The following is a 49,049-nucleotide window of genomic DNA, read 5'->3' as shown; positions in this document are numbered from 1 at the left end:
TCCGCTTTTGCCGTTTCCATCTCAGACCGTTCCCTCACTGCAAGTGAGGGTATATCGAGATTAAAGACCAAGTAGTACAAGCCTATAATGTTCCCTCACTGCAAGTGAGGGTATATCGGGCGGCAAGGATAGCAGAGATAAAAAGAAACAGTTCCCTCACTGCAAGTGAGGGTATATCGGATTTGAGGGGAAACTATACGAAGCAATATGAGTTCCCTCACTGCAAGTGAGGGTATATCTTATTCACGTTCCCACTCATCCGCTTCAAGTTGCGTTCCCTCACTGCAAGTGAGGGTATATCGGCGTTGCGTGGAATTACCGTACATCCGCTCCCGTTCCCTCACTGCAAGTGAGGGTATATCGCGCGCGCGTTGATTTTATGCGGGTTTCCGGCTGTTCCCTCACTGCAAGTGAGGGTATATCGAGTACCTGCAGATAGTGTCTTGCTTTGCTTTTGTTCCCTCACTGCAAGTGAGGGTATATCGATTTACAAGCGACAGCCCGAACATAAACAGAGGTTCCCTCACTGCAAGTGAGGGTATATCGGAAATGAATATGATGAGGTTCAGGCGCAGAACGTTCCCTCACTGCAAGTGAGGGTATATCATCCGAAAATCGCAGGCAGTGCAAAATTATCACGTTCCCTCACTGCAAGTGAGGGTATATCGAAACTAAAAAAGAAATTTTATCCGATGGGGAAGTTCCCTCACTGCAAGTGAGGGTATATCGGCCTGTTCGCAGTCCTCAAAAGTTTGCCCGGGGTTTCCTCACTGTATGTGAGGGTATATCGCATTGCTTTTATTTCGTGGAATGGTGTAAGGCGTTCCCTCACTGTATGTGAGGGTATATCGGGACAACAATGGTTTTGAACTGTAAAAGTTTCGTTTCCTCACTGTATGTAAGGGTGTGTCGCCAGGAAGTGCTCATACTTCAATGATGCCGTCGTTCCCTCACTGTATGTGAGGGTATATCGTACATAACCGAAAAAATCCCTATGCCAGATATGTTCCATCACTACATGTGAAGGTATATCGATGAAGTACTGGAACTCCACGGATGCCATCTTGTTCCCTCACTACATGTGAGGGTATATCGATATAACAGGAGATACCGAATTCTAAATATATGCAATATTTACAGCCCGGCAATTACTTTGCCGGGCTTATTTTTTTTGTCTTATTTTTGACCTTTTACCTGCCTTTTTTTATCGCACAATTTATATTTTTTCCTATTCGTCATTTTAAATCTGAAAAAAAATCCGCAAAAAAAATAGCTATTAGAAAATTTTACGCATAACAGCTATAGACGAAGGAGAGGTTAAATGACGATAGAAAAATACATAGAAGAAATAGATAAAGATGGGCTTGAAAATGTTTGGGATTCCATCATAAAAAACGGTTTAAGTGAAGTTCAAAATGCAGGAGAATTGTACGAAATTGGACTCGCTCATATCAACAAAAAAGAAAAAAAAGAGAGCGGAAAGTACTTTACACCGTTTGATGTTGCAGATGTAATGTCTGACTGGTTTGATGGATTAAAAGGAGAAAATGTTTGCGACGTTTGCTGTGGAACCGGAAATCTAATTTTATCATATTTAAACAAAATAGGCTACACAGCAGCACGTGATTTGATAGCCAAAGGTCACCTGTATTTATATGACAAAGATGCATTGGCTTTAAAGATATGTGTGGCTCTTATATGTAAGAAATATGGAAATGACTTGGGACCTCAAATACATAGTATTGTTTGTGATTTTCTTGATAAGAGCATATCGTTACCGGAAAGCTGTAAAGTCATCAGCAACCCGCCATATTTTAAGATTTCAAAAATAGACAAAAATTGGCAGGAAACTGAAATATTGAGAAAGAGCAAAGAATTTTATGCAGCAATAATGGAGAAGATTCTAGATGAAAGCGAATCATCTGTTGTAATTACGCCTTACAGCTTTCTCGGCAGTGAAAAGTTCTTGCCGTTACGAAAAAAAATGAATCTCTATAACGGATTTATTGTTGCTTTTGATAACGTGCCTGGAAATATTTTCGCAGGTAAGAAACACGGAGTCTTCAATTCAAATTCAACTAATTCCGTCAGAGCCGCAATTACAGTAACGGAAAATCGTAGCAACGTATCTGGATATAGGTGTTCAAATCTTATCAGATTTAAAAACGAAGAGCGAAAAAAGCTTCTAAAAACAAACATTTTAAACAGATTTGTCGGAACTACGTATCAGATTATAGACAGCACACATGCGAAATATTGCAAGTGCGGACCAATCTTTGAGAATATTTACAAAAAATGGACAAAAAACAGCATTGAGTTAAAGACCTTGCTGAGCGTTGATGGGGAATTCAATTTATATGTTCCAAATACTTGTAGGTATTACACTGTTGCATCCGTAAAAGAATTAAATAGGACCGGAAAGATTCGTTTAGCATTTAGCGATAGCGACACATCAAAAATCGTGTACTGTTTTTTAAATTCTAGTTTCTGTTATTGGTATTGGAGGCTGTTTGATGGCGGAATCACATATACAGCATCATTGCTAAAATCGTTACCAATTATCGACCCAGCATTGCTACAACCGGAAGATAAAACACGACTTCTTAAGATTACTGACGAAATGCAGAAGTCAGAAGATAAATACCTTGTATATAAAAAAAATGCGGGAAGCATGCAAGAAAATATCAAGTTTCCTGACAAATACAGGACAGAAATAAATGACATCTTTTTAAAAGCTATCGGAACAGATAAGAACTCGTCTATTTTTAACGAAATACATTCAAACTCCGTATTTTCAGAGCAAGACAAATAGAAAGGCAGCAGCTTATGAATACAAAAGAGAAAGCCACAAAAGAAATTTTAAAAAAAATTTTCGAATCATCCACAAAACTTATCATGTCCAAAAAGGACATAAAAAAAATAGAAACATATTATAAAAAGAACAGCAGTAAGTTTGATAATGTTGACGACTTTATAGCTTCAAATGAAAAAATTGGATGTTTGGTGAACCGCTTAAAATCTGGAAAAGACGAAATAGGAAAGCAGTTGAAAGCTAAAAAAGCATTGCAGCCCGGAGTTTTGTATGAATGTGTTGTAGCGCAGACATGCGCGAAAGCAATGGGGCTAAGAAATTATGTTGATTTGGAGACTACCCCAATTTCAAAGACGCCAAAAGAAGCTGTAAAATACATAAAAGAATCAAGGTATACGGCATGTGCTGCAAGGTATGCTTATTACAAAAAATCAGACGACTCCAATGCTGTTGTTCAATACGGAAATCCAGCTGCTGGTGATATGGGTATCGCTATTAATGGACAGGAATGTAAAATTGAAATTAAAGACATGCCGGCTTTGCTTATGGACAAAGACCTTATTTATGATGAAAACGGAAAGATAATTATCACTGACGAAATCAAGAGCAATTACCCAGGATACGTTAAGTATATTCAGGAGTTTAACAGTAAGACATCTATGATTGATAAAATGGGAAGCAATTATAAACTTTTTGATGATGGTGACACAAAAGCTATTGGCTTTGTTAAATCTTTTTTGGACTCATCCGATATTGATATAATCATGACGGCAACAAACAAAGACGAACTGATTGGCTTAACGCCAGAACTGATAGACTATACTTTTTCTGACAATACTCCACTGATTACAGTGGCAGGAAGTGAAATCCGAACTACTGGAAAAAATTCTTTAGCAAATGCATTTACACCACAATATTTAAACAAAATCCTCAATGAAAAAGATATTGCTATCGAGGACGGTATGTGCCGCGTTAAAGCAAATAGCAAAAAGGTGATTGGGTGGATTCATGGAAGAGGAAAAGATAAAGATACTGCGACACGTTTTAAAATCAGCAATGCATTTTTTGTAAAATCAAATGATATAATTGTCGACAATGACTATGTTAAATTTCCAAAAGAAAAAATCAGACAGAGCAAAGGAGGTGTCTCCCTTCATATTAGTATCAAACACACAAAAAAAGAAATCGGCAATGTCATCCTTCAGGCATCAAAAAATATAAATGTAGTTGACGATAGCATTCCGCAAATTGCCTAAAAGGAGGTGAGAAAAATGAGTGGAGATACCGAATTCTGAAACACAACAAAACCACATATACACAGCCCGGCAATTATTTTGCTGGGCTTATTTTTACGTTTTTCGCTATTTCAAAAATCCCGCATATTAAAACCGTAAAAATATATTTAAAACTAAAACAAAGAAAAGGAGACTTAAAAAATGAGTAAAAGCAAATGGATTTACAAAAACCTCAAAAGCCCGGAATTCAACGTACTTGCAGAAAAGTTTGGTGTACATCCGGCCATCATTAAGATTCTCGCTGACCGTGGTGTGCAGGGAGAGGATGCTGTAAGGGAGTATCTGGAAGCAGATATTGCAACCGTTTCTGATGGTTCTGAACTGACTGATATGCAGCGTGGAGTAGATATTATCTACGACGCAGTGAAAGCAGGAAAATACATCAGAATCATGGGCGACTATGACGTTGATGGCGTGACCAGTACATATATCCTCTACAAAGGTCTGACCGGACTTGGTGCAAAATGTGATAAGTTTATCCCTCACCGTATTACAGACGGCTATGGTCTGCATGAACCAGCAATCCGTGATGCGTATGAAGCTGGCGTACAGGTTATCCTGACATGCGATAATGGTATCGCTGCTGCGAATGAAATTAAGCTGGCGAAAGAATTAGGAATGACGGTTGTAGTTACTGACCACCATGAGGTTCCTTACGAAGTAAGGAACCTCTCCCCGACAGACGACTCTGCGAATGCAGAGGAGGATGGAGAAGGTGAAGTACCTTATGAAGCATCAGAATGTGAAGTTCCTTACGAAACACCAACCGAACCCGGAGATAATGAAGGCGCTCGCCACTACATCATCCCTGACGCCGACGCGGTCATTGACCCGAAACGCCCAGAAGATGACGGTGTTTTCAAAGAAATCTGTGGCGCTGTTGTTGCCTGGAAGTTTATGTGGTGCTTATACAAAAAATTCGGAAAAATTGATGAATTCAACAATTCCGATTTTCTTGAAATTGCATCTCTCGGCACTGTCTGCGATGTAATGGAATTACAGCATGATAACCGTGCAATCGTTAAAGAAGGGCTTAAAAAAATGCAGAACACTTCAAATATTGGCCTGCAGGCGCTGCTTGAAGTTCTTGGACTGAGAGACAAAGCTCTGACCTCTTACGATTATGGTTTCAAAATCGGCCCATGTATTAATGCCGAAGGCAGACTTGATACCGCAAATGAGGCCTTTGACCTGCTGGTTGAGACTGATTATCAGAAAGCGCTCGAAAAAGCCGCTCAGATGCGAGACCTGAACGTAGAACGTCAGGAACTCACAAAACAGGGTATGGAAGCTGCCTTCAAAATCATTGATGAAGAAATGCAGGATGACAAAGTTTTGGTCGTTTACCTCCCGGAAGTACATGAGAGCATCGCCGGAATCATTGCCGGTAAGGTGAGAGAAAGGTACTGCAAACCTGCTTTCGTTCTTACAAAAGGTGACGGTGATTTTCTGAAGGGCTCTGGCCGCTCCATTGAAGCATATTCAATGTATGAAAAACTGGTGGAAGTGAAAGACCTGATGCTTGGTTTTGGCGGTCACACAATGGCTGCTGGATTATCTTTGAAAGAAGAGAATCTGGAAAAATTCCGTCAGGAACTTAACGTCCGCAGCGGACTGACCGATGCGGACTTTGTCCCGAAGGTCATGATTGACGTGATTCTTCCGGTTGATTTTCTGACACAGAATTTCATCAGACAGCTTGAAATCCTTGAACCGTTTGGTAAGGGGAATGAAAAACCGGTATTTGCCCAGAGTAGCGTGAAAGCAAATCGTGCTGAGATTATCGGTAAGAACAAAAATGTTCTTAAGATTACATTCAACAGCCGAAACTGCAAGAGCGGTGTATGTTTTCATGATATTGAGACGAAAGAACAGTTTTTGAATCAGAATGGAAAACTGTATGACTTCAAGATGCTGTATTACCCGACACTCAATGAGTGGAATGGCGTGACCAGCATTCAGGCGAATGTTCAGGATATCTGTTAATTTTAGATTGACACCGGCGGCGAAGCCGCCGGAGAAAGGAAAAAATAATGAGAAAAGAAACAAAAACTACTGAACTTGCAAAGACTGTATCTCTGACATCAACAATCCTGATGACTATTTATACGGCACTGGTAACCATCCTTATTCTCGGAATATTCACCATTGCTGCAGTTTTCGGCCATCTGTCTGGCAGCAGCCTGACGAAGGGCTGGATGGTTGATGGCACTGACCTCGGCCCGCTTGCATCCGGCACCAGCGCTATTGCGTTAGCAATGATACCTGTGGTTGATTTTGTATTGCTGATTCTTACAATCACGCTTATTGCTGCGACGGTATTGTCTTACAAATTTATCGGCAGCGGTAAGTTTAAGAATGACGCCTGGATGAAAATCGTAATCTTTGGAAGCTCACTCCTTGGATTCGTGGCCGCAACAAACAGCTATGGACTTATGGCGTTTTGTGAAGCTGCATTCCTGGCTACGCCGATAGGACTGTCCGTTGTTGTTCTTTGCGATGATAGCGAAGGCGATGAAGAAGAACCAAAAGCAATAAAAAAAGCTGAAAAAGAAACCACAAAAGAACCAAAAGAAGACAGTGAAAAAGAAGAAGAAAAAGAATCAGAAATCTAATTCAGGCATTGCCTGCGGGATTTAGAAAAACAGCGAAAAAGAACAGTTTTTGAATCAGAATGGAAAACTGTACGACTTCAAGATGCTGTATTACCCAACACTCAATGAATGGAATGGCGTGACCAGCATTCAGGCGAAGCTTCCATTTTTGGTTGAGTTTTTTTTGGAGTGGAGGTAATCTTTGCAATACGTTTACGCGCTACCTGGATGGTTGATTACAAAAACAGTAACGGAGACATATACAGCGTGTATTGGCAGTTCAGCCTAAAAGACCCTTGGCTGCTTCCTAAATATGACCCTAATTTTTGTAGTGGTCCACTATATGGATGGCTGTTCTTTTACTTCGGAAGAGAGAAAGAAAAATCCACAAATCGATAACTCGATAACAATATGCCGGCAGAAAATGCCGGCTTTTTCTCTTGCCTGAAAATATTGCATATTAAGATTACAAAAATCAATTGCAAAGAAAGGAGAAAAAAAATGAGAAGAGAAATGCGTGATAAAAGCGAGTCCGGAATATCTGACAAAAAAATATTCAGCTATTACCAGTACGACAGTTTTCGCGATGAAAAAATTATTGGCATTGTAATGTCCTCAAACTTAAAAGAAGCGGAAAAAACTGTGAAGGACCATTACAGGAATGCTTATCGTGGAGATTTTACCGTGAATGGATGGAAGATTAAAGAAATCGAACTTTCCGACGATGGTTGTACTGAAATTTATTACGGTGGTTAATTTTGGGCTGGCACCGAAAACGCAAACCTGAGTTAGCAATCTTATCTGTGCTGCAGAAATGCAGCACTTTTTTGTGTTTATTTTGCATATTGTATTTATACAAAAAAAAGGAGGTGAAAAAAAATAATGGAAAATAAAAAGGCAAAAACGCTTTCTGCGACCTCTACCATTCTACTTACAATCTATACTATTTTCATGGTGCTGGCGGAAGTCGGGATGTTCTCTATCTGTAATTTTGTGGCACATATGGTTAATTCCGGAGTAGATATCGCTTCAGGCGGGATTACCTCTGGCGGATGCTATGACTATGCTTTGCCGGGTGCTGCAATTGGTGGTATGTTCGCAGGCCTTGGCAGTCTGGCTTGGGTTGCGGTTGCCGCGGTCATGATGTTCTTTATCATCATATGTATCATTTACATCGCGGTAACGGCAATTTCTTATATACTACTCCGCAGAGGATTCTTTAAGGCCGATGCGTGGATGAAGATTGCCGTTTTCGGCGTAACTTTTCTTGGCTTTATCGTCTCTGCACAGCTTTCCGGATTGCAGATGCTTTGCGTTACAATCCTTCTGTTTCTGCCTATCATCCTTTCTGTCATGGTACTGTTTGCTGGATGTCAGTGTCAGTGCTCTGAGTGCAGAAAAGAGGATACAAAAATAGAGGAAAAAGAAGAAACAAAAGAAACGAATGAGCCGGAAGTGGCAACGGAAACAATTAAGAAATAAGTGGGAATTCTCGGTTGTTTAATTGCCGTGATGAAAACGCCTAGATATACAAATAAACAAAAATATCGCTTGCGATTTATTGGTTTCTCTATGCTTCGGCGTAGAGAAATTTTTATTTTCTGCAAAAATTTTTCGCAAAAAATCGTCCCGTTTTAGATTTTTTCGGCATATTAACTGTGTAAGAAAAAAGCAGGAGGTTTTTGATATGGCAAAGAAAAAGTCCATACGGGTTGATTTTGCAAAATCTTGTATTACATATAACAAACTGAATATGATTGCTAAAATTGCCATATCAGGCATGCAGTCTTTTGGTAACCCAATAACCTTACCGGTGAAACACCGGAGTAGCCTGCTGCTTCTTTAGATGCGGGTAGTTCACAAACTGAAAGGAGAGCAGAAATGAGTAAACAATTAATCTTAACAAATCCAATGCACGGCTGGTGCACATTCAGAATCCAAGAGAAAGGAAGTTTTTGTTACTGGGCATCTTTAAGCTATCTGACAGATGTAATGTATGACACAATGCTGGCATGCTTTGATTACTTAACAAGAGGCGCATCCGCCGTTATTTACAACCGGGAAGGCAACGGAGATATCACTGTGGTTCTCAGTGGTAATACTGTATACATCATTGACGAAAATTCTGAAATGCCGCTGCGGGCAACCAAAGAATTTACTCCTGTTGATTTCTGCCAGAGTGTTCTGGACTGCTATTACAAAAATCCTTCTGAATGGATTAATTTCGCTAATATGAACGACCCGAAAGACAATAAGGACGAATACGAGGAATACAAAAATCGTGAAGCGTATGAGATTCAAAATATGGTTGGAAATATCAGAACTATTCTGAACGCAAAGACTGGAAAATCAAGCGAATGGGTGGAAATCATGTGCGACCATTTCGACCAGGAGGAGCAAACCTGGTGTGTGGACGCATGGAAAAGAGGATATGATAATCCTGAAGATAGCACAGTCATTGCAAAGATTTCTGTGTCAGGAGAGATAGAGTATCTGAACGAAAAGGCAAAAACAGATACATATGCACAGGAAATCATCAATGAAAGAATCAGGTTGCTGAAAAAATAATGTCATGGAGGCCCGAGAAAATCGGGCCTCTTTTTTTATTTTTTCACGAAAAAATCATATTAAAAATGTATTCAAATAAGTACAAAACAAGAAAGGAAGTAAAAAATCATGAAAAAAGTTAACGGAAGAACAGGAAAAGGACAGCATCAGGTGAAAGGCGTGAAGGTTGTAACTTCAAGAAGGTTTGCTGAGGTAAATGGCATTGCCGTAGGCTCTATCTCGCACAGACTCACCAAACTGAGGAGTGAATATCCGGAACATGTCTACCAGTTCAAAGATGAGCTGCCTCTGTATTTTGATGAGTTCCTGGCCGAGCGGATTGTCGAATCCATGAATGAGCATCCGGTGTGGCCAAGCAAGATTCTGAATAAGGCAAAATACAAAAAGTTTTGTCTGAAATACAGCGCTATTCTTGGAAACAAGGTAACCGAAACTCAGAAAGCCGGAAAGGTACAGGCAGATACATCTGCAAATGTCGCTGATATTGCAGTGGGCGAAAAGGAGCCTGTCAAAGCATTTGAGCCTGAATCCACAGAGGCTGAAATCCAGAGTCTCAGAAATCAGCTGGAAACCATGTCAGAACAGTATGCATCCCTTCGCAAGAAATACGAAGTACTTCAGGATAAGTACAATACAAGCGTAGAAACATTTGCAGAACGTCTTTACAACGTTGCAATGCGAAATGATGCGGTACTTTCAGATGATGTATACGACCATGCTGACAACATTATTTCTGTATGACACAAATTTCCATTCTTGAGAGAGAAAAGCCAGTTAAGGCTTTTCTTTTTTTTGCTTGATTTTATGGACCGGCAAAAACCGGTCTTTTTCTTATATTTTATCAATTAAAAAATCACGCATATTAATTTTACAAAGATAACAAAGAAAGGGGTAAAAAAAATGAGAAAACAAGAAGGAATTATATTTTATCTGGACGCATTACAAGAGACTGCATTTGATATTGATGTGAATTCCGGCATAACAACAATCTATATTACTGCTAATATGGACATGTTGAATTCGATAAAAAGTTTCCCAGACGTTGAGGAACTTGTAATAATGGAGGATGTGTCTAATATCAGTATTCCAAATACGCTATTTCCAAATGTCAAAAATGTTACTTCATACAGCAAACATTTCTGTTCAAAAAGAAAATATCTGGAGAGATATGAGGATATAGACGGCAAAGTGTCTGCTTTATTGAATACATTTTGTCAAGCAGAAGATGAAGTAATTGATTTGCAGGATATAACAGCAATTGCAGATTATGCGTTTAAGGATTGCAAAAGTCATGATGTCATCAATGTTTTAGACGTTTTTTATTTTGGTAAGGATGCATTTTCCGGGTCGTGGTTTAAAAAGCAGCCGTTCAAAAACGGTGTTAAAATGGCAGGGCCAATTCTGATTGACATTGACCGAACTTCTGATGTAATTGAATTACCAGACGATAAGGTCAAAATTCAGCGTTGCCTGGTGGATTTTACAGGAGTCAAAAATGTTATTACCCATAGTACAGATACATTTGCACTGGGTCACATACAGACATTTCCAAATACAGTAACATTTGATTTAAAAGAGCCGATGCGAAATTTTAACTCACTTTTTAAATCTCTACATAAAGTTGCAGGGAATACCTATACTTATATAAAAAATATCTGTTTTTCAGAAAGTACGGAACGCAGTAATGGCATTAAAGTATTAAATAATATTGTATATACACAAGATACAAAAATGCTGATTGCATGTACAGAAGGTGTTAAGCATATGATAATCCCAAATGGTGTTACGAGTATAGGAGAAAGGGCTTTTGCATCTTGTAGATTTCTTAAATCTGTAGTAATTCCTGACTCCGTAATTGAAATCGGTGAATACGCTTTTGCCGATTGCGAAGCACTTGAAACTGTAAAGCTAGGAAGAGGAATAACAGAGATACCGAATGGTGCTTTCTATGGCTGCAAAAAAATGCAGCATATCACAATTCCTAAAGGCGTAAAAGTAATAGGCGAATATGCATTTGGACAATGCGGGCTCAAAGCTATAGAGCTGAATGAAGGCTTGGAAACAATTAAAGACGGCGTTTTTACCATGTGTAAAAGCTTAATGGAAATTACAATTCCATCATCAGTCAAGAATTTCGGAATGAATTGGGTTGATGACAATACTCAAAAAATTTTACTAAAAAAATGGATTCCAGAAATCACACCTACTGTTGTGTATCAGGAAAAATATGACCGAAACGAAATGGATATCTTGGAAATTTACTGTGATGAAAAGTGTATATCTCTGCCAAGACATATAAAGTACATTTTGATGAATGAAATGAATGCGGAAATAAATAAATTCATGCAAAATGAAAAAGACGAAGAACGTTTTTCTGCATTCAAATATGCATCTTCCATACAGTGTAAAGACTCCATGGCAGTCAACGAATACTTAAGATATAAAAGCGAAAAAGCAAAAGATTTTGTAAAAAAGAATAGCAGAAAAATGGCGTTAAGCTATCTGAACGAGAAAAATCAAGAATTTCTCTTGAGACTGTTACAAACAGAACTTATATCAAAAGTAACAATGAAAAAACTATTAGACGAAATTAATGACAATGATATGATAGAAGTTAAGACATATCTTCTTAAAACGCTTAAAAAATAATTAACTTCTGATTGAATTTTATGGACCGGCGAAAGCCGGTCTTTTTCTTTTATCGGCTGGCGGAAAACCGCGGCCAACTTTGATAACTCGCCTGCCTCGCAGGACTCGTTACCAGATTTCATTGATGCCTCCCCGGTCTTGCCGGATTCGGCACCAGAGCACGCATGATAACTCAGGCTTAACGCCTTCGTTACCAGAATAAATATGATACCTCGCCGCTCGCCGTTTCCGGCTCGTTAGCAGATTTCAATAGTTGTCCGTCGGTCAATCACTAGCAAAGAGCAAAGACAAAAGAATGTGGTTCTTTCTGAAAGGATGCGTTCCCACTGAAAGGACGAATGCGATTTTTGTAATGTTGGGAAATGTCAACTCATCAGAAGAAGCACCAAGATTTGTCTTGGTGCTTTTTTGTTTCGCAAAAAAACAGGCATATTGAATTTGTAAACCATAAATAGAGCAAAGAAAGGAGACTTTAAAAATCATGAAAAATCCAAAAGAATGCTTCTGCCTGCGACAGAATCAGACATTTTTTGTATTAAATGAGTTAACAATGGCAACCGGAGATGATGGAAGCGAGCCGCTGACATTTCATCATGAGACGTTCAGCCGATTCAAGTTCGTAATCATCAATTCTGACAAAAAAGCAACCACTGCAAATATCCCTGTGTCGGAACTTCCTGGAATATTCGAAGAGGTAAGGAATAAGAACATCCTTAAAAAGATGAACAGCAGTGAAAATAAAACATTTGGGATGATAAACTCCATCGGAAAGATGACCCAAAAACTGGTGTATAAACTTGTAGGCCAGCCATCTGGCGCATCTTCGGCTGCGACAAAGGTTGATACGAACTCACCAGCATTTACACTTGCTATCAGTGCAGGACAACTGAAAGGGAAAACACCTGTTGCTGCACTTCTTGAAAATGCGGAAGTTAATAAAAAACTTCTACTTAATCAAATTGCATGGCTGGAGCCAAATGTTAATAAATATCCAAGAAACAAGGACCAGATTAAGGCAATTAAAGAGGCCCTGGACCTTTATGAAAAGGGACTGCTGAATAAGAACGTTTCGGCAACAGTTTCTTCCGCTACAGCCACAACAAACAACAAGACTGACCCAAATGTAATTTATCACACGGGATTCAGGCCGTTGGTCAGAAGAAAGAATCGGAACGGGAACTGTTTCGTTTATGAGATAAAAATCATATGGCATGAGAACCTGCCAAAACCGGTTGAGATAGAGATTAGAAACTATTATGCACCGGTAGTACAGGATGAAAAAGGACTTCTAAACGTAAAAGCCAGAGAGAGAGAAGATGAAACTAAAAATAGCTTTTCACTGACAATGGATGAATGGTTCTGGATGGAACATATCCTTGAAGCGCAGATGAGGACTTTTGAAAACATCTATGCGCCGAAAGCATATCGTGACGCAACAAATGCAGAAAGAGCAAACCGAAACGCGGCGCTTGGTCCAAACACCACAAGAAATCCTGCATCCTGACAAAACATATTGAAAGGGGTGTAGAGAGATGGCGAAATATTTAGAGTTAAGGAATATATGTATGATAGAGCCAGAGAATGATGAGCTTGTGCAGGTCTCCTATCTGTGCGATATGGATTCGCAAATTTGGGAAGACGAACTGCTTAACGAATGCGGTGATATCCGGAGCGTTGGTATGGCAAACGACAAGGTCTTTATGAGCCTTGGAATCTATCCGGTTTCAATAAATTATGAAAAGGACGGTACAACCGTCCGGGCAAGGGAAAATTCCATGCTGGAGTTTGACTGGGTTGAAGATAATATATATAAGCCAAACAAAAACGGAATCAACCTGCTTTGCAGGATGAAGCATCTGAAGGAACGAGCAGCCTGAGAAACAGGCTGCTTCTTTTTTTTAAAAAAATCCGCAAAAACCGTTCATGTATGAAAAATATTCAGCATATTACATATGACGAAAAAAAACAGAAAGGAGATAACGCGGAATATGCCGCTAAAAAATACAAAAAATAAGCCGGCGGACTTCAAGGTCTGCTTTTTGGATACAGAATTTAATGCTACTGATTATAACAACCAGAATGATGGGTTTCAGGAAATAACAGAAATAGGCGCAGTAATCTTTCAGAACGGAAGGCCAGTTGACCGGTTCACACAGTATTGCAAGATAAAAAAAGGGCATAAGCTCACGAAAAGATGCAAAAAGATAACCGGAATAAAACCGGATGTTTTATCAAAAGAGGGTATCCCATTCAACCAGGCTATGAAAAATCTTAAAGAATTCCTTGATAAGCACGAGATATCAAAGGTTTATACATTTGGACCGGCCGATGCGTTTGAAATGCGCTCAACGGCTAAACTCAACGGTTCAGATGCGGATGTCCTGGATACGATAAAAAGAATCAGCAATGTATATCCAATATTTGCGAAGACCCTGTCTTTACATTACGCTTTCTCTCTATCAGATATCTGCAGAATATGTTACATAGACCATGAAGCAAACGGCAGGGCCCATTCAGCGTTGAATGATGCGGAAGACACCGGCTTTGCGTTTTATAATATGAAAAGAGGCCGAATCAACAAAGAAATCCTGCAGGAAATCAATACCCATAAATATCACGTGAAGATTTACCGTGAGAACAGAAGTGTAAATATGGCAAATATAAAAATGCCATCGGTTGTAACTGATGAATTCATCAGAAATCTGGAAGAGGTGTTTAAAAATGCAGGGCAGACGTTAAATGAGCCAATAGTCAGGGCAATGCATGATGACATGATGCGGATAATCGGCCGGCCAGATTTGGAGACTGGAGAAAGCGGGCTGTAGTGCTACGGCTCACGCACAATAACAAAAATATATAGAAAGGACGAGTAAAAAAAATGAGCAACAAACTATACAGACCAAGGAGAAAAAGAAGAAAAGAAAAATTATCATTGATTGATAAGATTGAAATCGGAGGAATCACGATTGCAGCAGTGGTGTTGATAGGATGGTCCAGCTGGTCAATCGTGGATTCCTTCACGCCGGACCCGGTCATTCCATCCCGTGAGGTATACACAGATGGTATTTCCAATTATATTGCCGGACTTACATCTGCTTCAGACAGCACGGATGCGAAAAGTACAAGCGCGACTGACACAGACAGCTCCGATGCAAATATAAAAGACGCTGATTCAGATAAAAAAGAAGAAAAAGACGATGAAACTGACAGCGAAAAAGAAAAGAAGAAGACAGAAACAACAGCCGCTGCAGATACGCAGAAGGCAGCAGATGAAGCAGCGAAGAGCCAGGCAGAGGCCGCAGCCACACCAAGCCAGGCAGCAGAAGGGGCTGACACAACCGCGGCAGCGCCAGCAGAAACTACTACAGCACCAACTTCCTACATTGCCAAAGAGGCTTTAAACATCCGCCGCACACCAGACGAGAAAGCACAGGCCGTTGCCAATTACCAGGCCGGAGAAACTTTAAATGTAACAGAGGACGACTCTACACATGCCGGCTGGCTGAAGGTAAACAAAAACGGAGTTGAAGGCTATGTTTCAAAAGATTTTGTTAATGTCAACTAAAAAAGGTAGAAAGGAAATTAAAAAATGCAGAAAAAGAAAGTAATGGCTATCTTGCTCTCCACAGCAATCGCCGCTTCAACGTTTATCGGATGCGGAACAGACAAGGCAAAGGACTATAAAGACACAGATACGGCCATGTTTATTGACAAGGATAATAAAATTGATTACGCAACAGCCTGTACATATACACGTATGATGCAGGCAGAAACTTATAGTTACATGCAGTCCATGCTGCAGCGATTTAATTCATCTGCTGTAGATGTGGATATGTGGTCACAGTCTCTGGAAGACACGGATGAAGACAGCAAAAAATACAAAACATACGGAGAACAGTTTAAGGGAAATACTCTTGATTCACTGAAATCACTGCTTCTGGATAAACTTTACGGCAGCAAAGAATATGAAATCACCTTCACCGACGATGACAAGAAAGAGTGTGAATCTGTTGCTGATGAGTTTATCGAAAAAATGTCAAAAGATGACCTGAAAGCAATGCACGCAAGCAAAAAGACAATGATGAACGTGCTTGAGCTGATGACTTATGAAACGAGAGTAAAAAATGCGATTGAATCAGACGTGGATACCAAAGTCAGCGATGACGAGGCCGGCCAGTCAACATTCAGTTATGTAGAAATCAAAAAGAAGGATGCAAAAAAGAAAGAAAAGAAAATCAAATCACTTATCAAAAAAGTTGAAGCAGGTACAGACATCAGTACAGCAGCAAGCGATGCCGGGCTTACAGCACAGAGCGTTACATTCACAACAGCAGACCCGGAGTATGATGAGTATGGAAAAGAAATGCTGAAAAAGGTGTCAAAAATGAAAGACGGAGAGTGTGACAGTTATAAAGACGCAAAAGGCAACACTATCATTCTTTATATGCAGAGCGTGAACGACCAGTCCGCCACTGAGACAAAAAAAGACGATATCATCAGCGACAGGAAGGATAAGGCTTATGAAGACAAACTGGATGAATGGAAGGACAAAAAGAAAGTTACAATAAACAAGGATGCCTGGAATTCCATTAAGACGGATAAAAACGAAGTATTCCAGCGGATGGAGACTGAAGAGGATAGCAGCGATAGCGATGGCAACACCGGAACGACTGTTGCCAATAGCGATGATTCTGACACGTCTGTAAGCGTATCATCCTCAGACACTGACAGTGAAGACCCTAATAAGTCCAATTCCGGCGATTCTGGCAACACACAGAAAAAGGATTCAAATAATAACAGTACAGACACAAAAACAGAGGAGGAAAAATAATGAAGGTAGGTGAAATGGTAGGCCTCAATAGCATTGGTGTAAAATCAGAAATCGATGCTGCAATGGGCCGTATCAAAAAAATCAATGAAGAACTTATGGATATTGACGATACAGCCGCTAACTGTGAATGCGCATATTTTAGACCGTCAGTAGATGGAGGTCCGGCGGAATGCGAGCTTATGACAAATCTTTATTGCAAAGCCGGAAAGTGCCCGCTGGTGAAATAATGAGAAAAAAGACACCTGAAAGCCTGTAAGTGCTGTTCAGGTGTTTTTTATCAACTCGCGTTCATTTTTTTAGAGTTTCTGCATATTGGTCTTGGCCGGAAATGCCGGCAGGAGGCAAAACGAAAATGAGTAAAAATATAAAAAATATAAATATGATTGAACTTTCCATGGAATCTGGTAACGAAGACGTCAGGCCTGAGTTATCAATGATGCAGCGAGCTTACGCTCGCTTGCACCAGACGCGAACGGGGTTTTCGACTCCCACGCACGCGTCCAATTACCTTCAGACCGACGGGCAAACAAATTTGGCCGCGGTTTCCCGTCCGTCGATGAAATCTGGTAACAAGTCAGGCTTTGCCTGCGAGTTATCAATGGAATCTGGTAACGAAGGCGTCAAGACTGAGTTATCAGAAGATATCCCGCAGGAATACCGGGATTTAGTTTCTGATATCCTGCAAAACGAAGATTTTTTAAAACTGCGGCTGTACCGTCAGCACAATTGGTCAAACCGTTTGATGCATAGTATCAATGTGTCATATATGTCATGGTATCTAGCCAAGAAATGGCATTGTAACAAAAAGGTGGCGGCGAGAGCAGGCTTATTGCATGATTTTTGTTTGTTCGATTTTCATGAAAAGCCACCAACAGGTGAGCATCAGGCTTTTTTTCATCCAAAGGCGGCAGCAGAGAACAGCATTGAATACTTCCATGTCTCAGAGCGTGAACGAAGTGCCATATTAACGCATATGTTTCCGCTTGGTCCAATTCCAAAGAATAAGGAAGCATGGATTATCACGCTGGCCGACAAAATCTGTGCTACGGCTGAGTTGTGCAGCATTACTATTGCCCTGGCAAGAAAAGGCCGGGTAAGGATTGCGATAAGTTAAACCTGAATTGGTGAATGGTACAAGCAGGACATGTAAGATGCCGAAGAAGACACAAAAAAAATACACTCACAAATCGTGAGTGCATTTTTTTTGCTTGAACTTTATTTAATTGAATGGGATGTCTTCATCTCCATCAAAGCCAGGCACTTCCGGTGCAGGCATTGCTGTATCTGGTACTGGATTCTGGACAGATGACGGTGCGGCCTGCTGTGCTGGCTGAGGATTCTGCGGAACATCAGCATTCGGACGGCTGTCAGCAAAATCTGCTTCTTCTACAACGACCTCTGTAGTGTAGATAGTACGTCCCTCCTGATTTGTATAGGAGCCGGTCTGAATACGGCCGCAGACACAAATCTGACGTCCTTTTGTGATGTATTTCTCAATAAACTCGGCGGTCTTGCCGAATGCTACGCAGTTGATAAAGTCAGCACTTTCTTCACTGTCACGGCGAAATCTTCTGTTCACTGCGAGAGTGAATCTTGCGATAGTAGTTCCGCTTCCTCCAGCTGCAGTTCTAATCTCCGGGTCTCTTGTAAGTCTTCCCATTAAAATTGTTTTGTTCATAATAGATTCTCCTTTTCATTATTGTATTTATTTGAACACTTATAATATGCAGAAAAAAATATGTGATAAAAAACAAAAAAAGGTTTTTTAAATTCTTGCAATAATCTGGTTTATATAATCATAAATTATCGGAGCAGTCGCTTTTAAGCCCTCCGGGTCTTCGTGGTTAAGACGGAACGCTTCAGCAAAGTATTCCATTTTATTTACCGTGTTCGCGTCAGCCAGAGAATATTTTTCTTTCAAAGCAGGCATTTCAGCATTATATGACTGCTCGACCTCTGTTGCATCTGACACATAACCGTCATTACCAAAATTTTCTATATCAATGGCATGCCCTAATTCATGATACATTGCTCCTTTTATGGAATCCAGGCTGTCTCTGATGTACATAAGCCGCTTCTGTCCATCTGGCCCACTATAATAGTGTGTTAAACCATTCATAAATGAATTTTCATTACCATTATCTGGTACTAGTCCGGAAGATTTAATTGGGTTATCACATAATGTAATGTTGTAATTCTTTAGGATATTTTTGTATTTTTCTTCCATTTGGTTGATGATGTCATAAGTATATCCAACATATCTGGATGAGAGTTCTGTATCGCTATGTAAATTTAAGGGAGTTTGGTAAGTGCTTGACAAGTAGCCGCCCCAGACGTACCCCTTATCCGTATGAGCCCATGTTCCGTCGTCATCCAGGATGTTTACAGCCTCTCCTTTCTCGTAATATCCAATTGCAGGGCTGTTTTTATCTTTGCTTTCATGGATTTTTAATTTCACGACAGCAAAGCCGGAGCCCTTAGGAATATCTGGACGCTTGCCGTCGTCAAGAGATACGATGCCAACAACGGTCGGTAGTGGGCCTTCTGCGTATACATCATTGGCGAATGCCAATGGAACAATTGAAAGTTCGGTCGTGAGGCCAAACAGACACAGATTTAATATTTTTTTTAAATGCATTTTTTTCTCCTTTCTGTACTCTACGCTGATTTTTCTGGCAATACAAATATCGCCTTTTATAATATGAAAAAACAAAACAAAAAAGTTCGGATGAAAAACTCTGTATCCAACGATAAAAAAAGTTTAAAAAGTTTTCACAAAACGCGTACCATTTTAATTTTATTTTTCATTTTAAATATGGAGGCGAAAGGAAGAGAAAAAAATAGCGGCTTCACACAGTCGTAACAAAAAAATTTCTTTTTTTTATTTTATTTGTCATATTGTATATGTAAGACAAAAAACCGACTTTAAGTCAGACAGAAAAACCGCCTTACACACAATATCACAGCGTGTATATTCACAATCATGACTGCTTTGAGTCATGAAGCAACACTATATAAGGAAGGAGACTAAATGAAAAATACAGCAAGAGTCCTTATAGGGGGAGCCCTTGTTGCTTGCGGATGTGGTTTTTTTCTATACCCGAACTTCAGGGAATGGAATACTCAACGTGAAGTAGAACAAATCATAGAGACATTTGATAAAACATACGACAGGGGACTTAACGAATCAGGCAGCGTAACACATGAAAATGATTCCAAAACCACTAAAAAAGCAGACAACAAAAAAGATGAACACGCAAAAGTGACAACAGCGACAGCTACTCCGGCTGAAGGCCAGGACAAAAGCACCGACGAGACTGCACAAAACGGCCAGACAAACGGGGATAAAAATAAATCAGCTCAAACAGCCAGACCTTATCAGGCTCTATACGACAAAATGGAATCTTATAACAAAGACCTGATTGATAATGGACAGTATATAGCGGATGCGTGGAGTTACGAACAGCAACCGTTCGATTTGACTGGACTTGGTATAGATTCTGATAATCCGGCAATCGGGTACATAGAGATACCCGATATGAAAATACGGCTTCCACTGCTTCTAGGGGCTTCTACCGAAAATCTTGAGAAAGGTGCAGCCGTAATGTCAAATACCAGCATGCCGATTGGTGGTACTGACACAAACTGCGTGATAGCAGGACATAGAGGATGGGAAGGCAGCGCATATTTTCAATATATAGAGAATATGAAAAAAGGTTCAAGAGTTTACGTAACAAATCCGTGGGAAACCTTGGTTTACGAGTGCGCGGATATTGAAGTAATAAATCCAAATGACGTTGATTCCATTATGATTCAAAAAGGAAAAGATATGGTTACTTTGTTATCATGTCATCCGTACGTTTTAGGAGGAGGACCCTACAGGTACGTAGTTTTCTGCGAAAGAGTGGATACACAGAAACGGAAGGAGACTGATGGAGTCATGAACCCAAAGTCAAGCAGCCCGTCATCTACAAGCGAGGAGATTGGTGATACGGATTCAGCAGAGAAAAACGCTACTAGCGCAAGTAACTCTGTAAGTCATACAAACCAAACTGAATCCTCACCAGCAATTGTTCAAAACCAAGAAGGACTTGACCTTCTTGCATTAGAACAAACACTGAGATACATGCTTCCAATTATAGTTATAATGACATCAGCACTTATCGTATTACTGCGAAAGCCGAAATCAAAACATAGCAAAAAGCAAAAAAGCAGGAGGCATAAAAGAAACATAAATAAACAATCTAAAAACAAAAATAAAAGGAGAAAATCAATATGAATAAGATTTACCAGAAATTAAGCATGGCTGCACTCTCAGCAGCAATGGTGGCTGCACCAGCAATCAACGTGTTTGCAGCACCAGAAGATATTATTGACACATCAAAGAAGGCAACCCTTACTATCCATAAGTATGATATTACCGCAGCGCAGGCAGACGGTGTTATTCCGAAAGATAATCCGGAAAAGGCATTTAAGACAGATGGAACAAAAGATGCTGACGCGGAGAAAAAACTGGAAGATTACAAAATCAAAGGCGTGCAGTTTAGCTATCAGAAAGTCGGAGACATCTGTACAGAGACTGTAGCTGGAAAAATTCAGGTAATGTATGTGATTCCGCCTGAACTGCAGACTATCCTGGGACTGACAACAACAAGGGATGATAATAAATACACATCCGATGAAATTAACGACGCCCTGAAGACCGCTCTGGCAGACAATACAGTGACAAAAAACAAACTTGAAGATTACATCAGAGGCGGGCACGGAACAACTTCTATGCCGCTTACTGATGAGGATGGAGTATCCCAGGCAACAAACCTGCCACTTGGACTCTATTTAATCGTAGAGACAGAAGTACCGGCAAACGTACATACAACTGTTGACCCGTTCTTCGTATCTCTGCCAATGACAGACCTGCAGGGAACACACTGGTTCTACGATGTTGATGTATATCCGAAGAACCAGACAAACATCCCTACACTTGACAAACTCGTTCGCCAGCAGGATGATGCTGTTGACCACAACAAGCCGGAATACCTTGATTCCACAACTGTATCAGAGGAGGAGATTGCAAACTATATCATCATCTCAAAGCTCCCACAGATGACAAGTAAAGCAACATATCTGACACAGTATACATTCACCGATAAGATTGATTGTGGCGTAGAGTACCAGAAAAATGCAACAATGTATTTTTACGACAACGAGGCTGATGCAAAAGCGAACAATAAAGAAAATGCAGTATTCACATGGGATGCCGCTTCCGGAAACTTCAAGCAGGACTACACGACTGCTGCCGCAGCTAAAGGAACTTCCACAGCTGTCTTCTCAATGACAGAAAAAGGACTTGCGGCGCTCAATAAACAGAAAGCAGGTGTTCAGTATTCTGAGTATTCCAACCTCTATATGGTAATTTCTTATGATGCAAAACTTCTGAATTCCGACAACGCAATCCTTGGAGATTCAGGTAACACAAACAATGTTACTCTTGAGTGGAAGAGAACAAACATGGCCGATTTTGACACTCTGAAGGCAAGAGCAAGAATTTACACTTACGGAATTGACCTGAAGAAAACATTTAAATCAGGAGCAAATGCCCAGGCTGGAGACGCAACAAAAGTTAAGTTCTCACTCCGCAACAAGACGGATGACTACTATGTAAATGCCATCCAGAAGACACCTGGTTCTGGTATCTACTATGTAACAGGAAGCGATAATAAGAAAACCGACGAGGCGAACGGTACACAGTTTTCACCAGCAGCGGATGGAACACTTATCATCAATGGACTTGAGGCCGATGAGTATGTTATGACAGAGTTAGAGACATCTCCAGGATATACTCTCCTGAAAGAGCCAATCACAATCAAGATTAACTCTACAAAAGATGATTTCGTACCTTCAAACACAACGCTGTACGATACAAAAGATAAGGCTGCGAACCAGGCTGCAGGACATACAGATGTTATTGAGACAAATGTCAACAAAGCATCCGCAACAGTTGATGGTAACAAGACTAACATGAAGGCAGATGGCACATCTACAAATGCAAGAGTAGAGATGGCAGTAACCAATACACCTGGCTTCAAACTTCCTATGACTGGTGGTGCAGGTACAATTGCATTTACAGTTGCAGGATGTACAGTAGCATTCGCGGGAATCGCAGTTGCAACAAAGAAATCCAAAAAGCACGATAATGACGAAAAATAATTTTCGTGAGATGTCAGCTTCTCCACGCTTAAAAGAGAGAGCTTGCTTTGGCAAACAAAAATAAACAGTATTTTAAGCTGGTAAGAAAGACCGGGCGGGAGCCTTATAAGCGCCCGCCCGGTCTTTCTGCCATTCAACGGAGAACGGGGAATTCCCGGCCGACCAAAAGTCGTCCGCGGGTCAAACGTTCCGGTTTTAACTTCGCACGCGGGTCTGAATCCCCGTTCGTGCACTGCACTCAGCCTTATCGACGGGCGGGAAACCCGCCCTCGTCTGGTACACGCGAGCATAGCTCGCGGTATCACGGCTTCGCTTGTCAGCCTCTGCGAGGCTTGGTTATATTTATTCTGGTAACGAAGGCGTAAGCCTGAGTTATCATTTTTAATCTGGTACCGAGTCCTGTAAAGCAGGCGAGTTATCAATCAAATTGTGAAGGGATTTTTGCCTATGACAGATATGACAGATATGACAGAAAAGAAACATTCTACAAAAAAGACCAAGAAAAACAAGCTTGATATACGCAAAATGATATTTATTTTCTTAACTATATGTATTTCTCTTGGCCTTATACTATATCCATATATAGCAAACTTTGTCTACGAGCATCAGAAAGACGGAATCGTTGAAACCGTAGAAGAGAAAGTACAAACGGGAGATAAAGAGAAATATAAAAAAACAATAGAAAATGCCAAAAAATACAACGAAGATTTGGTAAATGGAGCAATCCAGCTCAAGGACCCTTTCAACGAAGAGAACATAGAGGAAGATGAACAGGAGTACGAATCCCAGCTCAATATGACAGATGACGGGGTCATGGGTATCATAAAAATACCATGCATTGACGTATCGCTGCCTATTTATCACGGAACAAGCTCAGATACTCTTGAAAAGGGCGTAGGGCATTTGCAGGGAACATCGCTGCCAATTGGAGGTAAAAGCACACATTCAGTCCTAACAGGACATTCAGGATTGAGCAGGGCAAAACTATTCACGGATTTGACTGCTATAAAAGAGGGGGATTTGTTTTTTATACATGTGGCAGGAAGGCGACTGGCATATAAGGTAGATGACATATCTATTGTACTACCGGAAGAAATGTCAAAACTTACGATAGAAAAGGGAAAGGATTACTGTACTCTTGTAACCTGCACACCTTACGGTGTTAATACGCATCGATTGCTCGTCCGGGGCGTAAGAATACCGTACACTGAACAAAAAGAAATAGTTGCCAAAGAAGAAACAAGTAACACCCATTCGCAATGGATGGAAGAGTATACTAAATCAATAATCATTGCGGCTATTGCCTTTATAACTTTACTGATTATCCTGATAGTATGGAGACAGATTTCAAGCAATAAGAAACGAAAAAGAAAAAAGAAACGGCGGAAAAAGCGCAAAAAAAAGAGTCCTGAATGATTCAGGGCTCTTAATTTGTTCCTTAATTCTGCGGGTTGTCAATATCGTATTTTCGTGCCAAAAAGAAGGCTGCGGCAACCAGACATATTTTCATTAAAAGATTAATCACGGGGACTGCCTGAGACAGGACCGTAAAGGCCGCTACGCCCCAGGCTGCACGCTTCCAGGTGTACCCTGCACGGATGGCGTTAAAACCACATACGGTAATCAGCAAGATTGGAATGATATACGATGTAGGCAGAAATAAAACCGCCAATACTCCAGCAATCAGCGCCAACGCTTCAACGTATTTTTCTTCTAATGATAAGTTCTCTTTGCTTCCAAAAATTAAGTTCTTCATGTTTTTTCCTTTCTTTCGTTTGTACAAATCGACAGATTGCTTATGTCAAGGCCATTAGAACAGGCTCTTAAAAAAGTAAATCTATATAAAAAGCACACATAGGTATGCTTGTTTACAAAAAAAACAGTTAAACATTTACAAATTTGACATCACCATTCTTGTTTTTTAACTGTACTCAATATGAACAAAAATATTAGAGACAAAAAAAAGAAAAAAATTCAGCATACTGTAGATAGAGCAAAAAAAATATTACTAAAAAAATACGGAGGAAGCTAGGTCAATAACCCGCGCCCGAGGTAAACCTCGGACGGGGCTTGTAAAAGAATAAATCTTTCTTATTCCCTCTTTTGTTTAGCCCCGTTACAGTTTACGGAAGGTGTTGGCTGTAAAGCCTTATTGATAGCGCCGGGGTTCCCCCGTCGTTATCACATAAGCCTTGCAGTCTTATTGATTAGCCTCAGTGTTAAACGAAGCCTTCCGGGCTAGTTTAATACTACGTTACCGGTAAAATAGGCACCGTGGGATGCTCCTCAAGTCTCACGCTCTGCGGTATGCTGTTAAACATCTCTTAGGGTAGGAGAAGTGCAGTATGCGCTAAACTATCGGATAACATTGGCGATGAGGACAACCGATTCTGATTAGGCGCCGGTTTGCCGAGGCCGAAAGGATAGAGAGCCTGTGTGGGCTGCTTTTAAATATCTTCGGATGTTTGGAAATAGTTGATACAGAAGGCGTAAGCCATCCCGGCTTGCCGGGAAAATATAAGAATAAAAGGAGGGCAGCTTATGCCAGTTGCAGTAATTAGTAAGACAGGCGAAAGATTAATGCCAACAAGTGAACGCAGAGCACGTAAGCTACTCAAATCAGGTAAAGCAATCAAGTATAGTTACCATCCGTTTACCATACAGCTTACCGAAAGGGAATCTGGAGATGTTCAGCCCATAGAGCTTTGTGTGGATACCGGATATATACATATTGGAATATCTATAAAATCAGAGAAGCACGAATATCTGGCTGAACAGATTGATACATTAACAGACGAAAAAGCCAGGCATGATGCATGCAGGATGTACCGCAGACAGAGACGAAGCAGAAAGAGATACCGCCAGCCACGGTTTAATAACCGGAAACGTAATGACAGGTGGATTGCTCCATCTCTGGAGCATAAGAAAAGTATCCACATCCAGGCAATTTTACGTATCTGTAAAGTGATGCCAGTTACTGATATTACCTTAGAAATGGGCAACTTTGATACTCAGGTTTTGAAGGCCAGAGAAGAAGGTAAGTCATTACCGCAAGGAGTAGATTATCAGCATGGCGAGAGATACGGTATTACAACACTCCGCGAAGCGGTGTTCTCGCGTGATGGATATACATGCCAGTGCTGCGGAAGGACAATAAAAGACGGTGCAATTCTTCATGTACATCATATTGTATACAGAAGCCAGGGCGGAACAAACCGTATGTCAAATCTCATCACTGTATGTGATAAATGCCATACACCGGCAAATCACAAGCAAGGCGGTAAGTTGTATAACTGGAAACCAAAGATTGCATCATTTAAGGGTGCAACATACATGACTACTATTCGATGGAAACTATATAACGAAGTAAAAGCGTTGTTTCCAGATATTGATATTCATGTTACATATGGCGCTGAAACGAAAGAATGGCGCAGGGCATTGGATATTGACAAATCACACGTTAATGATGCTTTTGTAATGGGGCAGTTTCATCCAAAGCACCGTATAAAAGCGGTTCTTTACAAGAAGAAACGCAGAAATAATAGGTGTCTTGAGAAGTTCTATGATGCAAAGTATATTGACAGCCGCGACGGAAAGAAGCGAAGTGGTCAGGAATTATTTAACGGTAGAATCAATCGTAATCATAAGAAGGATTCCGAAAATCTGCATCAGTATCGGTTACAAAAAGTGACCGCTGGAAAAAGAACTGTTAGGAAACAGCATTATAAAATTCAGCCTCACGATATAGTCATATACGAAAACAGAAAACGCGAGACTGCAGGATGTCACTGTAATGGAACACGGATGATGCTACTCCCTGATAAAAAATCTGCATCTATTAAAAAAGTTAAAATATACAGATATGCTGGCGGTTATTTTAAATCAGCATTTAATTAAAAGGAGGAAGCAGGAGGAATACAAAACCGCGCATTCCTCCCCACCCGACTACGAAACAAAGAATATTATTTCTTCGTCGGATGGGGTATCCTGCGCTGAAAATGATGAAAAATTACACAACAGATGATTCTAATATTGAAACTATTGATATCTCGGCCGTACATAAAAAAGCACGTGAAATCGATATGAGTTTATTCTTAAAATTATCGGATGAATGCGAGATTATATCAAAAATATATAAAATCACGGAACAGACCCTGACCAGAGCAATAGACCAGATGACAGAAACTATTGGCCTTGGCAGTGTAGACTTTAAGCTAGGCAGCAGCCCCAAATTAGTAAATCTCTTAATGTGCAGTCGAGGAAACATCCCGCCGCTTCCGATAACCGGCTCTGATGGCGACTATTCTTATACGATTATTGCAAAGGTAAACAATAACGGCCCGATGCCTGAGATATCGGCGGCTATATACAGAACGGCAAGCAGCGGCCCAATGAATGGATTCTGGGTGTTTGATTTTAAACTAATGGACTGGAGCATTGTAAACTACGCAAATCATCTTGGCTATACGCAGAAGCAGTTTGATATCATACAGAATAAGCCAAATTCAAATGAAGCGTTACTTCTAAAAGTGAGCAGCACTGGCAAAAAAATCATGCCTGATTTTGCATTTGAGGAATTATGTGAGAAGAATGAGGAAATTCTCAACTTATATAGAAAAACTGATTTATTTGTAAGTCTCAATTTTGACCAGGAAGACCAGGAAGCATTTTTAGCTCCATTGAAAAGTGATGCAGTGGATGGTCTGAGCGTTACCTTCCATAATGGTTTTTACGAACTAAACGCTGTAGCGCATGAACAGGTAATTGAAACGATTCTAAAGACAGAATCTGAAGACGAGATTTGTTCAATATTGACGGATATGCTGGATAGAAAGTTTTATCCGGATTCAGCAGCCATTGTTCCGTTGTCAGCAAACTCATTGATTGATGTAAGAGAAAATGGAAGCTATGAGTACATAGGAGACAAAGCAGCAATGCCCGTTGAGGAAGAACAGTTTTTTCAGAAATACCTGACCTATTATAAAAAGTAAAAAACTATCAGATAGAAAGACGAGGAAACTAATATGAATGAAAATAATATTGAAACTATTGATATGACCGAAATGCAGAAAGGAAGAAACAACAATAATGAGAAGGATAACGGTGGCTTGAATCTATCTTTCTTTGATGATATGGAAAATACCTTTAACACTTACAGAAAGTTCTGCCAGGAAACACGTGATATGGTGAAAGATGCGGCTAAAAACGCAATTGCCAAGGCAGGTCTTGGACATATAACCTTTTCTGTGCATAATGCGGACGCTTTCAAAGATAGCATTGTAAATAACAAACTGCGGCTTCGTGGCGTTACGCTGTCTGGAAGAGATGAAACCTATACGTACATCCTGGCTATCGTATCGCGCTACGAAGATGAGGCCGAAGATATCTTCGACCTGGATGATGAAGATGATTATGACGATTTAGATATCGACGAAGATTTGGACGAAATGTCTGATGAGATTGAATATCCAGACAATGTACAGATTACGCTATTTAAATATGACTCTGTTGATGAGGTGGCGCTTACAAGTTCAAAATATTTTCAGTATGATTTTGAATTTTCAAAATGGATTCCTGTAAACGTAGAGGATATTTCCGGGATTACTGCAAAACAGGAAAGCATCCTAACCGGAAATGACAAAGAATTGAGCCGGGTTCTTTCTGTATGCATTGACGGACTTGGCCCGATGACAAACAAGCAGTTTGAAAACCTACTGGCAGGAAATAAACCAATCATTGACCTTTACAAGCGCACATCGCGTTTTACTGATATAGAACTTTATGACCCGGATACAATCATCTTAATTCCATCAATGCAGTATGAGGGACTGTCCGTATCATATGAAGATGGGACATATCGCTTAAATTCCGTTTTTCTTGGTGAGGTCATTGAAACTGTTGCCAAAATTAAAAACATTGATGATATAGAAAATGTCCTTATTGAAATGGTCGACAAGCAGTTTTACGCCGATACAATTGTCGTGACACCGCTTTCCAGCAAGGCATTTTATGTTATCCGTTCAGATGGAGCATCAGAGTTTTTCTATCCGGCAGATAGAAAAAAGCCGGCTCCGACCGATGAAGAACGCAGGATTATGAATGAATATACGAAATATGTCAACGAATTTTACGCGAGGGAAGTCGCTGGAGGAGAGGAGGAGAATTAATGGACAAAAAGACCGAAGTGAATCAAAGAGCCACCAAAAAGAATAGAAAAAGAGCTGTTCAGAAGTGGATAATGGCTATTGTAGCAGCCAGCATGGTTGCAAGCATGGTCGCCGGAGTTGTCGCTCCGGCTGTTTCGGCAAAGGCAGAGCCTCAGGCGCCTGCACAGACAGAAACTCCAAAAAAGAAAGGCACACCAGTAGGCACATGGTATGGAAAGATTTTCGGAATGTCAGTTGTGCTGAACCTAAAGGACGGAGGCGCATATTGTATAGACTTTGAGGGACGAAATGAAGAGACCGGAACATGGATAATAGATGGAGACAACGTCATCACAGATAAAGGGGACAACAGTGAAACGACATATATATTTAATGGGGACAGCCTCATCACGAAGGTTAAGGGGGCAAAAATGAAGCTAACAAAAGACGAAGATGCCTCTTCCTCAGAATCCTCAGAATCTGATAAAACGCCAAATAAAAATGCTGAGGAATCCGATTTTAACGGAGTTTGGGAAGCAGACTCTGTAAGTATTGGAAAACTTTCCGCTGAACCATCTACATTTGGAATTGCAAGTGCTTTTTTAAACATTAAAAATAAAAAAGTTGATATTTATATTGACAATACTTCATCGAACAATCCAATCCAGGCTGACGAACTGGACGGTTCTTTTGAGAACGGAACGCTAACCTGTGCAATAGAAAATAACGATAAGCCATTTATCCTGGATATGGTTTCCCTTAATGACAAGACTATTATATGTACTTTAAGGACTGATGATTATGAAATGCAGTTAAATATGAAAAAAAGCACGGAAAAAGAACTAAAAAAAGCAAAGAAGATGGCAGCCGCATCCGAACAGAAGAGTAAGAAAAACGCCGATTCAGGTTCTGAACCAGATACAGACAACTATATCGATTCTGATGACACCAGCACGGCAAAAACAAAAGATATCAAGCCTGGTACGGCTGGAGCCGCAGCACATACAAATTAACAGAGAACGGGAAGTCCCCGGCCGACGAAAAGTCGTCCGCGGGTCAAATATTCCGGTTTTAACTTCGCACGTGGGTCAGAATCCCCGTTCGAAGTCTGGTTACGAACCGGAACGGCGAGTTATCAAAAAGAACCAAAAAAAAAGAAGAAGATACTTGATATGTATCTACTTCTTTTTTTTATGGTTCAATAAATCCTACATATTGTTATCGATAAAATAATTTTTCAAACATGAAAGGAAGAAAAAAAATGAAAAAAATCACAAAAAAAATGGTCACTGTTGTTATCGCTGCTTCTGTTGTTGCACTGTCTCCAGTTCAGACTTTTGCAAAAGACCCAACACCGGAAGAAACCGCTATGGAGTCATATGTATCCAATAGCGTTGTCGGAACATGGTATGGAACATGGAATGAAAGAGAAGCCGTTGTTGAGTTAAAAGATGATGGCGATTATTACATTCGTTTTACAGACGATGCTAAGCCTGGAGATGTTGTATTTACACAGGGCAAATGGTATGCAGACAACTTATCTGTAAGCTTCCTGGAAGCATTAGATAAGGATGTAGTCACAATGGATTATAACAACGTGACAGAAACCCTGCATAAAGCAGGGCCGGATGGAAACGATGAGGTGTTCTCAAGGGAGAAAAACGATGACTATTCAGAAGAAGTGTCTTTTGATGGTATGTGGAAGGTCATTGATATCACCAGCAATCGTTTTACAGTAGAGGCCGATTATGTTGAAAATGTGTTCGTATCTATCATGGGTAATAAAATGGACGTTAATGTTCAGAGACCGGATGGAAACGAGCTTGAGCTCAAAGACATCACATTAGAGACAGATTCGGACCTTGGCATCGCATCTTATGAAATGCATGACGAACTGCTTGGGTATAGTTCTAGCAAAATTGTTGATGGAACACTTATGTATGTTGCGGATGGCCATGTTGAGATGAGTGTTAAATTAAGCGGAAAGACACTTAGACTAACACTTGAAAAAATTTGATTTTTTCAGAGGGGATATAAGATAATCCCCTTTTATTTTTTTCTAAACAGGGGAGGTAATCAATATGTTAAGTACAATTTTTATTATTTTAATGTTTGCTGTTGTCGTAGATTTTTTCTGGCTTGCAATTAAGCTGGCATGGAGTGTCGGAAAATTAATCCTTTCTTTTATCTTTTTTCCGGTCGCTATGATTCTTCTGGCAGCAAGTGGGCTAATTACGGCAGCGCTGATGATTCTTTTGATAGTTGGAATCATCGCGTTAATCTTTTCCTTTGCAAAATAAGAAAAAACATGCTTAGACGGCTCAAAAAGCCGTCTTTTTTATTTTTTATATAGAATATTTTTCAGTGTTTATTTTTCGAAAAAAATATTTTTATTTTTCGCACTTTTTTTTATTTTATTTAGCATATTGGAATTGCACCGAAAAAATGATGCAAAAGAAACTCGTTAACGAAGACCATGATTCCGTTGCAACCTGGTCATATAAGACCGGCGGTTTTATGGGATTTTAAATAAAAAATAAAATCATGAGGCATCACCTGTTATCAGTACAGGGCGCAAACGGACGAACCGGAGCGTGATGAGAAACGAGATGCTGCTGTAGTAATACAGCAGGGATTGCCGTGGATTCCACGGGTGCTGCAGACGCAGCGTTTGACGGGTGTTTTTTTGTTGCCAAAAAAAGAAAGAAAAAATAGCAACAAAAGAATACCAATATCTTCCTGGATAACAATTTATCAGTTAAAAAGGAGATATCATCAACAATTACTAAAACAACGTTAAGTGAACGGCCGAGCGGCAAGAAGTCGGCGGGGACCAGCAGATAAGGCTTTGAATCAGCTGGGGCACCAAAGGGGTTAAGGCGCGTTTCAGGACCTCAATAAGCCTAAGGACACGTTGCAATGTCTAGATGTTGAAAAACACGTATATTCAGAAATAAATATAGGGTTAAACGTAGGACGCGGGGGCTCGCACGCAATTGCTGCGAATGCCGAGGATGCTTAACCTATGCGGAAGAACAGAGAAGAAAAGAATGTCTTCTTCATAAGTTAAGTATCCTGAACATGCTTAATGAACGAAAGTGAAGGATGTGAGGGGCGGCGAAAAATATAAGGTGACTTATATGACCACATCCGCAGAGAGTCGCAAGACTCACTGCAATAAGGCATGCGCTGCTAATAACAGCGACTATTCAAAGCCGTCATGATATGCGAGGCGAACGACTCATTATACGGGTGTCATTACTTTTTGGAGTGGGCTGAGTGTGGATTGGCATAGTTTTTCTGGAAAAATAACTCTTTTTGTAGTTATTTTTTCTTCATATTCCTTCATAGGAGAAACTATGTCAACCCGCTCAGCTCACTCCTATTGCCGGGGTCATATGGCGCAAGCTCAAATTTATCGACAAAGTGTTACTTTTTTCGTATGTTAAACGTTGTGGAACACAAAACCCGGCAACTTAACGACTGCCACAGCGTCTGGTGTAGGTGAACGCCAGTTCACCGAAACAAATGCCAGATACCTAGTGTATACGACTGACTACTGAGCGTTAGCCAATAACCAATAAAGCACCGTAGAATTACGCACATGTCGCAGCATGAAAAACTGGGAGCGAATAGGCGTAAGCCTATTCAGCGACGCTCTAAATCTTTCAGATTTACTTGCTTGAAAAGCAAGTAAAGATGTGAAGATTTGAGCCATTACAAAATACTTATACACTCCATATTGGTTTGTCTCTAGCACAAATACTGGCAATAGGCTGGGTGTAGGAATAGAGTGGCGTAGCATGCAGGCAGCAATGGGAAAACAATGAGAAACTGTCTGGCTGTTGTGCGGCTGCTTTTTTTAAGACTCCGTGCGTTTTGCATATTAAACTTGTATAAAATTTTTGATACAAAGAAAGGAGCCTTATTATGGGTAAAATGTTTACAACAAAGAAGAGAGTAAGACCGGTATTCGTTGAGGATACAGACAAGACTATGTTTGCGGAGGTATGCCCGGCGTACGGACTTCCGGCAGATTTTTACGAGATGGGCGCTATGGATGAACTGGGCTTTTATTATGTCCTTAAAAGCCTCAAGAATGGAATGACGGAGTTCTCTGACCTCAAAGGATATATGTTTTCTGTTCCATTTGAAGACGGCGTTAACATGATGATTCGCGAAGCACTCCAGGAGATTCACGAGCTTGCAGATAAAGCAGAAATGCTCGGTATAGAGGATATCAGGTCTTCTGCAGCAGTGAATGAGGCCAGAAGAGATATCCGTGCACGTATTGCAACCCTGAACGAATCAAAGAAGGTTGCAAATACAGACATGCTGACCGTATTAAAGGATATGGGTCTTAACGAAGAAGGATACAGAGTTGGATGCCGGCTCAATGGGATTGTTTATGAATTCGTTTCATACCGTCCTGATGCTGGTGATAATCCCTATGTTCTTGAAAATGTGTCAAATAGAAACCCGATAAGTAGATACCGTTTTGTTTCTTTTGAAATGTTGTCAACGGCTATCAGAAACTACGCTTCAAGCGAAAAGGAAGAGGGTGAAACTGCTGAATATTTCCGCTTGATGGCATTGGCTAAAAAGATGGTCCCGGTAGTAGAGAACATTGAAACCGTTGTGCCAAAGAAAGCCGATGCGGCTGTGTTGCTGATAAAGGCTGAGACTCCAGTCACAACCGAAGAAAGCGGACAGCTGCGGTTTTGCTAATTATACAGAAAAGAACAAGTACATTTTTGTGCTTGTTCTTTTTTTAGTTTTTTTCGCAAAAAAATTAACCATTCGTGTTTTTTCGGCATACTACATATACAAAAACAAATACGAAGGAGGACTCGTTTATGAGACTTACAATTTCAGGAAAGAATTTTACATTAACAGAAGGGATTAAAGACGCAGCAGAAGAAAAAATCAAAAAGATTGAGCGCCTGGTTGGAGACGATGCTTCTGCCGCGGTTCTGGTGTCTGCAAAAAAAGGAAAAATCAATGCAAAAAGGGCAGAAGTCACCGTTAAGTTCAATGGAAATGTAGTAAGGGCAGAAGTTACGGATGATGACTTATATAAAGCAATGAATGATGCTGTTGATATTGCAGCAGAGAGAGTAAAAAAAATGAAGGAAAAAGGAAGAAAAAGAGCCGGCAGTAAGACCATCCGCGAGGCTGATGCTACAGAGGTAGCTGATGCATGCACATCTACATATGACGCTGCGCAGATGGTTAAGATGATTGACCGCGAGAAGATGATTGCTGCAGAGGTAATGTCCAGAGAAGAGGCTTGTGTAGAGATGGAGTATACAGACCATGACTTTTATGTATTCCGTGACTCTGACCGTGATGACACGCTGAGCATTCTATATAAACGAAAAGAAAAAGGATATGGTCTGCTGGTGGTAGATGAGCCGTTTTAAAAAGCGCAAAAGAAACAAGATAGCCAGAAAAAGAGAGGAGTGAGAACGAGAAACGCCGGCAGTAACTTGCCGGCGTTTTGTTTTGTCGTCGCAAAATGCACTGCATTTTTCAGCATATTGTCTCTGACACAGGAAACAAGCAGCAGTACAGGAGGCGGTATGTATAGTCAGCGAACACTACAAAGAAAACAGATATACGAGAGAATCCATGATTTCAGATGTAATCGGCGAAGGAAATGTTGTGGATAGTTTCGTCGTAGATAGAGAACATCCAAACGGGCCGGAAATCCATTCTGTGACAGACACCGGAATCATCGTTGTACATAATCAGAGAACCGGAAAGATGGTAACAAAACTGATTGCCAGGCCGGGGCAGGTTAAGAGATACTATAACGCAGAGGGAAGAAACGCACCACAAGACATTTTGGCTATCGCAAAAGAGCACCTGAAAAAAGGATACAATAACATATAGCGTTCTAGAAGAAAAGACAAAAAAAAGCAGCGGAAAGATTATCGTTCCCGCTGCTTATTGCTTTTATGCTGCGATGTCTTTGGATATTGCCTCGAATTTTCGCTTCAAAACGAACAAGAGCGTATCATCAAGTACGTCCTGCACTCCAAGCAAGGTGCCATCATCGCGAACATCATTGACAATATATTCTTCTGTATTGAATCCAAATTTGTCACCCATTGCCTGCAGTAATTCTTCATCTGTCGCATCTTCCTTAACTGTAAAATTCTTGCATAATACAGTATCCCAATAATGTACTGTATAAGCAACCATCGGCTGCTCGTAACAGATTCCAGTTGCAACGATACCAGTCGGATAAAAGTCGCAGATTACATATCCAAGGTCAATGTAATAGTCACTTTCATGCTGCTCCTGTTTTGTATCTTCCTTTGTTGCGCTCAGTACACAGAAGATATCGGAATCCAGGCATCCGTTTTCAAGCATTCTGTGCAATGTCTCTTCAATACATCCGGACAAATCAATATCTCGGTTGATATCTTCAACAACAGGTCCGATGATATACGTTGATTTGCTCGCACAGCATGTGACCTCATAAATCGCTTCATTTTCCTTTAACAGTTCTTTTAAGATTTCCATAAAATATTCCCCTTTCGTTGTTTGTGAATTAAATCGTCAAAAGAAATATGAAAAATATAGATAAAAAGAAAAAAGTGGAAAGGCTGGCGAACGGAAACACAGCCAGAAATATAGATTTCTCATAGACGTTTTCTCACCGTGAGAAAAAACATGCCTATAGGAAATCCGTAGAATAATAACTCGCAAAAAAATCACGCCCGCCTTGTTTTTAAACATATTACTTACAACAAAAAAAAGAACCGAAAAGGAGTTGTAAGTATTATGACAAAGAAAGCAGAAAAAAGGACATTATGGGAAACACAGGGAAGAAGTTTTGTACGTGATTTGGATTATGGAAAAAGGGGCGAAGAGCGTATTGCCAGACATCTGAGAAAATATAAAAGTGTTGTAGACGTCAGAGATATTAGCAATACAAGACGTGGAATCGATGATGATATTGATTTTGAAATCGTTTATGCAGATGGCCATGTGTCCACTGCTGAAATCAAAACCGATACTATGGCACACAGGACAGGAAATCTGGCTTATGAGAAATTCTCACACAGAAACCCGGGATGCTTTGCAAGAACAAAGGCAGACCACATCATTTACCTGTTAGACCATACAGGTGAAGCATTTGTACTGGACCCGAAAAAATTCAGAGCGTTTATTGCTGAAATGGAGGCAGACCAGGATAAGGCGAAATCACTTAGGGTGACATGGAGAAAGATGGGAGAGGGTGCTTCCGGATATCTGGTCCCAATTAAAAGTATTCTTAAAACGGATGTAGTAGAGGCTAAAATGATGGTCGCAGCGTAATCTTTATATGCGGTTCTTCTCACGGTGAGAAGAACCGATACGATAAAGCATCGTTTCCTTTTTTGCAGAAAATCGGCATATTGTATGTGAAGAGGCCGGCACAGCCGGTCATACGACAATAAGGAGGCGATAATTTTGAACTCACAAATGGAACAATTTTTTAAAGTGATGCTTGCGCTTGTAATGACAGTCATCTTAATCAGTACATTGGCAGGTTATCTGAAAGAAAACTATTCAAGTTTCGATATCCAAGATGAAACAACAGAAACAACGAACAACGAAAAATAACGCAGGATGCAGGAGGAGAGCTCAACATGGCAAAAAGAAGATTTGCAAGCAAATTCTATAATTGTAGTTACGATTCACTGGTGCCTGTTAGAAAAGCCCCTGCAGACAGGCTTATCCCATGTACAGTATACGGGGAAATCACAAAAGAAACTGTCGCTGAATTAAAAGACAGATTTGCTTTTCAAATGTTTTCCGAATCCGCAAAAGATAAAAATGAAGATTTTCCCGGGATAAGGTTTTCTGTGAGAGGAACAATGCCAAACGGAAATCTTAAAAGTGCAAAGGAGTTTTTAAAAGAAAAGGAAATGCGGCTACGGCATGATAAATCTGTGTATATGCACTTTGAGATTCCTGGAGGCTATTTATACTCCGGATGGAAAAGCGGGCGGAAAACAAAAATAAAGCCGGAAGACTTGCCTAAAAGTTATGTACGCATTTCTAACTACAAAAAGAACGGATATATGGAGACAGCAGGTGTCGTGGATATGATATATGAACCGGGCCCATTCCATAACCACACATTCAAAGATGATTTTTTGTATATTGCATATAAAGAAAGATTGCCTGAGGCAAAACAAGGCTGTTGGTCAGAATTGCTTGAAGCATGCGACGAATATGCGTTCGGGAATGATATCATCAATGTATTAAAAGGAATTGAAACAAATAATCCAGATAATCAGGAATTATTGGATAAAGTACAGACAATAAAGTCACAAATGGTTGCGCAATACAATGCGTATGTGGACCAAATGAGACAAGACTTTGGCAGGGAAGAAAGATATATTAAAGATTTCTCAGAACTAGAATGGTGATTTCTTGTCGCAAGATACGGCGACTGCTTGCTTGTAAGAAAAGGCTAAAAAATTACAAAAATATGTGATTTTCAGGCCTTTTCTATACATCTATTTGAAAAATCTGGGTTTGTCGTATAGATGTAGAAACCACTGCTTCTAAATATAGTTTCCATAAATAAATGATAATGCTATTGATAACGCTATGACAAAGTTATGGTTTTTTGCTTAAAAACAATATAAAAAATGATTTTTTCTTTGGAAAGTATACATCTGCAACTGTTTATTACTATTACCATGTCAAGCAGCGTAACGAAAAGCAAAAAAAAGGAGGAAAAATAAAATTGGAACGGAAGAAACATATTCGAAATCTTGACCGCATTCGGCAAATGTCTGTTGAGGAACTGGCCCCGTTGTTGGTGCATGAGTCCTACGAGTTCGACGTAGACTATGATTGGGAAAATCCTATAGAAACATATGATGCCGTTTACAATTCCCCTTCTGGAGGTGTCTTCAATAATTACGACGATGCTCTTGATGATTGTATACAGTGGCTGAATGAGGAACCGAAAAATGACGGTAATGATTCGTTGAACATAAGTTCACCGCCACCAGGCGTTGACGGAGTTTCTGACTCCCCGCACACGTCAAGCAACCTCCGAACCGATGGACAACCAGACTGTTCGGGGTCTGACCGCTTATAGCAATCCTTTTCAGCTTTGCACGTGAGCCAGAATCCACGTTCGGAGTTCTGTAACGGGCCCCGCTAAGCCCGAGTTACCAAAAAAAATAAAATATTTTTTCTTTTTTCGTCAAAAACAATATTTATTCAGCATACTATATATGTAACAAGATAAAAACAATCTTGCACATGGCTTAAAGCCTATGGCATTGCATAAAGTCACCGTTACCATACTTAGCTCAGTTGGTTAGAGCAACCGGCTCAACGCCGAAGGCGTGCGAAGAAAAAGATGTGACAGAGTCACAGATTTGGCGAGTAACCGGAAGGTATGAGCCGGATTAGTGGATTTAAAATTAAATTAAATATAGCATTAATTATATGGACGCTTAGCTCAGTTGGTTAGAGCAACCGGCTCATAACCGGTCGGTCCTGGGTTCGAGTCCCAGAGCGTCCATTTCTCGTAAAAAATACCGCCACTGATTGTTGAGTTAAGAAAATCATAGGTGGTATTTTTGATAAGTATCGAGTATAATTACTTAACTCGATAGTTTTAACGGAGAACGGAAAGTTCCCGGCCAGGCTTGCCGTCATGGAAGGGCTGTTTGTAACAACCCTCCCATGAACAAAGAGTCGTCCGCGGGCCAAATGTTCCGGTTTTAACTTCGCATGTGGGTTTGAATCCCCGTTCGTGCACTACACTCAGCCTTACGGCTTCGCTTGCCGCACTTCGTGCTGGTTATATTTATTCTGGTAACGACTCCGGCAAAGCCGGGGAGTTATCACGAACGCAAAGCGTGAGTTATCAACAAAGGCATACCCTCTTTTTGTCATATGTTTTTTGTATGACACTACTCTTCTACTCTTTTGAACTTTGAAAAATGGAGGTTGTTTTATTATATATAATAACAACATAAGTTTCATTTATTTATTATATGCTACAAATGCCACTATTTGCAAGGCTTCTAGGACTTTTTAGCGTAGGTTTACGGATGAACTTACGTATTTATGTGGATAAACTTACGAAATGATAAAGGAGCGACAACCGTCTAAAAATGGAGTTGTTTTTCTGATATGAAAAGGTAGTTTTTTGGAGGAATTAGCGGATAAATCTGGCGCAAAAACCGTATTTTTATAGATATTTTGTAACTTCCGTCCAAAATAAGAGCTTTTTGTCATTGTATCCCGGCCATATGTGGAGAAAAATTCAATTGCTTAACCGTCTAAAAATGGAGTTGAAAAAATATTCCGTCCAAATATGGAGCATTTTTTATAACAAATAATAGATGGACTCCTTTTTTGTACGGAAGTAAAAAATCTAAAACCGTTCAAATATGGAGCTTTTTATATCAAGAATTTTTATATCAAGAATAAAGAAGCAAAAAATAGTACACTTTACGTATCGTTTATTCATGAAAAATCCCATGGATTACGTTTACAAAGCGGTAATTTAATATTTTGAAGAAGTAAAATAAATATGCCGACATGATTAAGCTTGTCTATCCCGTCTAAATATGGAGCGTATATGGTTATATGTTAATTTTCAGAGAAATCTAATCTATAAACTCCATATTTGGACGGTCAAAAAAAATATCAAATACAAAATTTACTCCATATTTGAACGGGATAGTAAATTACTTCCGTTTGAATATGGAGTTTTTTTTACGTCTAAATGTGGAGTCGCCCAAAGAGTAAAATGTACACTCCATATTTGGACGGTAAGAGTCTTTACCGTTCATTTTGGAGTTTTGGTTGCTTTTTTTTGCCTGCGCTGATATAATACCTATTAGTTTACCGTTCATTTTGGAGAAAATCCAGTCTAAATTGGAGTGTGACAAATTGAGAAAAAAAGAAGAAAATACTGATGTATTATATGAATGCCATGGAGACCTGTTTTCAAAATCAAATACATTAATAGATAGTAAGTACAAGGCCTCATTAATGGAACAAAAATTGTTAAATATTGTTCTCTCAAAACTACAGAAGCGGCAATATAATGATGAAGGCGAGACTGGCGGATTGGTTTGTTCGATAAAGGCTGCAGAACTCAGAGAATTATTGAGAGTATCTGGAGGAAGTTTTTATACACAATTAAATAAAGCAGCAGCGGCTATGACATCTAGGACGATTGGTTTTGTAAATGATGATATAAAAACATTCAAATACATATCATTAATTTCAATGGCCCAGTATGAAAAAGGAACCTTTACAGTCAAATTTAATTATGAGCTAAAAAAATATTTAACACAAGAGGCTCCTTTTACGGTTTTGGACCTCCCTGTTATACTGGCATATAATAGTGTTTATGCACTACGTCTACATGAGATATTACTGTCAGAGTGTTATAATATGAAAAAACCTGGTGTAGCAAAATATACTAAAAAAGAGGCGACAAAAGGACATTATAAAATAGAAATTGGATTGTCTGAATTAAAGCTGTCGTTAGGCGTCGTAAATGCAGAGACTAGCGCGGTGCAGAAAGTGTTGGCTGGCTCTCCTACTCCTGATTATGATAAAGCTGTAGAAAAGGCAACGGAAAAAAGCTTTTCTGATTGGTATGAGTTCCGAAGGAAAGTCATAGAGGTTGCCGTGAAAGAAATCAATAGAGTGGACAACGGAACATTTGTTTCGTATGAACCTAAAAAGGCTGGTCATGGTGGAAAAGTTTACGCGATTACTTTTTTTGTGGAACTCGGAAATAAAGAAAATGAAGAAGAGAAAAAAACAGAAGCAACTAAGAAGAGTAAATCGCAGTTAAGCCAGGAGGAACAATTTGAACTTTTCTTTAAAGTTAAAACACTTATAAAAGAAGAATTGTCGTATGATGACATAGGTGTCATATGCAAAGCTGCGGAATATGATATTCAAAAAATTGAAAAGGCATATATGGTAGCCTCCTCTTCTACTAATGCTATTGATAATTTAGTCGGATTTATGATTAAGGCTATCAAAGAAAATTACGATTTGCCGGTTAAAAAAGAAAATGGTAAAAAACAAAATAAATTTAATAATTTTCATCAGCGAGATTATGATTTTGATGAGTATGAAAGGGCTTTATTAAATAGGGACCAAGCGTAAAAAAAGAAGAGAAAAGGATACATGCTCCTCTTCTCTTCTTTTTTTTTGTTTTCTCACCGTGAGTAAATATGAAAAAAATTAGAATATCTCGTTACCAAGTTCTGATATCTTTTTATTGAGTTTATCACGCAATTCCACTAAATCGTCGAACGCCTGCTTCTTTTCAGAATCCTTGAATGTAGCATTTCCGCTGAAGATATAGTCAAAATCCTTTGCACATTTGGAAATAATCTTTGCACCGCTCCTGCTTCTTACTATAGTCTTTGACTTTGGCTCGTCGGTTTGTCCAGATGTCCTTGCGATTAAAGAAATAATCCAAGGTCTTGTTATATTTTCGGCTTGATTTTCTACTAATTCGTTTGATATGGCCAGTGCTATTAATTCTTGCTTGTCTTCCGGCAATTTCGCTGCCTGTGTTAAAGCTGTCCAGGACACCCCTTCGTCTGCAAATTCTTTGAGTTTGGGAATCAATTTGTTCAAGGATTGATATCTGTATATCGTCTTCGGAGAAGTATTCATTTTTCTGGCAACAAGTCCATAAACTAAATCTTTTTTTGCAGGCACGCCATCCTTCTCTTCTTCTGCTGTGATATTATCCAGCAGCACAGAAGCAACATTTGCTAAAACTGAGGGTTTTAGGTCACGGTTCTGCATATTCATATCAATTAAGCGGATTTTTCTTTCGGTGTCAGATAACGGAGGTTCTGTTACAATAACAGGTAATTCTTCCAACCCGGCCTCTTTCGCAGCAAGAAAACGACGATGTCCGGATTCAATCTGATATTTTTTTCCATCATCTGTATCTATTGGATAAGCCATGATGGCACCTTTGAACCCATTATGCTCAATTTCAGAAGAAAAGTTGACGATTGAACCAAGCTCTATTTTACCAAAAATAGATTCATTGTCGGGGTCCATGACAAGCTGTGTAATAGGCAGAGTGATTAAGTTATTATTTTCCTTTGCCTGTTCAATGAGTTCTGCTTCCCTCTTCTCCTCTTCCAGCTGAGGAAACTTTCTCCTTGTGAACGACGGTTCATCCATATTGGCGAATAAATCTTTAGACATTAAGCTCATCTCCTTCTATTTGGGATATACGTGATAAAATTTCTTCCGCAAGAGAGGCATATTCTTTTGCTGCTTTTGCGGCAGCCTTGTTGCGTGTTAAGTATTCAAAAATACTTTGATGAAAAAGAGTTTGCTCGCTAAGGCTTACATTCTGATGAATTTTTGTTTTAAAAATAGAAGTCCCAAGTTCCTTGGTGAGCCTATTTAATTGGTTTAGTACAGTTTTTGAGATGTTTGTTCTATTATCATATTTATTGACTACGATGCCCAAATATTTCAGTTTCGGATTTGATGCATCCTGTACCTCATATACGCTCTCATCGAGAGACATTAATGCAGTTATACAAGCAGCATCAAGTACGGTAATTGGAATAAGGTAGTCTGTTACACTCAGGCATAATACGTGACCATGATTCGGGCTCGGTGAGACATCTATAAATATAAAATCATATTCTTCTTTAAGCCGCCGTATGATATTTTTAAAAACAGATGTCTTGTATGCCGGTGATAAGTCTGTTACATATGTGTTGGCTGGAATTAAATCAAGATTATCTTTGACTGTGAGAATTACATTGTCAAGAGTCATTGAATTTTCAAAAACGGATTTTATTGTTTTCATACTGTCTCTGGATTTCAGCTTATCTTCTCCGAGCATGAAGTATGTAATGTCAGCAGACTGTCCGTCGAGGTCAATGACAAGTACTTTATATTTTTGGCTTAAATAATAAGCGAGATTGTATGTGATAGTTGATTTCCCTGTTCCACCCTTTTCAAAAATAGATGATAAGACTATTCCTTTTCTCACAACTATTCTCCTATTCTGTAAAATGTATTTTATAGTTTAATATTTTGATTAAATAAATTATATGATAAAAAATAAAGAAAATCAATAAAAAAGCATTAAAAAATATCAATTTTATTCAGATTCACGATAAAGCTGAAGCCTTTGCCGGATTGAGATTAACGGAGAACGGGAAGTCCCCGGCCGACGAAAAGTCGTCCGCGGGTCAAATGTTCCGGTTTTAACTTTAACTTCGCACGCGGGTTTGAATCCCTGTTCGAAGTTAGGCAACGAGTCCTGCGAGGCAGGCGAGTTATCAAGCGTGCTCTGGTACCGACGCCGGCAAAGCCGGGGAGGTATCATATTTATTCTCTGTACTCAGCCTTACGGCTTTGCTTGTCAGCCTCTACGAGGCTTGGTAACGACTCCGGCAAAGTCGGGAAGTTATCGAAGGCGACCGCAGTTTTTCACCCGTCGATAAATTTCTCACCGTGAGAAAAAGAAAAAAACAACAAAAAAAGGTGAGTATTCAGCATATTGTAGATGACTGAATACTTATTTTTTTTAAAGGAGAAAAAAATATGGCTATAGAAAGAAATAAAGATGAAAGAGAAACTCATATCTGTATGTCAGGAAATTCAAAAAAAATGCAGATATTTACAACTGAATATCATATTATGCGAAGGCTTGATAAATATGTAGCAGAATCTGAAGCATGGAAAGTAATCGAGGTAGGAAAAGTAAATGGAAAAGTAGTATCAAAAATATATGAAGCACCAAGAGAATTGCTTTCTATGAAGAAGAAAAAAAGAGTTATGACTGAAGAACAGAGACGACAGGCAGCAGAAAGGCTTGCCGCGTACCGTCAGAAGAAGGCAGGGGACACTGCTACTGCTTCAGGCGTTGAGCCGGATAAAGAATATGAGGAGGAAGATTTTGGTCTGGAGCTGGAAGAGGATGAAGAAAAAGAAGCAGAAGATGTTTCCGGCATGGATGAGAATTCCGGAGCAGAAACTACTTCTAACCAGAGCGGGGAGTCACCGAGGCTTTATCCAGAAAAATCAAAACCAAAGATTGTGAAGGTAAAAAGTGTGATTGAGGAAGTAGACCGAGGAAGGTAATGCTTATGAGATTGTTTTTCTCACCGTGAGAAAATCGGTGAGAAAAAATATTTCCGCAAATTTTTTCAGTAAATCAAAAAATCTGCATAGTAAAAGTAGAAAACAATGGAGGTAAAAACTATGCAGTCAAATAATAAACCGGTATGTAACTTTTGCGGAGAAGAAATTATAAAACCAAAACGCGCTTATCGCTCTTCTCTTAATGGATGCCTTATCTGTGAAGAATGCGTTAAGATTTTATACGGTAAAACATATAAAAACATTGAAAACATTTCTGCAAATAAGAAAGGCAGAAGGATGACCCCAAGAGAGATGAAACATGAGCTTGATAAATACATCATTGGTCAGGATGACGCAAAAATTGCGATGTCAATTGCTGTGTATAATCATTATAAACGAATGGATATTGATTCCGATGTAAAGATTAACAAGAGCAACATTCTTCTTATGGGTCCAACTGGAAGTGGAAAAACATTATTAGCCCAGACCATCGCCAAAATGCTTGATGTGCCATTTGCAATCGCTGACTGTACCTCTCTCACCGAGGCAGGTTACGTGGGTGATGACGTTGAGAATGTAGTTCTCAAATTGATTCAGGCTGCAGATGGAGATGTTAATAAGGCCGAGCATGGAATCATTTTTCTTGACGAGGTTGATAAGATTGCGAAATCCAATGTCGGGGCAAGCCTTACGAAAGACCCGTCTGGAGAAGGTGTCCAGCAGGCACTGCTGAAGCTGATTGAAGGCACTATTGCAAACGTTGCACAGTCAGGCGGAAGAAAGAATCCGAATGAAAGATGTATTCCGGTAAATACAGAGAATATTTTATTTATTTGCGGAGGAGCCTTCCCAGGTATGGAAGAAATCGTCAATAAAAGGACAGCGACAAAAAATACTGCTATCGGGTTCGGTTCAAACGTAGAGAAAGAAAAAGAAAAAGAAATCGGGGAAGCGTTAAAGCTTGTTACAACGGAAGACCTTGTGCAGTATGGCTTCATTCCAGAATTTATCGGAAGGGTTCCGGTTGTCGTCTCACTTGATGAACTGGATGAAGAGGCAATGATGAAAATCCTTACTGAACCAAAAGATTGTATCGTTAACCAGTATAAGGAAATCTTTAAGTATGATGGTGTAGAATTAGAGTTCACACCAGAAGCATTAAAAGAAATTGCCAAAGAGACAATCAAAAAGAAAACAGGTGCAAGAGGTTTAAGGGGTATCCTGGAAAGGATTCTGAAAGAAGCAATGTTCAATATCCCATCAGAAGACAACATTGAAAAATGTATTGTTTCAAAAGGTGGAAAAGTTGATTTGGTTAGAAGGAAAGAAAAACAGGCGTGCTAATCGGATTCTTCTGCTACCTGAAATACATATGTTTTCAGTGAAAGCTGCTCTTGTATAGCAAACGGGGAATTTTTCTCACGGTGAGAAAAACAGTTTGGCAAAAAAAGGTGCATCGAAAAAAAAAGATGCATATAGTAATTTTCTCACCGATTTTCTCACCGTGAGAAAGTTAAGATTGGTACAAACTGACAAAGAGAGGATGCGGCTGACAAGAAGTCGTCCGTAGGCCAAATGTTCCGACTTTAACTTCGAATGCAGATTTGCATCCCCGTCCGCGACCTGCATTCAGCTTTACGGCTTCATTTGTCAGCGGCAAAAAGTTATACTGTGCCCAGCCTCTATGTGATGGGTACACGCGAGCACAACTCGCGGAGCCATATTGCATGTTTTCTCACCGTGAGAAAATATGGCGTGTAAAAATAGAAAGAAAAGAAAGGAGGAAAAAATATATGGATTTAGAAGAGTTCAGGCGCTCTTATATGCATATGGAAAGTGTAGGAAACAGCCCCGGAAATTTTTTTAGAAGGGCCGCAACACTAGCAAAAAATATTGGAGCAATAGGGCCTGCAATAAAAAAAGACCGACAAGCCTCAAAATACAGGTACGCGCTCAGGCAGGAGGCTAAAAAAGAACTCAAGGAAAATGGGATGAGCTGGGATGTCGTTAAAAAAGGCTTTCTTGGAAGAAGAAAAGTACACGGGCAGACATCGGAAGCAATATCGCGAGCCGGAGACGCTGCTGTTGGAATGGCTATGTCAGTGAATGAACTGGGACAGACTGCACAGTCTATCGTTGGAACAAATGGCAGGAATATGTATGGCGGCCAGGACCTTGAAAAAGGAATTCACTTTGCTCTTCTGGCAAAAAGGTATACAAGCAAAGCATTCAGAATGCCTGGCGAGATTTTAAATAAAGCAGAGAGGCTGATTAATACAGCAGATGACATCACAAGAAAACAATTTGATTTTGGACAGGATAAGGACAAAGGAGGAGGTCAAAACCTTTCAAAACCTTTATCACATTCAATGCCGATGCCTGCGCATGATGAGATTGGAAGGTGATATTTTCTCACCGTGAGAAAAAAATAATGTCTAAAAATGTTTCACGTGAAACATTTTGTCAAAACAAGATGTATACGAGCGATTTTTTTTGTCGCTCGTTTTTTTGTTTCTAAAAAATCAGCATATTATTTACATCTAAATAGAAAAGAAAGGAGAAAAAATATGTATAAAATAAATCCTCCGAAAATTCATTTGTCAACAGTGCTTGGATACGATGTTGAGGGAAAGAGGTATATAGTCAAGGACGAAAAGATATTTGACACAGAAAGGGAGCTGGTATGCTTTCTTGCAAGGTACAATCGTCCAGTATGTAATTTTGAGGGGGAGCCTATAGCAGGCAGATATAATAATAAATATATGGACGACCAGGCGTTAAATGGTCTCATGAGAAAAGACCTTTACGATTCGACGTACGATGAAATAATGTATACCATGTACCACTATCCTATTTCACGTCTTCATTACAAAAGCATTAATGATGAATGGAAAATCAATAACTATCTTTTTTGGTTAGATACATCAGAGCAGCCAAACTATGACGTTAGAAATCTTCGCGATAAAGTCAATGCTGAATATATTAGGCAGTCTGAGATAAAAACAGACATTCGACATTATTATAAAATGCAGGCAGAAAAAAGACACAAAGAAAGACAGGGCCGGAACCAGCACAAATGCTACCCATGGCGAGATGACGCAAGATATATTCAGCGTGCTCGCGCTGCGTACGCCATGGAGGCTGAAGAAGAATATAGAAGATTTGTGAAGGTAAAGGATAAATCTTTTAAAAGCATCTGGCCGGATGAAGAATTTGGCGGATATCACTCTACTGGATGGAAAGATAACTCCGGGAACCGCTATAGGCATCAGTGGGAAGCAAAAGAAAGAAGAAATTATGAAAAGATAAAGAGAAACAAAGACATAACAATGTTCAGCGGAAAGAAAAGAGAGTCCCCAAAAAGGAGAAAAACAAAGGAGGAACTGCTTGAAGAATTGGATATGCTGAGAAAAGAATTCGAATGCTGAGAAAGTACTTTCTCAACACGGAGTGTGCAGTACTTTTCTCACCGTGAGAAAAGCGCTGCGGTGAGAAAAACACTGCGGTAAGAAATCATCGATGGACGGGGAAACCGACGCCCATGCTTGCCGTCGGAGGTGGATTGCTGTAAGTAATCAGTTGCTAAAGTGTACGGGGAGCCGGAAATCCCGACCGCGCTCTGCACTCAGCCTTACGGCTTCGCTTGTCAGCCTCTACGAGGTACTACACTCCGACTTCGTCGTCGCTTGTCAGCCTTTACGAGGCTTGGCACACGCGAGCATAGCTCGCGGTATCATTGCCGCAAGAACTTTTTCTCACAGTGAGAAAAACCTAACACACAAAAACTTCAGCCGTCTGCGTACTGCAGGCGGCTTTCTAATTCGAAAAAAATAATAAAAAAAATACGTAAAAAACAATCCATTGTAATTTTTTTCAGCATATTAAATATACAGAAACTTGAGATGCCGGTCTGGCATTCCAAGTCAAGAACAAAATGACGTTGCGGCTCGGCCTTCGATATACGAAGAAAAAACATCTCGCAGAAAAGAAAGTCAATCTTCCTGAAATCCCTAAGTATTTCAGATGTTTCTGATATTTCTGGTGTTTCCGTGACGCAGCCGTTCCTGGCTGCTTTTTTTTGCGGCTCAAAACATACATCTAAAACAAAAAGGAGAAAAAAATATGAATAAAACAATTATGAAAAAATATTATGAAATGCAGGGTAAAGTAATCCTTCCGGAGCAGAAAGATAATGATAACCTGAGCCTCGCAGCAACTGTTGCTGCAAATTTCATTTCCATTGGATTTCCTCTTACAACAGAACAGCTGCGCGCACTTGCAAAAGCAGATGCTGAGGATATCAAGGATTTTTATGAAGACAATTTTGCCATGCTGTCAGAAGTAATCGGAACAGGTAAACAGCCGAAGCCGTTTTATCCGGATTTTCCTGAAGGATGTATGGAAAGAAGTCATGCGGAATACTTTATCGACCAGGTTATTTATGGTTTATCCGGACTGCAGCTGGAGCCAAAAGAATATATGAAAGAAAAGAAGTCCTATCCATTCATCGGGCAGCCTATGAGAAGAGTTCTTATGACTGGAAGCCGAGAAGACCTTGACGCTACTTTTGAAATGGCAGTGAAATCAGTAATCGCATACTCAAAAGAACAGCGTGAGTTTATCATGGAGTATGTAAAAGAGAATCCGGGAAAAATTAATGCCCTGATTGATAATGCTGCAACAAAGAACCGCGAGAATGCTGTTGCCTGTGCAATGATGGTGGAGGAACTTTCCGAAAATTCACTGCATACCGCTAAGTTTATGAAACAGCCGGCAGACCTGCTGAGGTATGCGGCGTTTAAATCACTGCAG

At 39.9% G+C, this 49,049-nt stretch carries 45 protein-coding genes, 1 tRNA gene and 1 CRISPR repeat array (1 of these 47 only partly in view); of the genes, 40 read left to right on the top strand and 6 right to left on the bottom strand.

Going from position 1 to position 49,049, the window contains the following annotated elements; all coding sequences use genetic code 11:
- Positions 1-28 precede the first annotated feature (28 nt).
- A CRISPR array of direct repeats spans positions 29-851; the repeat unit is 29 nt; unit sequence GTTCCCTCACTGCAAGTGAGGGTATATCG.
- 470 nt (positions 852-1,321) lie between these two features.
- The 17 genes from DMI82_RS11795 (at position 1,322) to DMI82_RS11720 (ending at position 17,863) form a co-directional block, all read left to right on the top strand.
- The gene (locus DMI82_RS11795) at positions 1,322-2,812 is read left to right on the top strand and encodes an N-6 DNA methylase (RefSeq protein ID WP_110103422.1); all 1,491 of its coding nucleotides are present in this window, start codon (positions 1,322-1,324) and stop codon (positions 2,810-2,812) included.
- Positions 2,813-2,826: 14 nt separating this feature from the next.
- Positions 2,827-4,068: a hypothetical protein gene (locus tag DMI82_RS11790; RefSeq protein WP_110103421.1), complete on the top strand. Its 1,242-nt coding sequence runs from the start codon at positions 2,827-2,829 to the stop codon at positions 4,066-4,068.
- A gap of 180 nt (positions 4,069-4,248) precedes the next feature.
- On the top strand, positions 4,249-6,093 hold the full coding sequence (locus tag DMI82_RS11785; protein WP_110103420.1) for a single-stranded-DNA-specific exonuclease RecJ: 1,845 nt from the start codon (positions 4,249-4,251) through the stop codon (positions 6,091-6,093).
- Between the two features lie 47 nt (positions 6,094-6,140).
- On the top strand, positions 6,141-6,722 hold the full coding sequence (locus DMI82_RS19650; RefSeq protein WP_146207155.1) for a hypothetical protein: 582 nt from the start codon (positions 6,141-6,143) through the stop codon (positions 6,720-6,722).
- Positions 6,723-7,202: 480 nt separating this feature from the next.
- Positions 7,203-7,457: a hypothetical protein gene (locus tag DMI82_RS11775; protein ID WP_110103418.1), complete on the top strand. Its 255-nt coding sequence runs from the start codon at positions 7,203-7,205 to the stop codon at positions 7,455-7,457.
- Positions 7,458-7,583: 126 nt separating this feature from the next.
- Positions 7,584-8,183 carry a hypothetical protein gene (locus DMI82_RS11770; RefSeq protein ID WP_110103417.1) on the top strand — a complete coding sequence of 200 codons (600 nt, stop codon included), beginning with the start codon at positions 7,584-7,586 and terminating at the stop codon, positions 8,181-8,183.
- A gap of 205 nt (positions 8,184-8,388) precedes the next feature.
- Positions 8,389-8,547, top strand: a complete 159-nt coding sequence (locus DMI82_RS19795; RefSeq protein WP_158526461.1) for a hypothetical protein — start codon at positions 8,389-8,391, stop codon at positions 8,545-8,547.
- A 35-nt stretch (positions 8,548-8,582) separates the two neighbouring features.
- A complete protein-coding gene (locus tag DMI82_RS11765) occupies positions 8,583-9,269 on the top strand; it encodes a hypothetical protein (protein ID WP_110103416.1) in 687 nt (228 codons plus the stop codon).
- A gap of 108 nt (positions 9,270-9,377) precedes the next feature.
- A complete protein-coding gene (locus DMI82_RS11760) occupies positions 9,378-10,010 on the top strand; it encodes a hypothetical protein (protein ID WP_110103415.1) in 633 nt (210 codons plus the stop codon).
- Positions 10,011-10,169: 159 nt separating this feature from the next.
- Positions 10,170-11,918, top strand: a complete 1,749-nt coding sequence (locus DMI82_RS11755) for a leucine-rich repeat domain-containing protein (RefSeq protein WP_110103414.1) — start codon at positions 10,170-10,172, stop codon at positions 11,916-11,918.
- A 481-nt stretch (positions 11,919-12,399) separates the two neighbouring features.
- The gene (locus DMI82_RS11750) at positions 12,400-13,422 is read left to right on the top strand and encodes a hypothetical protein (protein WP_110103413.1); all 1,023 of its coding nucleotides are present in this window, start codon (positions 12,400-12,402) and stop codon (positions 13,420-13,422) included.
- 61 nt (positions 13,423-13,483) lie between these two features.
- Positions 13,484-13,795 (top strand): hypothetical protein, encoded by a 312-nt coding sequence (locus tag DMI82_RS11745; protein ID WP_110103412.1) that lies wholly within the window; start codon positions 13,484-13,486, stop codon positions 13,793-13,795.
- A 75-nt stretch (positions 13,796-13,870) separates the two neighbouring features.
- Complete coding sequence (locus DMI82_RS11740; protein ID WP_110103411.1) at positions 13,871-14,743, top strand: 3'-5' exonuclease; 873 nt, start codon at positions 13,871-13,873, stop codon at positions 14,741-14,743.
- Positions 14,744-14,796: 53 nt separating this feature from the next.
- Positions 14,797-15,483, top strand: a complete 687-nt coding sequence (locus tag DMI82_RS11735; RefSeq protein WP_110103410.1) for an SH3 domain-containing protein — start codon at positions 14,797-14,799, stop codon at positions 15,481-15,483.
- Between the two features lie 24 nt (positions 15,484-15,507).
- Entirely contained in the window at positions 15,508-16,749 is a 1,242-nt protein-coding gene (locus DMI82_RS11730; protein WP_110103409.1) for a hypothetical protein, read from the top strand.
- The gene (locus tag DMI82_RS11725; protein WP_110103408.1) at positions 16,749-16,976 is read left to right on the top strand and encodes a hypothetical protein; all 228 of its coding nucleotides are present in this window, start codon (positions 16,749-16,751) and stop codon (positions 16,974-16,976) included. The genes DMI82_RS11730 and DMI82_RS11725 overlap by 1 nt, the downstream gene beginning before the upstream one ends.
- Positions 16,977-17,101: 125 nt before the next feature.
- Entirely contained in the window at positions 17,102-17,863 is a 762-nt protein-coding gene (locus tag DMI82_RS11720; protein WP_242981832.1) for an HD domain-containing protein, read from the top strand.
- A gap of 105 nt (positions 17,864-17,968) precedes the next feature.
- Here DMI82_RS11720 and ssb read toward each other — a convergent pair whose 3' ends face one another.
- The gene (gene ssb, locus DMI82_RS11715; protein WP_110103407.1) at positions 17,969-18,427 is read right to left on the bottom strand and encodes a single-stranded DNA-binding protein; all 459 of its coding nucleotides are present in this window, start codon (positions 18,425-18,427) and stop codon (positions 17,969-17,971) included.
- 87 nt (positions 18,428-18,514) lie between these two features.
- Positions 18,515-19,387, bottom strand: coding sequence for an anthrax toxin lethal factor-related metalloendopeptidase (locus tag DMI82_RS11710; protein WP_110103406.1), 873 nt, complete (start codon positions 19,385-19,387; stop codon positions 18,515-18,517).
- 393 nt (positions 19,388-19,780) lie between these two features.
- Between DMI82_RS11710 and DMI82_RS11700 the strand changes: the two genes are divergently transcribed.
- From DMI82_RS11700 to DMI82_RS11690, 3 genes are all read left to right on the top strand, one after another.
- Positions 19,781-21,028, top strand: coding sequence for a class C sortase (locus DMI82_RS11700; RefSeq protein WP_110103404.1), 1,248 nt, complete (start codon positions 19,781-19,783; stop codon positions 21,026-21,028).
- Positions 21,025-22,956 (top strand): SpaH/EbpB family LPXTG-anchored major pilin, encoded by a 1,932-nt coding sequence (locus tag DMI82_RS11695; RefSeq protein WP_110103403.1) that lies wholly within the window; start codon positions 21,025-21,027, stop codon positions 22,954-22,956. Before DMI82_RS11700 ends, DMI82_RS11695 begins: the two co-directional genes overlap by 4 nt.
- 447 nt (positions 22,957-23,403) lie before the next feature.
- Complete coding sequence (locus DMI82_RS11690; protein ID WP_110103402.1) at positions 23,404-24,372, top strand: class C sortase; 969 nt, start codon at positions 23,404-23,406, stop codon at positions 24,370-24,372.
- A gap of 22 nt (positions 24,373-24,394) precedes the next feature.
- Here DMI82_RS11690 and DMI82_RS11685 read toward each other — a convergent pair whose 3' ends face one another.
- Entirely contained in the window at positions 24,395-24,712 is a 318-nt protein-coding gene (locus DMI82_RS11685) for a hypothetical protein (protein ID WP_110103401.1), read from the bottom strand.
- 785 nt (positions 24,713-25,497) lie between these two features.
- Between DMI82_RS11685 and iscB the strand changes: the two genes are divergently transcribed.
- From iscB to DMI82_RS11640, 9 genes are all read left to right on the top strand, one after another.
- Positions 25,498-26,853 (top strand): RNA-guided endonuclease IscB, encoded by a 1,356-nt coding sequence (gene iscB, locus DMI82_RS11680; protein ID WP_110103400.1) that lies wholly within the window; start codon positions 25,498-25,500, stop codon positions 26,851-26,853.
- Positions 26,854-26,954: 101 nt separating this feature from the next.
- Positions 26,955-27,947, top strand: a complete 993-nt coding sequence (locus tag DMI82_RS11675) for a hypothetical protein (protein ID WP_146207154.1) — start codon at positions 26,955-26,957, stop codon at positions 27,945-27,947.
- A gap of 33 nt (positions 27,948-27,980) precedes the next feature.
- Positions 27,981-29,123, top strand: a complete 1,143-nt coding sequence (locus tag DMI82_RS11670; RefSeq protein ID WP_110103398.1) for a hypothetical protein — start codon at positions 27,981-27,983, stop codon at positions 29,121-29,123.
- Complete coding sequence (locus DMI82_RS11665) at positions 29,123-30,115, top strand: hypothetical protein (RefSeq protein WP_110103397.1); 993 nt, start codon at positions 29,123-29,125, stop codon at positions 30,113-30,115. Before DMI82_RS11670 ends, DMI82_RS11665 begins: the two co-directional genes overlap by 1 nt.
- A 248-nt stretch (positions 30,116-30,363) precedes the next feature.
- On the top strand, positions 30,364-31,119 hold the full coding sequence (locus DMI82_RS11660; RefSeq protein ID WP_110103396.1) for a hypothetical protein: 756 nt from the start codon (positions 30,364-30,366) through the stop codon (positions 31,117-31,119).
- Between the two features lie 64 nt (positions 31,120-31,183).
- Positions 31,184-31,402: a hypothetical protein gene (locus DMI82_RS11655; protein WP_110103395.1), complete on the top strand. Its 219-nt coding sequence runs from the start codon at positions 31,184-31,186 to the stop codon at positions 31,400-31,402.
- A gap of 1,630 nt (positions 31,403-33,032) precedes the next feature.
- Positions 33,033-33,830, top strand: a complete 798-nt coding sequence (locus DMI82_RS11650; protein ID WP_110103394.1) for a hypothetical protein — start codon at positions 33,033-33,035, stop codon at positions 33,828-33,830.
- A gap of 128 nt (positions 33,831-33,958) precedes the next feature.
- A complete protein-coding gene (hpf, locus tag DMI82_RS11645) occupies positions 33,959-34,525 on the top strand; it encodes a ribosome hibernation-promoting factor, HPF/YfiA family (protein ID WP_110103393.1) in 567 nt (188 codons plus the stop codon).
- Between the two features lie 208 nt (positions 34,526-34,733).
- A complete protein-coding gene (locus tag DMI82_RS11640; protein WP_110103392.1) occupies positions 34,734-34,997 on the top strand; it encodes a hypothetical protein in 264 nt (87 codons plus the stop codon).
- 63 nt (positions 34,998-35,060) lie between these two features.
- Here DMI82_RS11640 and DMI82_RS11635 read toward each other — a convergent pair whose 3' ends face one another.
- Positions 35,061-35,633: a hypothetical protein gene (locus tag DMI82_RS11635; protein ID WP_110103391.1), complete on the bottom strand. Its 573-nt coding sequence runs from the start codon at positions 35,631-35,633 to the stop codon at positions 35,061-35,063.
- A gap of 261 nt (positions 35,634-35,894) precedes the next feature.
- Between DMI82_RS11635 and DMI82_RS11630 the strand changes: the two genes are divergently transcribed.
- The 6 genes from DMI82_RS11630 (at position 35,895) to DMI82_RS11610 (ending at position 41,267) form a co-directional block, all read left to right on the top strand.
- Positions 35,895-36,431 carry a hypothetical protein gene (locus DMI82_RS11630; RefSeq protein ID WP_110103390.1) on the top strand — a complete coding sequence of 179 codons (537 nt, stop codon included), beginning with the start codon at positions 35,895-35,897 and terminating at the stop codon, positions 36,429-36,431.
- 135 nt (positions 36,432-36,566) lie between these two features.
- Positions 36,567-36,719: a hypothetical protein gene (locus DMI82_RS19790; RefSeq protein ID WP_158526460.1), complete on the top strand. Its 153-nt coding sequence runs from the start codon at positions 36,567-36,569 to the stop codon at positions 36,717-36,719.
- A 26-nt stretch (positions 36,720-36,745) separates the two neighbouring features.
- A complete protein-coding gene (locus DMI82_RS11625; RefSeq protein ID WP_110103389.1) occupies positions 36,746-37,531 on the top strand; it encodes a hypothetical protein in 786 nt (261 codons plus the stop codon).
- A gap of 203 nt (positions 37,532-37,734) precedes the next feature.
- A complete protein-coding gene (locus DMI82_RS11620; protein WP_146207153.1) occupies positions 37,735-38,214 on the top strand; it encodes a hypothetical protein in 480 nt (159 codons plus the stop codon).
- Between the two features lie 358 nt (positions 38,215-38,572).
- Positions 38,573-38,646 (top strand) — tRNA-Ile (locus DMI82_RS11615).
- A 1,382-nt stretch (positions 38,647-40,028) separates the two neighbouring features.
- Positions 40,029-41,267 carry a replication initiation protein gene (locus tag DMI82_RS11610; RefSeq protein WP_158526459.1) on the top strand — a complete coding sequence of 413 codons (1,239 nt, stop codon included), beginning with the start codon at positions 40,029-40,031 and terminating at the stop codon, positions 41,265-41,267.
- A 78-nt stretch (positions 41,268-41,345) separates the two neighbouring features.
- Here DMI82_RS11610 and DMI82_RS11605 read toward each other — a convergent pair whose 3' ends face one another.
- Positions 41,346-42,335 carry a ParB/RepB/Spo0J family partition protein gene (locus DMI82_RS11605; protein ID WP_158526458.1) on the bottom strand — a complete coding sequence of 330 codons (990 nt, stop codon included), beginning with the start codon at positions 42,333-42,335 and terminating at the stop codon, positions 41,346-41,348.
- The gene (locus tag DMI82_RS11600) at positions 42,328-43,140 is read right to left on the bottom strand and encodes a ParA family protein (protein WP_158526457.1); all 813 of its coding nucleotides are present in this window, start codon (positions 43,138-43,140) and stop codon (positions 42,328-42,330) included. Before DMI82_RS11600 ends, DMI82_RS11605 begins: the two co-directional genes overlap by 8 nt.
- Before the next feature lie 557 nt (positions 43,141-43,697).
- Between DMI82_RS11600 and DMI82_RS11595 the strand changes: the two genes are divergently transcribed.
- The 5 genes from DMI82_RS11595 to DMI82_RS11570 all read left to right on the top strand — a co-directional run.
- Positions 43,698-44,237, top strand: coding sequence for a hypothetical protein (locus DMI82_RS11595; RefSeq protein ID WP_110103384.1), 540 nt, complete (start codon positions 43,698-43,700; stop codon positions 44,235-44,237).
- Between the two features lie 120 nt (positions 44,238-44,357).
- Positions 44,358-45,581: an ATP-dependent Clp protease ATP-binding subunit ClpX gene (clpX, locus tag DMI82_RS11590; RefSeq protein WP_110103383.1), complete on the top strand. Its 1,224-nt coding sequence runs from the start codon at positions 44,358-44,360 to the stop codon at positions 45,579-45,581.
- Between the two features lie 449 nt (positions 45,582-46,030).
- Positions 46,031-46,642 (top strand): hypothetical protein, encoded by a 612-nt coding sequence (locus tag DMI82_RS11585; protein WP_146207152.1) that lies wholly within the window; start codon positions 46,031-46,033, stop codon positions 46,640-46,642.
- 162 nt (positions 46,643-46,804) lie between these two features.
- The gene (locus DMI82_RS11580) at positions 46,805-47,665 is read left to right on the top strand and encodes a hypothetical protein (RefSeq protein WP_110103381.1); all 861 of its coding nucleotides are present in this window, start codon (positions 46,805-46,807) and stop codon (positions 47,663-47,665) included.
- A gap of 694 nt (positions 47,666-48,359) precedes the next feature.
- Positions 48,360-49,049: the start of a hypothetical protein gene (locus DMI82_RS11570; RefSeq protein ID WP_110103379.1), read on the top strand. Its footprint extends 1,674 nt past the window's final position; only the first 690 of its 2,364 coding nucleotides appear in the window; its start codon is at positions 48,360-48,362; the stop codon falls past the right edge of the window.

The sequence above is a fragment of the Blautia sp. BCRC 81119 genome (genome assembly GCF_003184505.1).
Lineage (GTDB): Bacteria > Bacillota > Clostridia > Lachnospirales > Lachnospiraceae > Blautia_A > Blautia_A fusiformis.
The sequence above is the reverse complement of the archived record's forward strand: the minus strand, read 5'-3'. Positions and strand labels throughout refer to the sequence as shown.

Coding starts and splice junctions, on each gene's coding strand:
- DMI82_RS11795 (WP_110103422.1), top strand. CDS start 1,322: ATGACGATAGAAAAATACATAGAAGAAATAGATAAAGATGGGCTTGAA.
- DMI82_RS11775 (WP_110103418.1), top strand. CDS start 7,203: ATGAGAAGAGAAATGCGTGATAAAAGCGAGTCCGGAATATCTGACAAA.
- DMI82_RS11740 (WP_110103411.1), top strand. CDS start 13,871: ATGACGAAAAAAAACAGAAAGGAGATAACGCGGAATATGCCGCTAAAA.
- DMI82_RS11770 (WP_110103417.1), top strand. CDS start 7,584: ATGGAAAATAAAAAGGCAAAAACGCTTTCTGCGACCTCTACCATTCTA.
- DMI82_RS11755 (WP_110103414.1), top strand. CDS start 10,170: ATGAGAAAACAAGAAGGAATTATATTTTATCTGGACGCATTACAAGAG.
- DMI82_RS11785 (WP_110103420.1), top strand. CDS start 4,249: ATGAGTAAAAGCAAATGGATTTACAAAAACCTCAAAAGCCCGGAATTC.
- DMI82_RS11665 (WP_110103397.1), top strand. CDS start 29,123: ATGGACAAAAAGACCGAAGTGAATCAAAGAGCCACCAAAAAGAATAGA.
- DMI82_RS11630 (WP_110103390.1), top strand. CDS start 35,895: ATGACAAAGAAAGCAGAAAAAAGGACATTATGGGAAACACAGGGAAGA.
- DMI82_RS11670 (WP_110103398.1), top strand. CDS start 27,981: ATGAATGAAAATAATATTGAAACTATTGATATGACCGAAATGCAGAAA.
- clpX (WP_110103383.1), top strand. CDS start 44,358: ATGCAGTCAAATAATAAACCGGTATGTAACTTTTGCGGAGAAGAAATT.
- DMI82_RS11745 (WP_110103412.1), top strand. CDS start 13,484: ATGATAGAGCCAGAGAATGATGAGCTTGTGCAGGTCTCCTATCTGTGC.
- DMI82_RS11735 (WP_110103410.1), top strand. CDS start 14,797: ATGAGCAACAAACTATACAGACCAAGGAGAAAAAGAAGAAAAGAAAAA.
- DMI82_RS11710 (WP_110103406.1), bottom strand. CDS start 19,387: ATGCATTTAAAAAAAATATTAAATCTGTGTCTGTTTGGCCTCACGACC.
- DMI82_RS11640 (WP_110103392.1), top strand. CDS start 34,734: ATGATTTCAGATGTAATCGGCGAAGGAAATGTTGTGGATAGTTTCGTC.
- DMI82_RS11660 (WP_110103396.1), top strand. CDS start 30,364: ATGAAAAAAATCACAAAAAAAATGGTCACTGTTGTTATCGCTGCTTCT.
- ssb (WP_110103407.1), bottom strand. CDS start 18,427: ATGAACAAAACAATTTTAATGGGAAGACTTACAAGAGACCCGGAGATT.
- DMI82_RS11690 (WP_110103402.1), top strand. CDS start 23,404: ATGACAGATATGACAGATATGACAGAAAAGAAACATTCTACAAAAAAG.
- DMI82_RS11750 (WP_110103413.1), top strand. CDS start 12,400: ATGAAAAATCCAAAAGAATGCTTCTGCCTGCGACAGAATCAGACATTT.
- DMI82_RS11725 (WP_110103408.1), top strand. CDS start 16,749: ATGAAGGTAGGTGAAATGGTAGGCCTCAATAGCATTGGTGTAAAATCA.
- DMI82_RS11760 (WP_110103415.1), top strand. CDS start 9,378: ATGAAAAAAGTTAACGGAAGAACAGGAAAAGGACAGCATCAGGTGAAA.
- DMI82_RS11730 (WP_110103409.1), top strand. CDS start 15,508: ATGCAGAAAAAGAAAGTAATGGCTATCTTGCTCTCCACAGCAATCGCC.
- DMI82_RS19795 (WP_158526461.1), top strand. CDS start 8,389: ATGGCAAAGAAAAAGTCCATACGGGTTGATTTTGCAAAATCTTGTATT.
- DMI82_RS11650 (WP_110103394.1), top strand. CDS start 33,033: ATGGGTAAAATGTTTACAACAAAGAAGAGAGTAAGACCGGTATTCGTT.
- DMI82_RS19650 (WP_146207155.1), top strand. CDS start 6,141: ATGAGAAAAGAAACAAAAACTACTGAACTTGCAAAGACTGTATCTCTG.
- DMI82_RS11695 (WP_110103403.1), top strand. CDS start 21,025: ATGAATAAGATTTACCAGAAATTAAGCATGGCTGCACTCTCAGCAGCA.
- DMI82_RS11635 (WP_110103391.1), bottom strand. CDS start 35,633: ATGGAAATCTTAAAAGAACTGTTAAAGGAAAATGAAGCGATTTATGAG.
- DMI82_RS11720 (WP_242981832.1), top strand. CDS start 17,102: ATGAGTAAAAATATAAAAAATATAAATATGATTGAACTTTCCATGGAA.
- DMI82_RS11605 (WP_158526458.1), bottom strand. CDS start 42,335: ATGTCTAAAGATTTATTCGCCAATATGGATGAACCGTCGTTCACAAGG.
- DMI82_RS11655 (WP_110103395.1), top strand. CDS start 31,184: ATGTTAAGTACAATTTTTATTATTTTAATGTTTGCTGTTGTCGTAGAT.
- hpf (WP_110103393.1), top strand. CDS start 33,959: ATGAGACTTACAATTTCAGGAAAGAATTTTACATTAACAGAAGGGATT.
- DMI82_RS11675 (WP_146207154.1), top strand. CDS start 26,955: ATGATGAAAAATTACACAACAGATGATTCTAATATTGAAACTATTGAT.
- DMI82_RS11685 (WP_110103401.1), bottom strand. CDS start 24,712: ATGAAGAACTTAATTTTTGGAAGCAAAGAGAACTTATCATTAGAAGAA.
- DMI82_RS11595 (WP_110103384.1), top strand. CDS start 43,698: ATGGCTATAGAAAGAAATAAAGATGAAAGAGAAACTCATATCTGTATG.
- DMI82_RS11580 (WP_110103381.1), top strand. CDS start 46,805: ATGTATAAAATAAATCCTCCGAAAATTCATTTGTCAACAGTGCTTGGA.
- DMI82_RS11765 (WP_110103416.1), top strand. CDS start 8,583: ATGAGTAAACAATTAATCTTAACAAATCCAATGCACGGCTGGTGCACA.
- iscB (WP_110103400.1), top strand. CDS start 25,498: ATGCCAGTTGCAGTAATTAGTAAGACAGGCGAAAGATTAATGCCAACA.
- DMI82_RS11790 (WP_110103421.1), top strand. CDS start 2,827: ATGAATACAAAAGAGAAAGCCACAAAAGAAATTTTAAAAAAAATTTTC.
- DMI82_RS11625 (WP_110103389.1), top strand. CDS start 36,746: ATGGCAAAAAGAAGATTTGCAAGCAAATTCTATAATTGTAGTTACGAT.
- DMI82_RS11585 (WP_146207152.1), top strand. CDS start 46,031: ATGGATTTAGAAGAGTTCAGGCGCTCTTATATGCATATGGAAAGTGTA.
- DMI82_RS11700 (WP_110103404.1), top strand. CDS start 19,781: ATGAAAAATACAGCAAGAGTCCTTATAGGGGGAGCCCTTGTTGCTTGC.